The organism is Neobacillus mesonae (assembly GCF_023715155.1).
Lineage (GTDB): Bacteria > Bacillota > Bacilli > Bacillales > Cytobacillaceae > Neobacillus > Neobacillus mesonae_A.
Map to the genome: position 1 here is coordinate 1 of NZ_JAMBNQ010000032.1, position 57671 is coordinate 57671.

Annotated in this window: 51 protein-coding genes, 1 pseudogene and 3 riboswitches; of the genes and pseudogenes, 12 read left to right on the forward strand and 40 right to left on the reverse strand. The window is 39.5% G+C overall.

Annotated features, from left to right (window positions below):
• Positions 1–609: 609 nt before the first annotated feature.
• The 11 genes from M3183_RS20135 to M3183_RS20185 all read right to left on the reverse strand — a co-directional run bounded on the left by M3183_RS20135 (position 610) and on the right by M3183_RS20185 (position 11873).
• The gene (locus M3183_RS20135) at positions 610–762 is read right to left on the reverse strand and encodes a hypothetical protein (protein WP_251472459.1); all 153 of its coding nucleotides are present in this window, start codon (positions 760–762) and stop codon (positions 610–612) included.
• Positions 763–1150: 388 nt separating this feature from the next.
• The gene (locus tag M3183_RS20140; RefSeq protein WP_251472460.1) at positions 1151–1486 is read right to left on the reverse strand and encodes a bh protein; all 336 of its coding nucleotides are present in this window, start codon (positions 1484–1486) and stop codon (positions 1151–1153) included.
• 262 nt (positions 1487–1748) lie between these two features.
• Positions 1749–2018: a phosphocarrier protein HPr gene (locus M3183_RS20145; RefSeq protein ID WP_251472461.1), complete on the reverse strand. Its 270-nt coding sequence runs from the start codon at positions 2016–2018 to the stop codon at positions 1749–1751.
• A 76-nt stretch (positions 2019–2094) separates the two neighbouring features.
• Positions 2095–4113 (reverse strand): transketolase, encoded by a 2019-nt coding sequence (tkt, locus tag M3183_RS20150; RefSeq protein WP_251472463.1) that lies wholly within the window; start codon positions 4111–4113, stop codon positions 2095–2097.
• Between the two features lie 47 nt (positions 4114–4160).
• Positions 4161–4838, reverse strand: a complete 678-nt coding sequence (gene rpe, locus M3183_RS20155) for a ribulose-phosphate 3-epimerase (protein WP_251472465.1) — start codon at positions 4836–4838, stop codon at positions 4161–4163.
• 496 nt (positions 4839–5334) lie between these two features.
• A complete protein-coding gene (locus M3183_RS20160) occupies positions 5335–6375 on the reverse strand; it encodes a zinc-binding dehydrogenase (protein WP_251472467.1) in 1041 nt (346 codons plus the stop codon).
• Between the two features lie 51 nt (positions 6376–6426).
• Positions 6427–7473, reverse strand: coding sequence for a galactitol-1-phosphate 5-dehydrogenase (locus tag M3183_RS20165; RefSeq protein WP_251472524.1), 1047 nt, complete (start codon positions 7471–7473; stop codon positions 6427–6429).
• 76 nt (positions 7474–7549) lie between these two features.
• On the reverse strand, positions 7550–8821 hold the full coding sequence (locus tag M3183_RS20170; RefSeq protein WP_251472469.1) for a PTS galactitol transporter subunit IIC: 1272 nt from the start codon (positions 8819–8821) through the stop codon (positions 7550–7552).
• Between the two features lie 97 nt (positions 8822–8918).
• Positions 8919–9197: a PTS sugar transporter subunit IIB gene (locus M3183_RS20175; RefSeq protein ID WP_251472471.1), complete on the reverse strand. Its 279-nt coding sequence runs from the start codon at positions 9195–9197 to the stop codon at positions 8919–8921.
• A 128-nt stretch (positions 9198–9325) separates the two neighbouring features.
• Positions 9326–9796, reverse strand: a complete 471-nt coding sequence (locus tag M3183_RS20180) for a PTS sugar transporter subunit IIA (RefSeq protein WP_251472473.1) — start codon at positions 9794–9796, stop codon at positions 9326–9328.
• Between the two features lie 22 nt (positions 9797–9818).
• Positions 9819–11873, reverse strand: coding sequence for a BglG family transcription antiterminator (locus M3183_RS20185; RefSeq protein WP_251472474.1), 2055 nt, complete (start codon positions 11871–11873; stop codon positions 9819–9821).
• 169 nt (positions 11874–12042) lie between these two features.
• Between M3183_RS20185 and M3183_RS20190 the strand changes: the two genes are divergently transcribed.
• Positions 12043–12312 carry a hypothetical protein gene (locus tag M3183_RS20190; RefSeq protein WP_251472475.1) on the forward strand — a complete coding sequence of 90 codons (270 nt, stop codon included), beginning with the start codon at positions 12043–12045 and terminating at the stop codon, positions 12310–12312.
• A gap of 229 nt (positions 12313–12541) precedes the next feature.
• Here the strand turns inward: M3183_RS20190 and M3183_RS20195 are convergent, their stop codons facing one another.
• Positions 12542–12967 carry a pyridoxamine 5'-phosphate oxidase family protein gene (locus M3183_RS20195; RefSeq protein ID WP_396953744.1) on the reverse strand — a complete coding sequence of 142 codons (426 nt, stop codon included), beginning with the start codon at positions 12965–12967 and terminating at the stop codon, positions 12542–12544.
• A gap of 188 nt (positions 12968–13155) precedes the next feature.
• On the opposite strand from M3183_RS20195, the gene M3183_RS20200 reads away from it, so the two are divergent.
• The gene (locus tag M3183_RS20200) at positions 13156–13332 is read left to right on the forward strand and encodes an asparagine synthase (protein WP_251472477.1); all 177 of its coding nucleotides are present in this window, start codon (positions 13156–13158) and stop codon (positions 13330–13332) included.
• Positions 13333–13418: 86 nt separating this feature from the next.
• Entirely contained in the window at positions 13419–13712 is a 294-nt protein-coding gene (locus M3183_RS20205) for a DUF378 domain-containing protein (protein ID WP_251472478.1), read from the forward strand.
• Between the two features lie 95 nt (positions 13713–13807).
• Here M3183_RS20205 and M3183_RS20210 read toward each other — a convergent pair whose 3' ends face one another.
• The 5 genes and pseudogenes from M3183_RS20210 to M3183_RS20230 form a co-directional block, all read right to left on the reverse strand.
• Positions 13808–14698, reverse strand: coding sequence for a Cof-type HAD-IIB family hydrolase (locus tag M3183_RS20210; RefSeq protein WP_251472479.1), 891 nt, complete (start codon positions 14696–14698; stop codon positions 13808–13810).
• Positions 14698–15477, reverse strand: a complete 780-nt coding sequence (locus M3183_RS20215; protein WP_251472480.1) for a DeoR/GlpR family DNA-binding transcription regulator — start codon at positions 15475–15477, stop codon at positions 14698–14700. Before M3183_RS20215 ends, M3183_RS20210 begins: the two co-directional genes overlap by 1 nt.
• Positions 15478–15912: 435 nt before the next feature.
• A pseudogene (locus M3183_RS20220) lies at positions 15913–16026 on the reverse strand (glutaminase); the annotation flags it as partial.
• An 84-nt stretch (positions 16027–16110) separates the two neighbouring features.
• Positions 16111–17382, reverse strand: coding sequence for a sensor histidine kinase (locus tag M3183_RS20225; RefSeq protein WP_251472482.1), 1272 nt, complete (start codon positions 17380–17382; stop codon positions 16111–16113).
• Position 17383: 1 nt separating this feature from the next.
• Positions 17384–18061 (reverse strand): response regulator transcription factor, encoded by a 678-nt coding sequence (locus M3183_RS20230; protein WP_311315390.1) that lies wholly within the window; start codon positions 18059–18061, stop codon positions 17384–17386.
• Between the two features lie 228 nt (positions 18062–18289).
• Here M3183_RS20230 and M3183_RS20235 point away from each other — a divergent pair, with 228 nt between their 5' ends.
• The 3 genes from M3183_RS20235 to M3183_RS20245 are packed head-to-tail and all read left to right on the forward strand — an operon-like array spanning position 18290 to position 20479.
• Positions 18290–18745 (forward strand): FMN-binding protein, encoded by a 456-nt coding sequence (locus M3183_RS20235; RefSeq protein WP_251472484.1) that lies wholly within the window; start codon positions 18290–18292, stop codon positions 18743–18745.
• A gap of 8 nt (positions 18746–18753) precedes the next feature.
• Positions 18754–19668: an FAD:protein FMN transferase gene (locus tag M3183_RS20240; protein ID WP_251472486.1), complete on the forward strand. Its 915-nt coding sequence runs from the start codon at positions 18754–18756 to the stop codon at positions 19666–19668.
• Positions 19646–20479, forward strand: a complete 834-nt coding sequence (locus tag M3183_RS20245; protein ID WP_251472487.1) for an RnfABCDGE type electron transport complex subunit D — start codon at positions 19646–19648, stop codon at positions 20477–20479. Before M3183_RS20240 ends, M3183_RS20245 begins: the two co-directional genes overlap by 23 nt.
• Positions 20480–20630: 151 nt before the next feature.
• Here M3183_RS20245 and M3183_RS20250 read toward each other — a convergent pair whose 3' ends face one another.
• The 3 genes from M3183_RS20250 to M3183_RS20260 all read right to left on the reverse strand — a co-directional run bounded on the left by M3183_RS20250 (position 20631) and on the right by M3183_RS20260 (position 24509).
• On the reverse strand, positions 20631–21428 hold the full coding sequence (locus M3183_RS20250) for a fumarylacetoacetate hydrolase family protein (protein WP_251472488.1): 798 nt from the start codon (positions 21426–21428) through the stop codon (positions 20631–20633).
• Positions 21429–21751: 323 nt separating this feature from the next.
• Positions 21752–23083: an MFS transporter gene (locus M3183_RS20255; protein ID WP_251472489.1), complete on the reverse strand. Its 1332-nt coding sequence runs from the start codon at positions 23081–23083 to the stop codon at positions 21752–21754.
• Positions 23084–23315: 232 nt separating this feature from the next.
• Complete coding sequence (locus tag M3183_RS20260; protein ID WP_251472490.1) at positions 23316–24509, reverse strand: iron-containing alcohol dehydrogenase; 1194 nt, start codon at positions 24507–24509, stop codon at positions 23316–23318.
• A gap of 172 nt (positions 24510–24681) precedes the next feature.
• Here M3183_RS20260 and M3183_RS20265 point away from each other — a divergent pair, with 172 nt between their 5' ends.
• Entirely contained in the window at positions 24682–26154 is a 1473-nt protein-coding gene (locus M3183_RS20265) for a sigma-54 interaction domain-containing protein (RefSeq protein ID WP_251472491.1), read from the forward strand.
• A 138-nt stretch (positions 26155–26292) separates the two neighbouring features.
• Here M3183_RS20265 and phnX read toward each other — a convergent pair whose 3' ends face one another.
• Both phnX and M3183_RS20275 read right to left on the reverse strand, forming a co-directional pair.
• A complete protein-coding gene (gene phnX, locus M3183_RS20270) occupies positions 26293–27075 on the reverse strand; it encodes a phosphonoacetaldehyde hydrolase (protein ID WP_251472492.1) in 783 nt (260 codons plus the stop codon).
• A gap of 1115 nt (positions 27076–28190) precedes the next feature.
• Positions 28191–28970, reverse strand: coding sequence for an enhanced serine sensitivity protein SseB C-terminal domain-containing protein (locus tag M3183_RS20275; protein ID WP_251472494.1), 780 nt, complete (start codon positions 28968–28970; stop codon positions 28191–28193).
• A gap of 267 nt (positions 28971–29237) precedes the next feature.
• Between M3183_RS20275 and M3183_RS20280 the strand changes: the two genes are divergently transcribed.
• Positions 29238–30242, forward strand: coding sequence for an ABC transporter substrate-binding protein (locus tag M3183_RS20280; protein ID WP_251472495.1), 1005 nt, complete (start codon positions 29238–29240; stop codon positions 30240–30242).
• A gap of 48 nt (positions 30243–30290) precedes the next feature.
• On the opposite strand, the gene M3183_RS20285 is transcribed toward M3183_RS20280, so the two are convergent.
• From M3183_RS20285 to M3183_RS20310, 6 genes are all read right to left on the reverse strand, one after another.
• Positions 30291–31163, reverse strand: a complete 873-nt coding sequence (locus tag M3183_RS20285) for a 5'-methylthioadenosine/S-adenosylhomocysteine nucleosidase (protein WP_251472496.1) — start codon at positions 31161–31163, stop codon at positions 30291–30293.
• 146 nt (positions 31164–31309) lie between these two features.
• Positions 31310–31412: riboswitch (purine riboswitch) on the reverse strand.
• A gap of 157 nt (positions 31413–31569) precedes the next feature.
• A complete protein-coding gene (locus tag M3183_RS20290; protein WP_251472497.1) occupies positions 31570–31740 on the reverse strand; it encodes a hypothetical protein in 171 nt (56 codons plus the stop codon).
• Entirely contained in the window at positions 31737–32744 is a 1008-nt protein-coding gene (locus tag M3183_RS20295; protein ID WP_251472498.1) for a TIR domain-containing protein, read from the reverse strand. The genes M3183_RS20290 and M3183_RS20295 overlap by 4 nt, the downstream gene beginning before the upstream one ends.
• A 72-nt stretch (positions 32745–32816) precedes the next feature.
• Entirely contained in the window at positions 32817–33632 is an 816-nt protein-coding gene (locus M3183_RS20300; protein ID WP_251472499.1) for a macro domain-containing protein, read from the reverse strand.
• 557 nt (positions 33633–34189) lie between these two features.
• Entirely contained in the window at positions 34190–36130 is a 1941-nt protein-coding gene (locus M3183_RS20305; protein WP_251472500.1) for a PhoX family protein, read from the reverse strand.
• A gap of 96 nt (positions 36131–36226) precedes the next feature.
• Complete coding sequence (locus M3183_RS20310; protein WP_251472501.1) at positions 36227–37156, reverse strand: phosphate ABC transporter substrate-binding protein; 930 nt, start codon at positions 37154–37156, stop codon at positions 36227–36229.
• A 246-nt stretch (positions 37157–37402) separates the two neighbouring features.
• Here M3183_RS20310 and M3183_RS20315 point away from each other — a divergent pair, with 246 nt between their 5' ends.
• Positions 37403–37624 carry a hypothetical protein gene (locus M3183_RS20315; RefSeq protein ID WP_251472502.1) on the forward strand — a complete coding sequence of 74 codons (222 nt, stop codon included), beginning with the start codon at positions 37403–37405 and terminating at the stop codon, positions 37622–37624.
• 10 nt (positions 37625–37634) lie between these two features.
• Here the strand turns inward: M3183_RS20315 and M3183_RS20320 are convergent, their stop codons facing one another.
• The 8 genes from M3183_RS20320 to M3183_RS20355 all read right to left on the reverse strand — a co-directional run bounded on the left by M3183_RS20320 (position 37635) and on the right by M3183_RS20355 (position 45121).
• Entirely contained in the window at positions 37635–38378 is a 744-nt protein-coding gene (locus M3183_RS20320; RefSeq protein WP_251472503.1) for a hypothetical protein, read from the reverse strand.
• 178 nt (positions 38379–38556) lie between these two features.
• Complete coding sequence (locus M3183_RS20325; protein WP_251472504.1) at positions 38557–39114, reverse strand: YitT family protein; 558 nt, start codon at positions 39112–39114, stop codon at positions 38557–38559.
• Between the two features lie 181 nt (positions 39115–39295).
• Positions 39296–40174: a 3-hydroxy-5-phosphonooxypentane-2,4-dione thiolase gene (lsrF, locus tag M3183_RS20330; RefSeq protein WP_251472505.1), complete on the reverse strand. Its 879-nt coding sequence runs from the start codon at positions 40172–40174 to the stop codon at positions 39296–39298.
• Positions 40175–40296: 122 nt separating this feature from the next.
• Entirely contained in the window at positions 40297–41376 is a 1080-nt protein-coding gene (gene lsrB, locus M3183_RS20335; RefSeq protein ID WP_251472506.1) for an autoinducer 2 ABC transporter substrate-binding protein LsrB, read from the reverse strand.
• 6 nt (positions 41377–41382) lie between these two features.
• Positions 41383–42378 carry an ABC transporter permease gene (locus M3183_RS20340; RefSeq protein WP_251472507.1) on the reverse strand — a complete coding sequence of 332 codons (996 nt, stop codon included), beginning with the start codon at positions 42376–42378 and terminating at the stop codon, positions 41383–41385.
• Between the two features lies 1 nt (position 42379).
• Positions 42380–43372 (reverse strand): ABC transporter permease, encoded by a 993-nt coding sequence (locus tag M3183_RS20345; RefSeq protein WP_251472509.1) that lies wholly within the window; start codon positions 43370–43372, stop codon positions 42380–42382.
• Between the two features lies 1 nt (position 43373).
• Positions 43374–44882, reverse strand: a complete 1509-nt coding sequence (locus M3183_RS20350; RefSeq protein ID WP_251472511.1) for a sugar ABC transporter ATP-binding protein — start codon at positions 44880–44882, stop codon at positions 43374–43376.
• Positions 44883–44977: 95 nt separating this feature from the next.
• Positions 44978–45121, reverse strand: a complete 144-nt coding sequence (locus tag M3183_RS20355; RefSeq protein ID WP_251472513.1) for a hypothetical protein — start codon at positions 45119–45121, stop codon at positions 44978–44980.
• A 71-nt stretch (positions 45122–45192) separates the two neighbouring features.
• On the opposite strand from M3183_RS20355, the gene M3183_RS20360 reads away from it, so the two are divergent.
• The 3 genes from M3183_RS20360 (at position 45193) to M3183_RS20370 (ending at position 48131) form a co-directional block, all read left to right on the forward strand.
• Positions 45193–46113 (forward strand): sugar-binding transcriptional regulator, encoded by a 921-nt coding sequence (locus M3183_RS20360; protein WP_251472515.1) that lies wholly within the window; start codon positions 45193–45195, stop codon positions 46111–46113.
• A 34-nt stretch (positions 46114–46147) separates the two neighbouring features.
• Complete coding sequence (gene lsrK, locus M3183_RS20365; RefSeq protein WP_251472516.1) at positions 46148–47707, forward strand: autoinducer-2 kinase; 1560 nt, start codon at positions 46148–46150, stop codon at positions 47705–47707.
• Positions 47708–47777: 70 nt separating this feature from the next.
• Positions 47778–48131, forward strand: a complete 354-nt coding sequence (locus M3183_RS20370) for a cupin domain-containing protein (protein ID WP_251472517.1) — start codon at positions 47778–47780, stop codon at positions 48129–48131.
• A 1391-nt stretch (positions 48132–49522) separates the two neighbouring features.
• On the opposite strand, the gene M3183_RS20375 is transcribed toward M3183_RS20370, so the two are convergent.
• The 4 genes from M3183_RS20375 to M3183_RS20390 form a co-directional block, all read right to left on the reverse strand.
• Positions 49523–50371, reverse strand: a complete 849-nt coding sequence (locus M3183_RS20375; protein ID WP_251472519.1) for a GGDEF domain-containing protein — start codon at positions 50369–50371, stop codon at positions 49523–49525.
• 182 nt (positions 50372–50553) lie between these two features.
• Positions 50554–51864: a diguanylate cyclase domain-containing protein gene (locus M3183_RS20380; RefSeq protein ID WP_251472520.1), complete on the reverse strand. Its 1311-nt coding sequence runs from the start codon at positions 51862–51864 to the stop codon at positions 50554–50556.
• Positions 51865–51887: 23 nt separating this feature from the next.
• Positions 51888–54149 (reverse strand): EAL domain-containing protein, encoded by a 2262-nt coding sequence (locus M3183_RS20385; RefSeq protein ID WP_251472522.1) that lies wholly within the window; start codon positions 54147–54149, stop codon positions 51888–51890.
• Positions 54150–54248: 99 nt separating this feature from the next.
• Positions 54249–54334, reverse strand: a riboswitch (cyclic di-GMP riboswitch).
• 174 nt (positions 54335–54508) lie between these two features.
• Positions 54509–56794, reverse strand: coding sequence for an EAL domain-containing protein (locus M3183_RS20390; protein ID WP_251472523.1), 2286 nt, complete (start codon positions 56792–56794; stop codon positions 54509–54511).
• A 152-nt stretch (positions 56795–56946) separates the two neighbouring features.
• Positions 56947–57031, reverse strand: a riboswitch (cyclic di-GMP riboswitch).
• Between the last annotated feature and the right edge of the window lie 640 nt (positions 57032–57671).

The following is a 57671-nucleotide window of genomic DNA, read 5'->3' on the forward strand; positions in this document are numbered from 1 at the left end:
ATATTTAGGTTAAACTGTACTTGAGTCATTTTATTCCTCTTTTCATTGTTTATCGTGGTTGAAAACAGTGTTGCCAGGAATGAATAAAATGACTCATTTTTTTTTACACAATTATACGGACTTTATCCTATGAAAGACAAATCCCTTCAGAAAATCTGAATTTTGTCCTTCATCCGGGTGATGAAAGACAAATCCCTTCGGTAAATCTGAATTCTGTCCTTCATCCGGGTTATGAAAGACTACTTCCTTCAGAAAATCTGACTTCTGTCCTTCATCGAGGCTATGAAAGACAAATTCCTTCAGAAAGTCTGGATTCTGTCCTTCATCGGGGTGATGAAAGACAAATCCCTTCGGTAAATTTGAATTCTGTCCTTCATCGGGGTGATGAAAGACAAATTCCTTCGGTAAATCTGAATTCTGTCCTTCATCGAGACTATGAAAGACTACTTCCTTCAGAAAGTCTGGATTCTGTCCTTCATCGGGGTGATGAAAGACAAATCCCTTCAGAAAATCTGAATTTTGTCCTTCATCGGGGTGATGAAAGACTACTTCCTTCAGAAAATCTGACTTCTGTCCTTCATCGAGGCTATGAAAGACAAATCCCTTCGGTCAATCTGAATTCTGTCTTTCATCGGGGTGATGAAAGACTACTTCCTTCGGTAAATCTGAATTCTGTCCTTCATCCGGGTGATGAAAGACTACTTCCTTCAGAAAATCTGACTTCTGTCCTTCATCCGGGTTATGAAAGACAAATTCCTTCAAAAAATCCGAATTCTGTCCTTCATCCGGGTTATGAAAGACTACTTCCTCCAGAAAATCTGAATTCTGTCTTTCATTGATTCACCCGGGTTCAGTCGCCGCCAATACCAAATGTGATGTAACCTTAGAATTATAACTTGCGAGTTAACCAGCGATTTTAACGGTGATTTATTGGTTTCCCCCAATAAGTGTTCAGACTCCTCCGTTGTCTATTGTTAAATGAGCAAAAAAAATAACCTCCCCCTCAGGTAAGGTTATTTAGTCATATTTCAGCACAGGCCACGACCTTGATAGGACTTGGCGCTCCGTTTTTTATCTTAAAATCTTTGATATCGGTTTCAATTTCCATTAATCTGAATCCCTTTGATGCTGCCAATCTTCAGGACCTAACCTATTTTTCAGCCTTCATTTTCTTCAAGGCATTTTTCGTTTCACTTACGTAATTTTTCAACCGGTATGGTTTGGATAGGACCCGCTTTGGCAGCTGGCCTAGAAAGTGGGTGGAACCTTCTTTATATTCTTTGGTTAATCTTGTTGGCTTAGAGGTGACTCTTTTATAAACCTCTTTATACAACTCTCTCATTGGATTCATTTCTGAGACAATTTTATGGTGACAGTTCGTACATTCAATACTATAGATTTTGTTATTTAAATATTCTACTTGATGCAGCGTTTTGTCATGGCAACGGGAGCAATAAAGAGCTGCGTCTAACTCTGAAAATTTCATATTGCACCTCTCCTTTTTAAGTTATCCATCTTACAGATTGAAATATCACCATGTTTTTATTATACGTCAATTTGTCACAAATTTTAAGTTAATGGTGTGCTAATTAAAAGGTTCTGTAAAAATGTGTATCATCATTCATTTAGAAAATGTGCCCCCCCAAAAAACAGGTTAGATCGGCTTTTAAAGCTGTACTTGCCGGCTTATAAAAAAGGAGCAGCATATTAGAAGAAAAATACATTCTTCCAGCATACTGCTCATAAACTTATTCGCTAATTAAATGGTTTTCTTTCATGGTTTGAGTCAGTTGCGCGATGACCGCATCTTCATCAGAACCAGTGGCTTTTACTGTCACTTCAGCGCCTTTTGCAACCCCTAATGACATAACACCCATAATGGATTTTAAGTTAACAGTTTTCCCTTTGTATTCAAGACTTACATCTGAAGAAAACTTTGTTGCTGTATTTACTAGAATGGTTGCCGGGCGTGCGTGAATTCCCGCCTCATCAATGATTGTATATACTTTTTCTGCCATGTTTGAATTGCTCCTTTAAGCATTTATTAATAATAAGTTACATTGTTATTTTACAAAAAGTTAAATGAAAAACAAATTACTTTATGTTTTCTGCTGACTGTTTAAATGTACGAACTACATTTTCTACAGTATATCCATATTCTTGCAGTAATTTATTAGCAGGTGCTGATGCGCCAAAATGATCAATGGTGATCTTTTCTCCATATTCGCCAATGTACTCTCTCCAGCCAAATGAAGATCCCAGCTCAATGGCAACGCGTGCCCGGACATTTCTTGGAATGACACTTTCCTTGTATTCCGCTGATTGTTGTTCAAAAAGATCCCAGCTTGGCATGCTGACAACCGAAACATGGAGGCCTTCTTTTTCAAGTTCAGCCTGAGCTTCAATCGCTAATGAAACCTCAGAACCTGTTGCTATTAATAGTCCCTCTGCTTCACCATTTGCAGGTGAAACCACATAGGCACCCTTCTTCACGCCTTCAAATACTTGGTCTTGGTCAACATCAAGAGTTGGTAAATCCTGTCTGGTTAAAACTAATGCTGTTGGGTGGTCTTGGCTTTCAAGTGCCAAACGCCATGCTGCTGCTGTTTCTTTTGCATCTGCAGGTCTAATCACAGAAATTCCCGGCATTGCACGTAAAGCTGCCAGCTGCTCAATTGGCTGATGGGTCGGACCATCTTCTCCTACAGCAATACTGTCATGTGTAAAGACATAAGTAACAGGTAATTTCATTAATGCTGCAAGACGAATCGCAGGGCGGACATAATCAGAGAATACAAAGAATGTTGCTCCAAATACTTTTACACCGCCATGAAGAGCCATACCATTCAATGCTGCTCCCATCGCAAATTCACGTACACCAAACCAAATATTCCGTGCTGCATAACCATCAAGGGCAAAATTCTTTTCTGAAGAAATCAATGTTTTATTAGAACCAGCAAGGTCTGCAGATCCGCCGACTAATTGTGGAAGAACTTTTGCTGCTGCATTGATCACTTTTCCGGATGAAGCCCTTGTAGCCATTTTTCCGCCAGATTCAAATGCTGGAAGATTCTCTTGCCAATTCTCAGGAAGTTTGCCGCTTATCGCACATTCCAGCTGGGCAGCTAGTTCTGGATAGGCTGCTTTGTAAGCATTGAACAGTTCATTCCAGGCCTGTTCTTTCTCTTGTCCGGCAGCTGCAAAATGGTTAAAATGAGCTTTTACCTCTTCAGGTACGAAGAATGGTTCTTCTGTTTCCCATTCATAAGAAGCTTTTACTAATTTCACTTCCTCCGCTCCAAGCGGTGCGCCGTGACAAGCTGAAGAACCGGATTTGTTCGGTGAACCGAAACCGATGGTTGTCTTCACCTCAATAAGTGTTGGTCTTTCCGTTTCTGCTTTTGCCTCTGCAATTGCTTTTTGAACGGCTTCAATATCATTTCCATCTTCTACGCGGATGACTTGCCAGCCATATGCTTTAAATCTATTTTCTACACTTTCAGAGAAAGATAGATGTAAATCACCATCTAATGAGATGTCATTAGAATCATATAATACAACAAGGCGGCCAAGCTTTAGATGGCCTGCAAGGGAAGCTGCTTCAGCAGATACACCTTCCATTAAGTCTCCATCACCGCAAAGACTGAATGTATAGTGATCAATGACATTAAAATCATCTTTATTGTATGTTTCTGCAAGATGGCGTTCAGCCATTGCCATACCTACGGCCATGGCGATTCCCTGGCCTAATGGACCTGTTGTTGCATCTACTCCAGCCGTATGGCCAAATTCAGGATGACCTGGTGTTTTACTTCCCCACTGGCGGAAATTCTTTAAATCCTCAATCGATACATCATATCCGAATAAATGTAAAAGGCTGTATAAAAGTGCTGAACCATGACCAGCAGATAATACAAAACGATCACGATTAACCCATTTTGGATTTACAGGATTATGATTCATTTCTTTTGCCCATAAGGCATAGGCCATAGGAGCTGCCCCCATCGTGATACCTGGGTGTCCTGAGTTTGCCTTTTCAATCGAATCAATGGATAAAGTTCTAATGGTGTTAATAGCTAACTGTTCAATATCTTGTTTTGTTTGTACTAACATGTTAAACACTTCCTTACTTTCATTTTAAAAAAACAGCAAATCTATATTCAGCAAAACTCTTCGCTTTTAAATAGCTCTCTTAACTGCTGAACCTTCTCAGTATAAGTTCCTTCATTTTTATTAAAGAGGGCGGATGTCCCTAATACATAAACATTTGCTCCTCTTTCAAGCAATAAAGGAATGGTATGTTGATTAATATTGCCATCTACCTCTATTAAAGGGCGATGTTCCATTGTTTCCATCAATGCATTTAGTTCATCTAATTTATCCAATACCTTGTAATTAAACTTTTGTCCCGCAAAACCAGGATTCACGGTCATCATTAAGATCATTGGCACCATAGATATGTATGGCTTAATCATTTCAATCGGACTTTGGGGACTTAAAGCTAAGACAGGTTCAATCCCATATTCCTTAATCTTATTGATATCTCTTACCACATCGTTGCTTGCTTCGACATGAAAGGAGATATACTTTGGGTGAATGGGTGCAAAGAGATCAATATAGTTAGATGGATTTTCTGTTGCTAAATGAATATCTAATGGAATATTGGCAGACTCTTTAATTTGCTCCAGCACATAGGGCCCCATTGCTAAATTATTCACAAATACTCCATCCATCACATCACAATGAAGCAATTCAACATTTGCTTTTTCTAAATCCCTAAGTTCCTTTTCTAATTTCAACTGATCAGCACACATAATAGAAGCTGCAATGGTTTGCACTGTATCACACCTTCTTGAGTTAGTTACGCTATTGACTTTTTAGCAAAAAATTTTAACTTTATTTAATTTCGCAGGAGAATCAACTTTTTTAATTAGGTCGTTGATTTGCGCTCCAGGCACAGGCGGTTCGCGTGCGGTACGGGGAGCCTCCTCGGCGCTTTGGCGCCTGTGGGGTCTCCCCTGTTCCGTACTCCTGCAGGACACTGAAAAACATCCCTGAATCTACCCACGCACGAAGAAAATGCGTTAGCATTTACGAGAAGTCTTCGTGCCTGCCGCTCCAATCAACTTGGTTAAAAAATAAACTATTTACCTTTAACACAGACTTAACTTCCAACCTTCACAAATATAATACTACCACCACTATTACATCATTTGGCTACGTTTCCATCCCATATCATGTATGCCTGATTGTCCTGTACTGTGATGTGGTCTAAACAACAGCAAAAACCCGCTGTGATATGTACAGCGGGCCTCTGCTTATTCATGATAAGTATTAGATTTCGTTAGATTGAACCATCACTTTGATTTCATTTCCAGCCATAACAGCTTCGAATCCAGATCTCCATTCATCTAATGGTACAATTTTAGTTACCATTTTTTCGACATCAATTTTTTGGTTCTTTAACAGATCTAAAGCGATTACCCAAGAACTTGGTTTTTGAGAACGGCTTCCAACATAGCTAATTTCACGTTGAATAATAGCTTCTTGGTTTTGTGGGTTTAATTTTTCTGCGAAAAGACCTACTTGAACGAAAGTTCCTTTTTTCCTTACAAGCGGCAGACCTTGGTTTAGTGCAGGTACAGCCCCGGAACAATCAAATACTTTATTTGCTCCATAACCATTTGTATGTTTTAAGACAATTTCTTCAAGGTTTTCTTGAAGGCTGTCCACAATGACATCAACACCTAGTGATTTTGCTAATTGCAGGCGCGGCATATCTTTCGTAATCCCTGAAAGAATAACAAATGCTCCTTGAGCTTTCACTACTTGTGCTAACAATAAGCCAATTGGTCCAGGTCCAAAGATTAAGACTTTATCATCTTTACTAATGGTCGTTTTTTCTAATGCTGCATGGACACAACATGCAAGCGGTTCTGTCAGTGCAGCGCCTTTTAGGGTGATTTCCTCAGGTAATACATGGACACTTTCTTCTCTAGAAATCACATATTCTGCGAAACTGCCATTTGCTTGTGTACCTAAGCCTTTACGGTTTGAACATAGATTATAATCTTTTTCTTTACAATAATCACATTCGCCGCATGTTGTAAAAGTGGTTTGACTTGTTACACGGTCTCCGACTTTTACATTCTTGACATCTTTACCAACCTCTACAACAACACCTGAAAATTCATGTCCTAGAACAACCGGCAATGTAGGATTACCGTATTCTCCTTTAAAAGTATGGATATCAGAACCACAAATTCCAGTATAAGCAACCTTGATTTTCACTTTGTCATCATATGCCTCTGGTTCAGGAATATCAACAAGTGACATATTATCATAACCAACTTCATGTTTCATAACTGCTTTCATTTTCAGTTTCCTCCTCTATTATTCTTCTATTACTCTGTTATTACGCTTCTATTATTCTTTGTTTGGCAGGATCATCACTTTACCGTAAGGCTCTTCACGATTAATCATCAGGTTAAATGCCTTTTGTGTATCACAAAGATCAAAACGATGTGAAATTAAATCTTTCACGTTGATTTTCCCTTGATTTAGGAAGTCAATGCTATTTGTCCATTCTTTACCAGGGAATGGGGCAGAATAAGAATTCCAGAAACCTTTTAATGTAAGTTCTCTTCTAAAAATATTTTCAAATGCTTTTTCAGATAAATGGACATCTTTATAGGCAATACCTAAATAGCCCACTTTTCCTTTTTTAGCGGTAACAAGCAGGCATTGTTCTTGCGTAATATTTGAGCCTGCACATTCGATGGCAATATCGACTCCTCGTCCATTGGTATACTCATTAATCTTTTCAAATAAATCTTCTTTAAGTGAATTAATGGTCTTGTCACAGCCTCTTTCCATCGCTTCTTGTAACTTTTCATCAGAGATATCAATGGCAATAATTTCTTTGACACCGGCAACTTTCAACCATTCAACGACTAACATACCGATGGTGCCCATTCCAAAAACAGCTACGACATCGCCAATATTTGGCTCAATACCCATCACACCATGAGCAGCAACTGCAAGCGGTTCAACCATGGCAGCCTGTTCAAAATCCATATCACCGATTGGCAGAACATTTCTTTCTTTTACATTGACAAATTCAGCAAATGCACCAAAAGATTTGGATCCAATCATTCCATGATTTTCACATAAGGAAAACTCGCCTTTTAGGCAATATTCACATTCATAACATGGCTCGAACGGAATACCAAGAACTCTGTCACCAATTTCAAATTTTGTTACATCTTTCCCTTTCTCAACCACTACTCCTGAGAACTCATGACCCATGATGGCTGGCAGATCATATTTCCACTTTGAAACCATCTTATGAGTATCAGAACCGCAAATCCCGGCTGCCATGACTTTAATTCTTACTTCATCTTCTTTTAACGGCTTTATTTCAATATCTTCATATATAATATTGTTAATTGAATGTAATACAGCAGCTTTCATTTTCAATTTATTCTCCTCCTTCAAAAACATAAGACAAAAGGCAATGTGCCAATTGTCTTATGGGGTAAAACTCGTATTAAAATATGGCATGCATTGCTTGAGAGAACTTCAAGATTAACCAGTTCAATAAGTTACCGCCAAGGTCTAAGCTTGATAATTGTGTTGCACCATCAGGAGCTGTGAATTGAGCACCTTGCATCATGAGTGTATGAACAGGAGCAAAGTTTGTTGCCATATAAAGTGATAAGGCTACCATTACTGTTCCTGCAAGGACAGAGTGAATAATATTTCCTCTTAAGAATGCAACCACGAATGCAATATAGAATGGAATGGTTGCCAAGTCACCAAATGGTAATACTTTGTTTCCTGGTAAAATAACGGCTAAGAATAATGTAATTGGTACTAAAATAAGTGCTGTTGCCATTACAGATGGATGACCAACAGATAATGCTGCATCCAAACCAATATAGATGTCACGGTCACCATAACGTTTTTGTAAGAAAGTACGTGCTGCTTCAGAAATTGGAATTAAACCTTCCATTAAAATTTTAACCATACGAGGCATTAGAAGCATAACGGCTGCCATTGAAATACCGATTTTCGCTACTCCGCCAGCATCATATCCTGCCAGCAATCCAATGACTACACCTAGAATTAAGCCCATCATCATTGGTTCACCGAAGATACCAAAACGTTTTTGAATAGATTCTGGGTCAGCGTGTAATTTATTGATACCAGGGATTTTTGTAATGAGCCAGCCAACTAAAATCCCGATTGGACCGAATGCTGCAGTTGAACCAGTTGGAAGTGAAATCCCTTCAAGTCCAAAGTATTTTTGAATCAATGGAGCGGTCCAGTCTGCAATTTTTAATACAATGATTTCATAAATAACGGCACATAGAATAGCAATCCACCAGCTGCCAGTTACAACATATCCAGTAGCACCTGCAGCAATGAAGTGCCAGTAGTTCCAAATATCAATATCTAATGTTTTTGTTCCTTTAAGCAATAACAGAATAACGTTCACAACTAAACAGATAGGAATTAAGATTGCGGCAACCGGCGATGCCCAAGATGCTGCAGCTGCTGCAGGCCATCCTGCATCCATAACGGTTAGATGTAATCCAAACCGTTCAACCATTTGCTGTGCTGCCGGTCCTAAGTTATCAACTAAAACTCCAATGACTAAGTTAACACCAACGAAACCAATACCGATTGTAATACCTGATTTAAATGAATTTTTAAACCCTGTACCAAAAAGTAAACCGATAACCAAAATAGCAATTGGCAAAATAACTGTTGGGCCTAAATTTAATACGTATTGAATGCCAGATAATAAACTGTCCATATTGGGACCTCCGTACATAATGAATTATCTTGAAAAAAGATGTAGTCATGATCTGCACCCATTGATACAGACCATGATTTTTTTGATTTTTTAATGATTACTTAAGAGCATCAAGAATTTTCTTATCTAATGACTCCATTGCAATACCAGTAATATAAGAAGTTGCAATAATTGCTGGAATCTCATAAGTTGTTGGCAGAATAGTGGTAGAAATGATTAAATCTGCACCTTTTTGTTTTGCTTTTACTTCTGCAATTTTACATTGGATGACTTCAGCATCTACATTATTGTCTTTTACTAATTTTTCCACACGGTTACATACTACTGTTGAAGTTGCGATACCTGCTCCACATGCTACTAAAATTCTTTTTTTCATTTTTTTCTCCTCCAAATATCATCATAGTTTTTTTGTTTACTATTTTATTAAGCATAAATTTTCCCAAAAAGCGGAATAAGATTATTGATTATTAATTACCAGTGTTTCCTTCTATCACCCCCTTAAAATTAAACCGAAGCCTCAATTTGTTTAAAGATGGAATGAACCTCTTCACTATTGGTTGCGGCTAGTAGTTTTTCAATATTACTAGTGTCTTGCATGATCGCCATTAACTGCTGTAATGTTTCAATTTGTTGATGCGGCTGATTTAAGCCCAGCATGAAGATTACGCTTACATCTGTTTCCTGACTAGCATCATCCATTAAATGGAACTTTACAGGATTCTCTAATGTCACTACAGCAATGAACTGTTCCTTAACATATTGCGGATCTGTATGGGGAATCGCAACACTAAATTTATTGAGATTTAATCCAGTTGGAAATACAGACTCTCTTTCTTTAATCTTGGTTAAAAATAATTCGTCAACCATTCCTTTGCTAAAAGCTTCTTTATACATCACTTCAAAAAGATCATTTTGATCTTTACATGATAAATTCAGTTTAATTAAATCATCATTTAGAAATTGTTCTATCGACATTAAAAACACCCCTATTCAATTGTTACCGTGAAAATTTATTGATTGTCTCAAAAATATCTTCTTGACTATCTGTTGAAATCATTTTTTTAATGGTCTCGTCAGTACTTGCTAATTTCATAAGTTGTAATAATGCATTTAAATGTTGATTTTTATCAACCGCAGCAATGACAACAATCAGATGAAGTTTTCTACCATCCTCAAGAGTGAGTCCTTCATTCATCTTTAACAGACTCATTCCAACTGCATTCACTCCATCTTCTGGACCAGCATGCGGGATTGCGATATTTCGTCCAAGAACAATATGTGGAGAAACGGAAGGATATAAGTCTTTCACCACTTCAATATACTGTTCTGTAATAATTCCTTTTGTTAAAAGAGGCTGAGCTGCCAGCTCAATAGCATGGTGCCAGCTGTCTACATGATTTTCTATCGTAATCGTTTGCAAATTTATCAAGTCTGAAAGGTTATATCCAGTTGTTCTTTTTTCCTCATTACTGGATATTTGGAATGTAAAATATTCTTGTAAATCTTTTTCTAATGCCTGCATTTCTTGAATTTTGGCATGTTTTTCAATAATCATAATTAGTTGATCGATATTTATGACATTTGAATTCAAGCCAAATATTTCCTTCATTACACGCTGACGCAGCTGCAGCTTTTCAAAATCGGTCATTAATCCCTTTACGATAAATAACTTTTTATCCGTATGAATCGGAACGGGTGAAAAGATGATATCAGCGTCAATGTCTAATGCTTGGAATTCACGGATTGAAAAGGCATCATAAAAGTAAAATTCAGGAAATAAGTCTCTTAATGTATTTTCCATTAAGTTTGAAATGGATACACCATTAAGACAAACCACTGCAGCCCTCTTTTTCATATGAATCGTTTTACCGCTATTAATGAGATACCCGCTGATAAGAATCGTGATAAACGAAATCTCTTCTTCCGGTATAGGGCAATTAATATAATCTTCAAGTGGTTTGATAGAGTCTTTGACAATATAGTGAATCGCATCAAATTCGTCGCTGACTTTTTCTATCATTTTATAGTTCGTTGTTAAATGATATTTGATTCGATAGTAGGCAGGCTTCATGTGCAGCATCAGTTTATCAAGGAATTCCTCTTTATCCTTTAACTCCACAATTGCCTTTCTTTCGAACACATTTAGACATTCGCTAAGGGCCTGTCTTAGCTGCGGCAGTTCTTGATCTGTTAATAATTGTGAAGTTAAAACGTTTGCAGTTAAGAGCTGTAAAGTAATAAACAAACGTTCTGCTTTTGGCACACTTCCTAAATCATTAATCAGTATTTCTGCAGCTTCGAACTCTTTAGTGTCTGATAACTCTTCATAATTAATATGATAGAAGTCATCAATCACTTCGCCTTTTCTGATTCTTCTGTAAAGAATAGCAATTGTATATTGCAGCAACCGCATTCTTTCATCACTAAACTTTAATTGTAGTTTTGCTTCAACCTTCTCCATTAATTGTTGAAGGTGTTCAATTTCAGTGGTGGATATATCAAGTGATTTTTGCAAATACCATTCACTGTCATAGATTTTAAAAGATTCCAGCAGCAATTCAATTAAAAGCTTTCTTTTATTCCACTCGCTTCCGGATAATTCGTATCCGTGAATTCTAGAGTAGACAATCTCGAGCTTGTAATCCTCGATGATCATCTGAGCATATTTAATATCTCGAAGTACTGTATTTTTGCTTACGTCCAACGCAAAGGCAAAATGATTAAGTGATAGTTCTTCTGAGCTGCTTAGCAGCATTAAGATAATATATTTTGCTCTTTCCTTTTCTGATGGAATGTAGCTGCTTTTTTTGGTTTGCTGTGTTGCACTATCAGTAAATAAATCAATAATGATTGGACTGACAATAAATTTTCCAGTGCTTGTTCGTTTGATCTTTGGATAATTATTTGATTCCAGCCAATCATTTATTTTTTTAATGCTGTAACTTACCTGTCTTCGTGAAAGTTGGAACTTTTCTTCTAATGTAAAATTAGAAATTTCGGGGTTACCAAGAATCTCTTTTAATAATTTATTGCTTCTTTCATCTAGGTACATAAGTTGATTCCCCCTTACAAGAATTATTTTATCAGATAATGTCGAAAGTTGAATTCGTTTTCATTGCCAAGTATTGTTTGTGAATTGTCTCACATGATGATTATATCCTTTAAACCCTTATTACTATTGACTTTTTCATGTAAAGTTCATAACACCACGCACCTAAAAAATGCAGGAATATGAAATAATCCCGCAAAATTCATCTAGTATGAAGGAAGCTGTATTGGATAAAGTGATGGACGTTGACGTAAAACAGTGCATTTTTTATTATATGGCCGTAAACGGAGGCCGTACAATCTTAAGCACTGCGGGGTTTATTCTAAACCAATACACCCATACATTACTGCAAAACACGCCGTTACTTTTACTGGTTCAATCAAAACAACTGCATGTACCACGTACAAGATTGCATCGTTACATGCAGCGGCATCAGGTTTAACAAAACATAAATATCGAAGATGGCGCAGGAAATTCCTTTTCTAACATTCCAATTAAGCGTACTGTTAATCCTGGAAAATCACTGAACTGTTCGTATTCCTTTCTTCTCATGCTTCACAGCTTATGGTTGGCTGACAAGTTTCTCATTAAATTAGAGTTACAAAAGAGCGCATCCCTTTTTGCGGAAATGCGCTCGAATAAAGTATAAGTGTGTAAAAACTATCTACCCATTAGTGTTTTAGCGAGAATTCTTGCGGCGGTTCACCATTTAGATTTAAGATACGGACGGTTTCAGGCTGTATTTCAAGAAATACGTAGTTTGGATCGTTAGGCCCATCAAACCAATTACTAAACGATTCTTCCCAGAATTTATCTTTCAACGATTGTGTATCATTCATAGAGGAAGTGCCTAAAATTTCAACGAAAGCATCATTTTGTCCCTTTTCCTCATATCCAAGCAATACCGATACATATGGATTGTTTTCAATTTCATCCACCTTTTCTGTGTCCCTTTTAGTCGGTGTATATAATGTCATACCCTCATTGAAAAATGTCATATAACGTGAATGGGGCTTATTGTTTTCAACCGATGCCAGGGTGCCTGTCTTGTGATTAGAGATAATAGTAACAACCTTTTCTTCTAACTCTTGATTCATCATTGATTTTCCCCCTCGTATAGATTAGTTCTTTTTATTTTTCACTAACATAAGACAAATAAACCGTAAAAATTCACCTTTCATATTTCAATCATTTCATTGAGGATGAACACATATCTTTCGAATGAAACCGGCTTCTAATACAAAAGATAAGAGTGAATCTTAGCAGGTTACGGAGGGGTGTTTTTATGGTTAATGTACGCGAAGGATTAATCCCTGCAGTACTTGGATCAGCTGTCACGACCACTGGAGTGGCATTACGGAACAATAGAAACATGAAACCGTTGATCACGGGTTCGATTATTGGTTTCGGATTGGCTCATATTGTATTAGGGGCCATCGATTTAGTCGAGCACCGGCGCTAATGGTTCACGGGGAAGGGTTTTGTCCTTCCCTTTTAGCACTTTATTATTTAGAATCCACATAAAAAGATAAAGGAGGTGTTTTATTGATGGGGATCCTACAACGAATCGCCTTAGTTTTAACGATAATTGGGGCTATTAACTGGGGACTGATTGGTTTCTTTCAATTCGATTTAGTTGCAGCCATTTTTGGCGGACAAAATGCCTTTTTATCAAGGGTCGTTTATGGACTCGTTGGTATTAGCGGACTAGCTTGTATACCGCTTTTGTTTGCACAAATAAATGATACTGTCCAGGACGGGAATCGGCAAAATCCAAGAAACCTTCGTTACTCCACAGAATTTGGTGAGGAAACGGATTTATCAAAATTAAAGGATGATTAGCATTTAATCATTCAAACTAAATCCCTTAAAAAAGGGTACGAGCCATGCACATGCATGGCTTTAATGTTTCTTTGACAAATCTAGTATAAAAATGACTAATAAGTGTGAGAAAAACCCCCGCTGATTGATTTCCTGTTGTTTAAAATCGTATGAATAAAATGAGCTACACCATCTTCTTCATTCGATAGCGTGACCATATCACTTTTTTCCTTTATGGTATCATCCGCATTTCCCATCGCTGCACCGAATCCTGCCGCCTCGATCATGGAAAGATCATTATAATTATCTCCCACAGCAGCCGTATCAGCTAAATCAATTTGAAGATGATCAGCTAATATTTTTAATGCATTTCCTTTTGATGCTTTACTGTGCTGTAAATGGAAGTTATGTGTTCCGGATTTTACAATTGTGATATCAGGGACTTCTGTAAATTGCCCCCAGCCCTTCAGCAGTTTATCTTCTAAAAAGGACATGGCTAAAATATTATAAATTTCAATCTCATCATCTAGTAAATCCTTATAGGAAGGGATGGTTTTGTATCCCATTTGTTCTTGTTGTATTTTCATTCCCAGCCGCATTCGTTCTGTATCTTTCTGCTGTCTTGCAGCTTCCTCGATTTCCAGCAGCATCGTCTTCCTGCCAAACGCTGGAGTTAAAATATGATTTTGTACAAATGCTTCATAATAAATAGATTCTTCCTCAAGGGTACGTAACATATCGATTGCCAATTCCTTTTTTAAAGGAACGGAGTGGAAAAACCCGCCATTTGGTTTATGAATCGTGGCCCCATTTGTCCCGATAATCCATGGATGAATATCTAATTCCTCGAAAAACGATTGTGCATCAAAATTAGCACGTCCTGTCGCAACCACTATTTCAATCCCTGAATCCTTTGCAGCATTGATTGCATCTATATTTTTTTGGCTGATATATTCTCCATTTCTTAATAAAGTGCCATCTAAATCCAATGCAATTAATTTTACCATTATTCATCCTCCTCCTCGTCCTGCTCAATCGTGAGTAATTCTACATGATATGAGTTCAATATATCTCGAAATGATTTCGGCGGAATTTGATCCGTAATAAAGATATCCACATTAGACAGGTCCGCAAACTGATAAAAACCTGTTTTTCCAAGCTTGGTATGGTCAGCAAGTACAATGACCTGTTTCGCTTGTTCAATCATTTTCTTTTTCACAATTCCTTCTTCTTCATAACCGTCTGTAATGCCCTGTTCAGAGATACCGGTTATTCCAATAAAGGCTTTGTTTACATAGTAATTAGAAAGCTTATCAAGGACATCTATTCCATATAAGAATTGGTGCTCTTTATGCAGTTTTCCCCCGAGTAACTGAATATCGATCTTTGGTTTAGAAGATAAAATGTTTGCAATATTAATGGAGTTGGTAATGACCGTACAATCGATTGGATCCATCTGCTCGGCACATGCTTGAACCGTTGTAGTAGCGTCAAATATTACTTTGTCCCCGGGATAAATAAGTGAAGCTGCTTTTTTACCAATCGCTTTCTTCTCTTCGGAAACTTGCTTCAATCTATTGGTATAGTTTAATATTTCTTGATTGACGGCCGGTAAAATGGCACCGCCGCGTGTTCGAACAATTAATCTTTGTTCTTCCAGCTTTACAAGGTCCCTTCTGGCAGTATCCCTTGAGACATTGAAAAGAGAACAAATCTGTTCGATGGAAATACGCTCATGTCTTTTTAAATATCCAACAATTTCAACTAGTCGTTCCTCTTGGTACAAATGTCCCCCGCCTCTCCTCAAGATTACTTAAGTACTTATAAGTCATTATATATCATTTTTAAGTAAATGCAATTATATTACATACATTTACTTATTTAATTCATTTTCTTTACAGAAGAAATGCACATTCGCCTTCGGAACAAGCACAGCCTGTTCCTGCGGTGTAGATTCGCTTAGAAGCTTTCTTTAGTGTCTGTCCCGACAAGCTTATGACTTCACCCTCAAGATTGCCTGCCCTCCGGAAAGGAACGTCTTAAGACCTCGAGGGACTAAGTGCTGGAGCTGAATTCAGATATCTAGTTCGTGATTTCTACCGAAAAATTCCCTTTAATTTTTCCTGGATAATATGAAAAACCGGGCAAAAACAGCCCGGTCCCTTTTGGTTTGGAGAATATCCGCTCATTTGTCCTTTATTTCCCTATACTCCTTTTGAATTTACCATCCAAAAATATGTGGATCACATTCTCTTGCTATATGTTTTAACAGCATCTTTCCTTCAGCACTATTGCCGCATTCATCGATTACCGGACTATAAATCCCAATCCCGAACCCATTTGGAAATGGGGATTTGTCACTGCTGGCATGCGCTGGAACAGCTGCTTATTTTTTATCCCTCTCCCGAAAACTATGAGTTTAGCTATGCCGTTTGTTAAGAGGAACATGCATTATTATCTGAGTCCCCATTCCCATTTCACTCGTTGCGCGGATTTTTCCTCCATGTAATTCAATAATCCACTTGGCAATGGAAAGACCAAGACCTGTACCTTCATATTTTCTAGTCCTGGCTTTATCTCCTCGATAAAAACGATCAAAAATCAAAGGTAAGTCTTCTTTAGAAATACCTTCCCCTGAATCAGAAATGACAATGTGAGCATTCGACCCTTTTACATTGCACTGAACCGTAATTTGTCCATTTTTGGTGGTATATTTCAATGCGTTATCTAAAATAATCATAAATAATTGATAAAGTCTTTCCTTATCTCCTTGAATTTCCACTGGACTCTGGATATTCGCAATTAGGTTTATACCTTTTACCTTGGCCAATTCCGAAAGGTCTTGAACCGCCTTATTTAATAAGGTATCTAATTGAACTTTACTAAAGATCATCTCCAGCTGATTGGAATCAGAGCGTGCCAACGTAAGGAGCTCGGAAATCATTTTCGTCATATACTTAATTTCACTAATAGATTGTGAGATATTTTCGCTTTCTTCTTCAATACTGCTTTTAGGGTGCCGAAACAAACGTTCCAAATTCAGCTTCATTACGGCAAGAGGCGTACGTAATTCATGTGAGGCGTCTGCAACAAACTGAGATTGTTTGTTCCATGCCAATTTTATTGGCACTAATGCTCTATTGGCTAAAAAGAATCCTGCTAGAATGGCTACAATAACGCTTATTACACTTCCAAATTCAATAAACACTAAAAGATGCTCCAGCATTTCCCTTTCACGTTTCAAATTATAAATTAATTGTATTCTTTCTACATATTTTATATTGCCATTTGTACTGACCGAATGATGAATGGGAATGTTGATCGTTCGATAATGGAAACTTCCCATATGAACTGTACTCGGCGACTTTGAATTTTTCTCTTCTAATAGTTTATCTTCAACCTTTTTAGAAATAATATGTTTAGGGATTTCAGCCTGAAGGATATTGTTTTTTCCCCAAAAAAGGAAAATCGTCCGATGATCATCTTCATTTTCTTCTGGCTTTATAAATTCAGACATATCCCCTTTGTACTCTCGGATAATATGCGATTTCGCATGTTGCAATGTTTCATCTACCTGACTATTTAAACGATATTCCATATAAAAATAAAGGAATGTTCCAAAACTGCCTAATATGATTAAGAGGACAATGGAATTTAATAATACTAATCGCTGCCTTGTCTTTTCAAACATTTTATTCCTCCGTAAGCATATAGCCTACACCTCGAATGGTACGAATACTATCACCATATCCAAAGGGTGCTAATTTTTTTCGTAAATAGTGGATATACACATCAACAATCGACTCTCCCGCATCAGATTCAATCCCCCAAATGCGATCATAAATTTGGTCACGCATAAGGATTTTTTCCTGATTTTGTATTAAATAATAAAGTAATTCATATTCCTTTTTGGTTAACTTTAACGAATTCTTCCCAATCGAACATTGCATTGAATTGGTATCCAAAACAATTTCACCATAGAATATTTTTCCCTCAAGGCCTATTTTCCCCGCACGTCTAAGGACGGATCTTACTCTTGCTAAAAATTCCTCAGTAGCAAAAGGCTTTACTAAATAATCATCTGCTCCTACATCTAAACCCTTTACTTTATCGGCCACACTATCTTTTGCCGTTAAAATGAGGGTTGGAACATTCATCCCCTTCACATGCAGCTCTTTAATAAGTGAAATTCCATCCAATCCTGGCAGCATGAGGTCAATAATAAGTAAATCGTACATCCCAGATTGGGACATGAATAAGCCTTCCTTTCCATCTATAGATTGATCCACTTCGTACCCTTCTTCTTCTAATATCGTTGATACGATTTTTCGAAGAGCAGAATCATCTTCTATGACTAAAACACGCATCATTTCACCTTGTTCCTTATTCTAAAATTTGTAAAAACTAATTTTAACTATATATTTTATCAAAGAAATATTTAATTTTTCTTAAAAACTTGCTTGTTTTTATACCTTTCCACAAAGAAATCAGCAATTTTATTGAAAAATATCTCTATCTTTCTAAGAGAATTTTAAGATTGCCTCATTATACTAATGTTAATCATTAAAAACCATAAAGAAAATATGGGAGGGCTTTTTATGGCTAAATTGGATAGAAAGTGGGTTGTTTTGTGTTCAGCGGCGGTTACAGCCGTTTATGCCGCCGGTTATTTTTCTACGGAAGATGAAGCAGCGAAAACAACTTTGAGACAACAACCCCCTATCAATATTCAAACACAAGCAGACCAAACAAGTTTGTCTGAATCAAAAAATCAGTCCAAAAAATCATTATATAAAAATGGTACCTTTACGGGCATGGGAGAAAACAGACGCGGCTCGATTGAAGTCGCAGTAACCATACAAAATGATAAAATTACGGATGTTGAAATTAGTGATTTTGCTATGCATTATTCTGAAAGTGATGTCGTTGGGCTGCCTGATGAGGTTTTACAAAATCAAAATGCCCAAGTCACGAATGTTTCAGGGGCAACATACAGTACCGAAGCATTTCAAGATGCAGTTCAAGCTGCACTCGACCAAGCACTAAATATTTAGGAGAAAATATGAAAAAAGCGAAATTATTTATGGATACAGTTGTTGAAATACAGGTAGTGATAAATGGAACAGCATCCAAAGAGGCGGCTGAAACAAAAGTGGACCGTGCTTTTGAAGCATTCCGGAAAGTAGAACATGCCTGCAGCCGATTTAGTCCTGACAGTGAATTAATGACTGCCTGCCGAAACATGGAAAAGCCGGTACCAATCAGCCCTTTTTTATTTGAACCTCTGAAGTTCGCATTGGAAATGGCCAAATGGACAGAGGGTGAATTTGATCCAGCCATTGGAAAGGTCATGGAGGAGCAGGGGTATAATCGACATTATTTAACCGGTACGTCCATAGAAACGCCTTCTGCCGATTCCACCGCTGCATATAGGGATATTATTTTAGATGAACAAGACCATACATTATATTTAAACAAGCCTCTTGTGATTGATTTAGGTGCGGTTGCTAAAGGGTTTGCCATTGATTTAGCTGCTAAGGAACTAAGAGAATTTGAAAGTTTTATCATTAATGCAGGAGGCGATCTGTTTGCCGCCGGAATGGATAGGAATGGACGCCCCTGGAAAGTAGGCATTCAACACCCCATAAAAAAAGATCAAATTATTGATTGTATAGAAATTTCAAATGAAGCAGTTTGTACCTCTGGGAGTTATGAACGTAGAAATGCCAAAATGCCCGGGATGCATCATATCATCAGTCCAAAAACGGGATATTCACCTAATGATTGTGTCAGTTCCACCATTATTGCGCCTTTTGCCATGCTGGCGGATGCCTTTTCGACAACTGCCTTTTTGTTTGGCCATGAAAAAGGAAAGAAATTAATCGAAAGCGTTGGCCTAAGTGGACTTTTCATTACATCTGATTTACAAATCGTTAAAGTTGGAGGAATACAAAATGACAGCAAAGAAATGGCTTAAAACACCAAAAGGGTATGTGACCATTGCGATGATTTTTTACCTGTTAATTGCCTCATTCGTGTCTAAAGATATAGCAGGTATTCAAAATGCTTTTGTGGCTGTTTTCGTTTCAGTCATTGTGGACATTCTTTGTCGTATAGTAAAAAAAAGAAAATGGAGCATGCCAGACAGTGCCATTATTACAGGGTTCATTATCTCCTTAATCTTAAGTACAACATCATCTGTAGGAGTCGTTGCAGGAACAGCAGTTATGGCCATTTTATCCAAGTATCTTCTGGTTTATAAGAAAAAGCCAATCTTTAATCCAGCAGCCATTGGTTTGCTTTTATCTATCCTTTTCTTCCATTCCGCCCAAAGCTGGTGGGGGGCATTTGGAGATCTTCCCGCCTGGACCATAGCGTTTCTTTTAATTGGAGGATACACCATCACCAACCGGGTAAATAAGTTCCCTCAGCTTTTTGCATTTTTAGGTGTCTCTTTTTTACTATTGCTCCTTATCGGTTATTTCAATATTGGGGATGAAGTGGATGCCCTCCGTCCACCTTTTATCAATGCTACTCTTTTCTTTGGCTTTTTTATGCTTACAGATCCGCCTACATCGCCGGGAAAAGATAAAGATCAAGTTATATTCGGTATCCTAACGGCGGTGGCGGGAACGATCATTTATGGACTTTTTGGAGGATTGACTTATTTGTATCTCGGGTTAGTTTTCGGGAATGTTTATTCTTTTCTCAAAAAACGCTCAGCTTCAAAGGCATCCATGAACCGTTCAGATGTAAAAAAGAATAGAAGCTTGCTAACTGATAGATAAAATGCAACGGAATCAGCGGAAATTCTAGAAAACATATAAACAAAAACGGTGAATCTGCCAACAAGTCCCCAGACCCGGCCTTCCGGTTATCAATAAAAAAAGGCATACTATACCATTAGTGTATACTATGCCTTTTAAACTCAAGCTGCATTTATTTTACATAATTGCTTAGTCTGCCAATCTTCTCTACTTCTACTTCCACCCTATCTCCTGATTTCATCGGGCAGCTTCCTGACGGGGAACCAGTGGCCAGGACATCTCCCGGCTCCAGTGTCATGACCTGTGAAATCCAGCTGATCAGGTATGGAATGGAAAGGGACATCTGATTCGTGTTGCCCTCTTGCACTACTTCTCCATTTAATCTGGTCACAATCTGCAAATTGGTTGGGTCAATACCGGTCACGATACACGGCCCCAGCGGACCAAAGGTGTCAAACCCTTTTCCTCTGGTGAACTGGGGATCCTTTTTTGTCAGGTCCCTGGCTGTTACATCATTAAATATCGTACAGCCAAAAACATAATCCAATGCCTCTTCTTCCCTTACATTTTTGGCCTGTTTTCCAATAATGAGTGCGACTTCCCCCTCCATCTCGACCTGATCGGTTAAATCACTTGGGGGAAGGATAATATTCCCCTGATCTGGAATGATGGATGATGTGGGTTTTAAAAATAGAAATGGTTCTTTGAGATGGGCCTTTCCCCCGGTCTCAATTGCGTGTCCGGCATAGGTCCAGCCAAAGTTAATAAGTTTGGAAGGTACGACCGGCTCCAAAATCTTCACATCGCTGTATTTTATTCTGACACCATCAAAGTTCAATTCATGATTGACAATTTCAGAAAAATCGCTGGACAATTGTAAAATGTCATCATCCTCGACCATTCCATAAGAGACCTTACCATTTTGTGTTTGATAGCGAACTATAGTTTGTGTTTTTTGAAGCACCTGCATAACCACCTAAACTCCTTCATTTACTTAATGAATCTTACCTGGTTGCTGATTTGTTCGTATTGTTCTTCTTTTTTTCCAAACGATCTGTCAATTTCTTTCATTATATAGAATAGCATGAGAAATTTTTCCGAAATGTAATGGCTTATAAAATCTAGGATTGCTAGACTGCCTATATAGGAAATCTTTTTGTACATAAAAACTTGTGCCCATAATAGCAGGACGAAGACTAGTGTACAGGATGTATGAATAATTTACAATAATATGGGCATGGAAATAATAAAAATGCTGACTTCCACGTGGGAAATCAGCATTTTTATTATTTCCTATGATTGAATAGTTGCAATATCCGATTCTGCATTATTTATATTTTTTAAGCTCTTTTTACGTTTGTAAATCCAAAGTGCGGACAATGCACTGACAATACCGGAGAATACAACATATAAAGTAAGTAAAGTCGGGGATCCATTATTATATTTTAGCAGTGCTGTAGCAATAATTGGGGTCATCCCGCTTGCAAATATTCCAGAGAATTGATAAACAAATGACATTCCTGTATATCTTACCCTTGTTTCAAATAATTCAGCGAATAAGGCGGCCTCCGGACCATAGACCGCAGCATAGAATATGCCAAAAGGAATAATGATTGATAACCAAATAACTGCATCATTACCGCCGCTGATGGACATCAGCCAAAAAGCCGGTACCGCTGAGATGCCGGTAATAATACTGCCGATTCCGTAGGTTTTTGTTCTGCCGACACGATCGGAAATATGTCCAAATAAAGGAATGAAGAAACACATCACAAAAGCGGCTGCGGATACCCCTAATAATGCAGTAGTACGAGAAATTTCAAGACTGGTAGTCAAGTAAGTAATGGAGAAGACTCCCATGATGTTAAAGAAAACGCCGTCGATATACCTTGCGCCCATTCCAGCGATAATGTTGCCGGTATGCCCGCGCCACATTTCTTTGAAAGGTACTTTTGATTCCGTATTTTGAGTTTTTACCTTTTGGAATTCTGGTGATTCAGATACTTTTAACCGGATCCATAAACCAACAAATATCATAATAGCACTGAGACCAAAGGCAACCCGCCATCCCCAGTTCATAAATTGGCTGTCAGTCAATGTAGAAGATAGAAGACCGACAACACCTGAAGATAATAAAAGACCGATAGATAATCCAATTTGCGGGAAGCTCGCATACAATCCGCGTTTTGTTTTTGGGGCATGTTCAAATGTCATAAGCACCGCACCGCCCCACTCGCCGCCTAAACCAATTCCTTGAATAATCCGCATCAGAAGTAAAGTGAGCGGCGCCCATATTCCAATTTGCTCATAGGTTGGAATAACGGCAATTAAAGTGGTGCTGGCCCCCATAATGGTCAGCGTGATAATCAGCATGCTCTTTCGGCCGATTTTATCTCCAAAGTGGCCGAAAATAATTCCTCCTAAAGGACGCGAGACAAATCCAACTGCAAAGGTAACATAGGCAAGTAATGTGGAGACAAGAGGGTCATGTGCAGGAAAATATAATTTGTTAAGGACAATCCCTGCAACCACCCCATATAGAAAGAAATCATACCATTCAATCGTTGAACCAATTAAACTTGAACCCACTACCCGCCTCAACATACCTTTATCTGTGTTAGCCATAAATTACCTCCTAATTTTTTTTACTAAAAATGTTTTGGTACCTGGGTTTTTTACTAGATGGAGATTTATGATGTTATTACTCTTGATAGATAGAAAAATGAAAGTGCCAATTTAGATTGGGAGAGTGCAAAATTCTGCAGCAGTATTGAAAAAAATAGTAACATCATTTCGGGGAATCAGGCAATACCAGGGTAATCGCCTAATTCCTTCAAAATGAACTCTTTTAATAGTCTTATTGCAAACTATGGTTTAATGACGAAACAGACAGTCTTTCAGCTAACAGGTTAAAAATTACGGCAATATCATGATCTTTTGGAACTTTTCTGTTTGTTAGTATTCCGTTACCAGATAATGCATCCGTAACAAGTGTCGGAATCGCCTCCATCAGCTGTTCTGGATTTATAAACTTCTTCCCATCTTCCCAAATTCTGAACTGATTATTAAATTCTTCAATAATTTCAATACTCCTTTTTGCCAATTCATCCTTGTTCAATGACGGATCTTCTCCTAACGCAATACTTACATCGGCATAGCGTTCTTTTGCGGATTCAAGCCCAAACTTCATAACAAAAGGCAGTAAAAGGGCAATACTTAGACCATGCGGTATATGAAAACGAGCTCCCAATGGACGGCCGGCAGCATGAACAAGATTAGTAGACGCATTTGTAAAGGCAATTCCCGCATAACAGCTTCCTAGGATCATATCCTTCCGTGATTCAACATCTGATCCGTTTTGATATACTTTTGGCAATGCTCTTCCCACAATCCGAATGGCCTCAAGAGCAAAGAAATCTGTCATAGGTGTCGCACGGTTGGAAACATATGCTTCCATCGCATGAGTTAAGGCATCCATTCCAGTGTATGCTGTAAAATGGCTTGGAAGACTGACCGTTAATTCAGGGTCCAGAATGGCTGCATCCGGAATTAAATCGGGATGGCTTGGATTCATTTTAAAACTAGTCTCAGTCTCTGTAATCACCATAATGCTTGTGGCTTCCGATCCTGTACCCGCCGTGGTTGGAACAGCCAAAAGAGGAAATCTATTCAAACACGGTCTGCTGCGTATTTCATCCCACTTAATCTCGGGATCTTTCCCAAATAAGGAAACAGCCTTAGCGATATCAATGGCACTTCCGCCGCCGATGGCTATCACACAATCACCATTGAAGCTGTTTAATCTTTCTACGGCAGCTTTCACATGATCTGTTGTCGGCTCTCCAGCATAATCACTGAAAAAGGAAATATTTAAGTTTTCTTTCGCTAAAATACCTTCTACCCTTTTATCGAGATCAATCGGAGAGCTTGCCAAAAAGGAGTCCATGATAATAAAAACCCTATTTCCTTTATGTGCCTTTACAAATTCCCCTAACTTATTAATGATACCGCTTTCAATATAAATATGACGTGGCAGATTCAATACAGACATGTAATCACTCCTATTAAAATTTATGTAGTCCTCACTAGTAAACTATTGCAACTTTCGTGCCAAATGATATAGTTGATTAAATCCAAATATTCTGATAAAAATAAATGAAGACGGTGTATAATTATCACCACTTATGGTGTTTAAATGACAACTTAATGGGGGTGTCAAATCAATGAATCTTATAGAAAAGGATTTATTACAGGAAATTCTTCATCTACAGGAATCCAACGAACAACTTCGAACCATCATTAACTTTTCCTCCGACGGTCTTTATGTTGTCGATTCAAAAGGAATCACATTAGAAGTGAACAGAGCATATGAAAATATGACGGGGATTGCCCGTGAAGAAGTGATAGGAAAAGACATCCGTGATCTTGTATTTTCAGGGTATTTTGATAGATCTGCCTCCTATATGGCATTACAATCAAAACAAACGGTAACGATCATGCAAGAAATTAAAAAGAAAAAGTTCTTTGTGGTTACAGCTACACCAGTATTTCATACTGAAAAAAATCACGAAAAGAAAATTAAAATGGTTGTTACCAGTGTAAGAGATGTAACCTATTTAAATCATTTGCAAAAACAGCTCCAAAAAGCAGAACATGCCAACCTTCCTCTGGATCAGGAGCAAAAGCTTATATTTCCTAAGGATCCCACCATTGTTTTTCAAAGCACCAAAATGCGAAATTTATATGATAAGATCAAACAAATTTCTCCCTACCCTGCACCCGTTCTCATTACTGGACCATCGGGAACCGGAAAAGAAGTATTAGCCAATCTGATTCACCAAATGAGCGAAAGAAAAGGGAAATTTGTCAAAGTAAATTGCGCTGCCATCCCAGCCGAACTATTTGAATCTGAATTATTTGGCTATGCAAGCGGTTCTTTTACCGGCGCCAGAAGGGAAGGAAAGCCAGGATTATTCGAACAAGCCGACAATGGGACCATATTGTTAGATGAAATTGGAGAAATTCCTTTACCATTACAGACGAAACTGCTACGAGTTATACAGGATCAAATCGTTACCCGCGTGGGCGATGTTACATCCAAGAAACTATCCTTCCGATTAATTTGCTCTACGAATCAAGATTTAAAGCAGCTTGTTCATATGAAGAAATTCCGTGAAGACCTCTGGTATAGAATCAATGTTGTTCATTTACAAATTCCACCGCTATGTGAAAGAAAAGATGATATCGGGAGGCTTATTGAAACCTATACTCAAGCCTTTTGCCATCAATATCAAATAGAAAAAAGGATCTTACCGGAAACATTATCGATACTGGAAAACTATTCATGGCCTGGTAATGTTCGTGAACTTAAAAACGTCATAGAATTCCTTGTCATTTCTACACCACTACCGGAAATATCCCCCTATGACTTACCGGAACATATTAATAATTCTTGGGCTCTTGAATTACCAGAAGAAGATCATCCAGACGAAAACACTAAACTGATTCATGAAACGCCATCAACCGGGAATCTTAGCTTAAAGGAATCTATGAAACAATTTGAGACCAAGCTAATCGTAACCGCATTACAAAACTCCAAAAGCATACGCTTAGCCGCAGCACAGCTTGGCCTGGATCATGCTAATCTTATAAGAAAAATGAAACGGCTTGGCATTACCTATCATTCTAGAAGATAGAAGCTGGATTTTGAAAGATGAAACAGCTTAGCATTACCTATCATTCGAGTAGATAGAAGCTGGATTTGATAAGATAGGGGAATCTAAAGCACATGGAAAAACACGGCTCAATATAAACCGTGTTTTTCAAAAATGCGTTTAAAGGCTTTCTATTTGGTCTATCACTTGGTCAAGATCAGAAATACGGTCAATCACAAAGTCGGCGCCTGCCCCTATTAGGCGCTGGCGTACTGCTTCCATTTTTAGTTTTAAAGAGGGGCCATCCATCTGTTTTACTTCTTCTTCGGACAGGGCCAGTTCACTGCTGCCTAAAATGACACCTACTGCCCACATGCCTGCATTTTTTCCTTCTATCATGTCCATTGGTGTATCCCCCGCTTTTATCATCCGGTTCATTGGATACACGTCAAGCTCCATCGCATTACGGTAACACATCCACGGATATGGCCGGCCTGCTTTCACATCATCAGCAGTAACATAACAATCCGGAGAATACCCTTTGTCTCTCGCATTCGGAACGACAATGTCCATCATCTCTTTCGTATAGCCGGTAGTAGAACCAATCTTGATTCCTCTTTCTCTTAACCGCTCTACAAGCTGAAGGACACCTGGAATCGGTGTTGAAAAATCAGGCAATAGATTGAACAGAATGTTCTCAAAGTCATTGAACATTTTCACTACATCCTCTTCCCCAGGTTCTTTTCCATATGTGTTCACCCATTCCTGCCGAATACGAGGCATTTGACAAAGTGTCCGAATATGTTCGATTTTTGACATTCCCATCGGTTCTCTTGCTTCCGCCACCGTTACGTCCACACCGCGTTTGCGGAAGATTTCCAAGAACACCTCAAGTGGGGCAAAACAGCCGTAATCAATCATCGTGCCTGCCCAATCAAACACAACCGCTTCAATTTTTCCCATTATCCCACATCCCTCTCTTTATTTAATTTTAGGTAGATGATTTAGCTTTTATCATATTATGAATCAACAAATCTCTTTAGTAATCCAATTTCACTTTTAAAAAAATGATTGACCCGCTAGAATGCTGCCCCACTTAAATAAAGGCTCTTTTCTAAAAGATTGTTGCTTTTTGCACCCTTTTTAAGATTTCGTTCAAAAAATAGAGGTAGAAATTCCCGTTATTTAGGAAATCGGATGTTAATTAGCCGAAATAGACGGAGGAATTTCCCTTATTTGATTTTAAACTGCTAAAATCGGGTGCTTTTCATTGAATAACGGAAAAAACTCCGCTTATTTTTTACTATTTAAGCTTCATTTTGCAAATAACGGGAAAACTTCCGCTTATTTTTTACTTCCAAGGGGGCTATCCTGTAATCCAGCTTTCTCGCAGAGTCCGCTAATAGAACAAACCACCGCTTTTCTTGGCATAACAACATAGTTTACGAAAACAGCCTAAATAAAAGATATCACGCTCTAGATGATAATGGGAAAACCTGCATTTAAAGCCGTGCAGCCAGCTGATAGCTGATATTTGCCGCTGAGCGGTTATAAAGACAAAAGCGGCAACGGAATTCGTGATTCTGCCCTTAAGATCGGGCCTTAGAACATGTTTGAAATTTAGTGCAGCTGGCTTTTACATGGGGCCTTAAAGACGGAATTTGCTTCGAATCTAGGGAAAATGGCTTTTATATGGATTGTTAAGGACAGAAATGGTCTCGAATCTGGTAAAACTTTCTTTAAGAACGACTTTTAAAGACCAAAACCTTTCCAATTCTGGTAAGACTGTCCTCAAGACAGCTTCTTAAAGACTGAAACCTCCCCCGAATCTAGTGAAACTGTCCTCAAGACAGCCTCTTAAAGACAGCAGTCGCCTCAAATCTGGTAAAACTGTCTTTTATAACACCCCAGATTTCTTCTGCCGGCTATTTTATATCAAGTCCCTATCTTACCTGCAAAATTTGATTCCTGCGGGTACCTCCATTAGAAAATTCATTGCGGCTCAAGTGATTCACCGATTTGACACTGCTCACCTTAACATCCATTTTTAGATAAACACGTGTCTCCTTTCTGTTAGCTTATCGAAACATGGTTCGTAATTGATCTTCAGAATCCCTTACATAGAAGGGCTTGACTTCCTGAACAGTAGAACATGTCAAAGGAAGTTCCTTATGCAGGATGGCAAATTCAAATTTCAGTTTCTCTGGAACGTTTTTTTCGACTGCTTCAACTATGGATAAAAGCTGTGTATTCCCCTCGTCATCTGCTTCTAACCCAATTAACGGCCGCGGTACACCGCCTTTCACCGGATCAAAAAAGCTGGTAAGATAAGCCTTTTTAATCGAAGGAAAGCCTCGCAGACATTCTGATATGCTTGCAAGCGTCGTTTCAGCCACTTCCACCATGCGTTCTGTCAAAAATTCCCGTTTTGCTTCCGGACTCATCTCATCAAAAAAGTATTGCAGAATGCTTCCGTCCTTTAAAGTCTCGATTTCTTCAGGGATGATTTGTTTTGCCAGGTCAAAGCCAGGATTCAGCACAAGGGAAGCTTTCGGTTCAATTAATGGCAGCAGCTCCCGGGCATCAATTTTTACATAAGAATACTTGCCTTGAAAAATTGTTTGAAATTTAGCCTGACTGGAAAAAACGGGAAGAATTAATTCCTGTTCCACTTCGATGTATTTTAAAGAAAGTTCTATTTCATCAGGATCCTCGCCGCTGGCTGCCGCTGTCCCAGGCACTACCAGTTCCCAGTCCAATAATGCTAGGTAAAATGGATACCGTTTATCCGGATTTTCCGATGCCGCCAATAGCAGCGAATCCATTGGATCCAACTCTTGATAACCTGCCTTGTTCATATCTTAACTCCTTCGCCTTTAGAACTAGAAATATAGATTTATTATACAATAATCCTATATAGGTAAATAAAGGAAAATGGTAATAAAAATATTCCGGCTGTCGTTTGAAGCAAATTTCCACATATTTTGCTAAATTTTCTAAAAGCTATATTGTTTTTCACCTCTATTAATGCTAGAATCTGAATATTATTAATCTTTAAATAGAACATCTAAGACTATTTTTCAAAAAAGAAGGAATGTAGTCGAAGAGCTTAGGGGAGGAAGAAAATGAAAAAAAGATTAGCCATTATGTTGTGTGGATTGTTATTATTGCTGTCCGCATGCGGATCAGGAAGCAAGGAAACATCTGGAACATCTGGAGAAAAGAAAGAGAAGGTAGTAAAAATCGGCATTACCCAGCTGATTGAGCACCCCTCTCTTAATGCTGCACGAGAGGGTTTTATACAGGCACTAAAAGATGCCGGCTATGAAGAGGGTAAAAACTTAAAGATAGATTACCAAAATGCCCAAGGGGACATGAATACCAATATGCCTATTGCACAAAAATTGGTGTCAGACAAGAATGATCTTATTCTAGCGATTGCTACTCCGAGTGCCCAGGCAGTAGTCCAGTCGACGAAGACCATTCCAGTCTTGTTTACGGCCATTACCGATCCAGTCGGGGCCCAGCTCGTTAAAAGCATCGAAAAGCCAGGCGGAAATGTAACCGGTACGTCTGATACCCATCCGGAAGCGATAAAGAATACAATTGCTGCCATTAAAAAGTTTATTCCGAACGCCAAGAAAGTAGGCATCATCTATAATAGCGGCGAACCAAACGCTGTCGTCAATGTTAAAAATGCGGAGGAAGCGCTAAAGGCAGCCGGTCTAGAAGCTGTTAAGACAACGATTAGCACCAGTTCCGAAGTGAAGCAGGCAGCTGATTCTTTGGTTGGACGTGCAGACGTATTCTATATTCCTAAGGATAACACGGTCGTATCTGCTCTTGAATCTGTTATTACAGTAGCAGATGCGCATAAAATTCCAACTTTTGTCGGTGAAGGGGACTCTGTCAAACGCGGAACCTTTGCGTCATATGGTTTTGATTACCACGACCTAGGATACACTACCGGTAAAATGGCTGTTGAAATTTTAAAAGGAAAGAAACCAAGTGAAATTCCAGTCGGCTATCCGGAAAACCTTCAGCTGATGATCAATAAAAAAGCGGCTGAAAAAGAAGGAATTACTTTAACTGATGATATGTTAAAGGGTGCTAAGATCGTAGGAGAATAGATTTAAGATGAAAAAGCAGGGGAATTGAACTCCCCTGCTTTTCATCTATTATTTCAAAGTAGAAATATATTTTTTAACGACTTTATAGACATATTCTTGGTTGGCTGCTGCTGTGTTTGGATTGTATGTGCCGCCGTTTGTTTTGTTGTTGGATAGAATACGGATGCCAAGAAATGCGGTGTCATAGGCATCAGCAATTTGAGCTGCCGCCGCCCCTTCCATTTCTTCGACAGAGGTGCCGTACTTTTCATGGAACCATTTAATGCGGTCCACTTCATTGTTCCAGACATCCGCTGAACCAATGGTGCCTTCTACCACTTTTCCCTTCGTATATTGATCTTTTACGGCATTAGCCGCTTCAAGTAATTTTTTATCTCCCTCATAGTAGCGGATTTTCTCAGCATCAGGGTCTTCTCCAGCACTTCCTTCAGAAGCCATTAAATCCATTGGAACCCATTTAGATGGGTCCATTCCTTCGTTTTCCCCGGCAGTCTCGGTTTTTAACGAGCCAATGTTGACCACTCTTTTTCCTAAAACAATATCAAATACACTTAAATTTGGATCATGTCCGCCAGATGTTCCCTGATTGATGATGGCGATAGGATGGTATTTTTCAATTGCCAATGCGGTTGCAGCAGCTGTATTCTCCATTCCTTTACTTGTTTTCGCTACGATGACAGGATACTTGTCCACTTTCCCTTTATAAAAAATAAAATTCCCCGATTTTTCAACTTTTACTTTATCTAATTTTTTGGCGAAGTTTTCGGCTTCAATAGGCATTGGACCTTGAATCAAAATGGGTCTTTGGGTTGCTTCTGCTTTCGTTTCAGTTTTGGAAGCAGCATTGTATCCTGCAAACATGAATAAAAGCAGTACTGCAGCGGCCGCAAATGCCATGGATTTCTTTCTTATGTTGTTCATGAAAAAAAACTCTCCTTTTCCCCTTGTTATTTGTTCGTTTGTCATACAGCCCAATAAAAAAAGTCTAAATGATAGAATGAATCTACCCTTTAGACCTGAAAGAGTCAAAGTTAGTCAATACCCCAAAACACAAAGATTGCGGTATAATACCAAATACTTCAACTCGTAGTCCAGCTCTTTATTGGGAGCCAGGTAGAGACACTCAGACCATATTACTGAGCATATACGAGTATTACTTTATACAATTATTACTATTTAAGTATAACAAATACGTTTCTTTTTCATCAATAAAAATACGGATATTTAGGGCTAATTTACTATTAATTGTTCGTATTTTATGGGGGTCAGTCCCCTTATAAAGACAAAAAAAGAGGGGTGATCCTCCCTCTCATTTCCGTTCTTTTGTTTAAGCCCGTTTTTTAAATGGGTCTTCATGATAATCTGCTTTTCGTTTATAGATGACTTTTCCGGATTCTTCTTTTCCATGTTTGGCGGGAATGACGGCTCTTATACCGGCAACCGCTTCACCCAGTTTGTAGGCATTTTTGTTTAATTTAACAACCACCGACTTGCTCATAAAGACGCACCTCCAAAAATCGTATTGATTGTGCTTAAAAGGTTATAATTATCGAGGAAGATCTCGTCAATCTCTTCTTGACTTAAGGTCCTTTTTCCCGTTATTGCAACCGTTAGAACTAATTGGTTCCCTATAGGGTAACACAATACATAGGTATTATCAAAGGCTGTACTATTTTTTTGAAAAACTAACTCCGTACTTTGCAAAAAGCAATCAATGACGACGATTCTTTCCGTATCTTCCCGGGTTTCATTTATATGGAATGGATAAAATTCCCCTTGGCCATCATTTCCAGCGATTTGTCTTAAGCCCTCCTGCCCCTCTGCCAGCCAAACGCCAATAGCTTCCACATAATAATAATCTGGTGCTTGGTAAGCATTTCGAACCGCTTCCTGCAGGTATTCGAATTTTTTGGAAGGATCACTTAAGAGCCGTTTAGACAGCGTTCGAAGTATGCGGATTAACGCATAATCTTTATCCATATTTGCCTGCGCTTCTGCTAAAAGCTTTGCTGGGTCCTTGAAGAAACTTAACTCAGCTATTTTCCGTTTGATGGCTCTGCATGCGACATTAACAGCTGCTGTGTAATTATTGTCACTGCGGATTTCATATCGTAAGACCGTAAGACCATCTAAATCAGAAGGCAGCCGGAATCCTTTAGCTTCTTCATTCTCAGGTATGGTACCGGGAATCATGTAAAACACTCTTCCTCTTCTTAACCTTCCCCAAAATAACCCCATTTCAAACAGTGTATTGTCTCTTGTCGTAAATGTGATGGTGCCGCGAATATTTACGACATCATCCGGTGAAAATACAAATACAGCAAAATCATTTTCATCTAATTGGCGTTCCAAGGTTTCCATATTATATTCTAAGGGGAGAAATGCTCCTGCTGACCAAGGAGTAACCTCTGCTGCATGAGAAAGTGATTCATGAATAGCATCAACATATTCAATCGATTCTTTAGCGGATCCGATAAATAATTTTGGTTTGATTTTGGTCATGATTCCTCCGAAAAGTATTTTCTACCCTAATTATATCAAAAATTCCCTCTTTTTGGAATGGCATAGTATGCGCTATGCCTTTAATGTATATAAATTTATTTTATCCTTTTTTGATTCATGTATGACAATCGACATCTTTGAAGGATAAGAAAATTTAATTCTGCTGATTTTAAATGACCATAGTAATAACTCCAGCAGCTCTTGATCTGTGATCATATTGTATTCCTTAAATCGGGTGATTCCTGAACCAAGTAATGGAATAGACACCGACCTGCCGCTGTACACAACATCAATTTCATTCCAAAAATGAAGTAAAAAGTTTACATAGTCCTCCATGTATAAAAAAGCCCGATTGTCAGTATCAAACCTGGAAAAGGCAGTTAATAAATAATCATGATGCTGGAAAATGCTGCCTAGCTTGTATCTTTTCTTTTTCCCACGGCTCCTCCCGCTGTTTATTTCCAGCAGGTTTTCGTTCAAACGCTCATCACCGTCCATTAAGAGATCCAGCTCACTAACGTTAGGAATCATTCTATTTATATACATCCCATTAAGAGACCGCTCCGAAATCACTTTATTATCAACCTCTGTATCAAAATACTCGTTAAACGCAATCACCTTTAATTCGCTTTCTGTAAAAATGTCCCCAAATTTAATATCCACCGTAGAATGGTTGATCGTCAGTCTCACCTTGGTAAGCAGGTTCGCCCTTATCCATAAAAAGAAATAAAAAATGATGAATAAGAGGCCCAAGATTAAACCGGTTATCCATTTATACTCTTCAGGAATTTCCACCACAATCAATACAAATGAAAGCAGTAAACTTACAACCGATAACGCTGAAAGGAACTCTTTTATTAAGGCTCCATCAAAAAAATGAACTTTCATTCTAATTTTCCATTCCCCCCAAAAAGTTTTATACCTTATTTTTTCAACACCCTTTCCCTGTCTCCTTCCAGCTTAGAGAAAAAGTTTTTTCATGGAGCATGGGAGGTAAATTTGGTCTTACACTGCTTTTTAAAAAACGTGCCAATGAGATTATCATTATAAAAGGCATCAAGCATGGACAAAACAATTGAGGATGTTGGAATAAGAGAATATTTGTAGAATGGTTTGGTTTTTTATAAAAAAGATCATTTTCTGGGGAATAATGTTTATTTCTCTGGAAATAATTATCACAATTATATGACAAAATTTTTAAAGGTGTTTGAGTAAAATGTTGATTTAGCAGTGCTTTAGGCTGTTTTAAACAAACGTTCATATAGTATTTCACATTTGGGGAATAGTCGATAATTGCCGCTTTATAGGAAATAAAATCCTCTTTTATTGGTGCATTTCTTCACGTGTCACAAGTATTTAAGGATGCGGCCTTTTCCCAAACTAAAGAAAGTGTCAGCAATTTAGAGTTAAATGCTGACACTTTCAGGTGTAAAGGAAACAAAGAATTACTTATTCGTAAATGATGGCAGGCCGGAAATATACCCGATACCGCCTGTCTTGTTAATGCCGATTTCTTTATCCATTTCCTTTAATAATTCTTCTTTATTAACAGCAGTAATATCTTTTCCATCCACTTCGTCTCCAGGGTGCTGGAAGTTACTCATAATATAGGAGAATCCGTTGCGATCATCGGCAGCAAATAAGCCGGTTGATTCTGCCCCTGCAGGATTTGATAAAATCCGGGATAGCTCTTTAGTATCAACGTTATAGGCCCAGACATAGTTATTCGTATGCTTTCCGCTGTCTTCGCCGATAAATAATGTTCTCATTTCTTCAGAGTAACTTAAGTTATCAGGATTAGCTACCTTGTCCACATTGGCAGTGTTGCCATATGCATCCGCAGTTGGAAGATCCTCACCAACGATTAATCCAGACATCGAGGATGCAACATATTTACTTTGAATGCCTTTGCCGTTTTCATCCTTTTGACCGGCATTTAAATCTAATTGATAGGTAACACCAGACTTAATTTTTGGCAATTGAATATCATCTTGCAGCCCTGAGCCTGATGTATCTTTTTCCATGCCCTTGCTTTGGTCAGAAATCGCCATATATACCTTTTGATCTTTGGCGTTATACGTAACACCTTCCATTTTGTTGAATTCAGTTGTTGCCCCAAGATATGCTGCATAACGGCGTGATTCCATAAATGCTGCTGCTTTTTCCATACCAGGTTTTAGTTTCAGATATTCTGTATCACCATAGGAGTATTGCTTAATCGCTTTAAAGCCTTCCTTTGGTACGTCAGAGGTTTCAAAAATATCGCTGAATTGAATCCCTTTATCAATCAGCTTTTTAATTTCTTGATCTTTGGCATGCCCCAGCTTGATCCATTCTAAATCACCAGAACCGCCATTTTCCGTCCCTGTTTGATTGAATTTAGCAGCATATAGTGTACCGGCTGATAATTTTTTAGCTTTATCGGCCACATACATGAACAAGCCTGTATTGCTTCCATCATCACCAAAGTAAGCAGTACGGTTGTCCGGCATCATTTTCATTAACTCATGTGAGAAACGGCCAAGACTGTAATGTTTCTCGACTTTAACTTTGCCATTGTTCTTGACTTGGATTTCTGGAACGTATCCATAGAAATATGGATTTGCTTTTGATTTATCGCCAAAGTAAAGCTGGGCGAAGCTTTCAACCTGTGTTCTTGCAGATGAATTGGCATCAAGTTCAAAATTACGGGCATCCGGCTCATATTCTTCCGACCCTAAATGAGTATTCCAAGGCGAAAGGGAACCATTACAAGGAATCCAAAGTCCATTCACGCTTGAAAAATCAATTTTCTTAACCTCTTTAGCTGTAAGGTCGCCAGTCTTCTTATCTTGGTCCAACGTGGTTAGTGACATGGATGCAGGTACAACACCGTATGCAGATTCTCCTGCTGCATCTACTGTCTGGTATTCATAATGGGTGACCATGTACAGTTTTCCTTTAATCGGATTGAGCAGGCTATTGGAATCCGGTGCATCAGATACAAATGGTACAGGATTTCCTGGTACACTATGATCCATGATTGGGTTCCCATTATAATCAATCGGAGTACCTGCAGCAATCAGTTCACCTTTATTCATAGCTACTTTATCTTCTGATTTAAAAAGCTTTTTATAGGTTAACGGGAAGTTTTTCACTTTTCCATCGCTGTATTTTACATCAACAGAGGCAGTTGAATAAGTGTCTACCATTTGGTCAATGTCAGCAGGTGCTGGCATGCCATTAAATTTAACCGAATCAATCGTTACTTTACTATGTCCTGCATTATGCCCATATTTATGTCCTTCATTATGACCTGCTGCAGCTGCCGGCGTGAGGGCAGGAATGGTTAATGCAACTGTTAAAGCAAAGCCCGCGCTTTTTTTAATAAGTTTCTTCTTATTCATTTTCGTTCCTCCTCGTTATAAGCTTTTCTCTCATCTACTTAACTGTGAATGTACGTCTTTTTGATTATGATAATTTATTAGAAAAATAAAGATGTATTATAGATTTTTTTGATTTCCTTGTGCGTCACGTTCTACTTGCATTTTCGTTACAGGAAGATATCCTTGTTCTTTTAAAAGATTGTTTTGAACATCATCTGACATGAGGAAGTCAAAGAATGCTTGAGATAATTCGTCTGGTTCCCCTTTTGTATAAGAATGCTCGTAAGCCCAGACTGGGAAATCTCCAGTTTGTACGTTTTCAGCTGTAGCTTCTACACCGTCAAGTGCAAGAGGTGTTACCGCATCATCAGTGAAATAAGAGAATGCTAGATATCCGATTGCGCCATCTGTTTCGCTAATAATCTTTTTAACTGTGTTTGAAGAATCTTCCGTGATTCCTTCGGCTGGAGTTGCACCATCAAGAGCAAATTTATTAAATACTGCACGAGTACCAGATGAATCAGGACGGTTGACTAGAACGATTTTTTGATCTGCTCCGCCAAGTTCTTTCCAGTTTGTGATTTTGCCAGTGAATACTTTAATTAAATCTTCTTTCTTAATATCTTTGATTCCGACTTTAGGGTTAACGGCTGCTGTCATACCAACTACTGCTACTTTATGGTCTTTCAGCTGATCTGCTGGAATCCCTTCTTTTTCTTCCGCAAATACGTCTGAGTTACCGATTTGTACAGAGCCTTCTGCTACCTGTGAAAGGCCTGTCCCAGATCCTCCGGCATTGACTTGAATATCTACTTTAGGATTTTTAGCCATGAATTCTTCGGCTGCTGCTGCTACTAACGGCTGCATAGCTGAGGAGCCTGATATAACTAATGAACCGGAAAGTTCCTTCTTTTCTTCTGTTTTTGGTGTGGTATTGTCACCTGTCTTTTCTGATTTTGCTGTGGAATTTGAACTTCCGCATGCTGCCATGATGACCATGAACGCTGATAGAATGGCGAACAGGCTAAAACTCTTCAAACTTTTCATTTTTGTCCTCCTAGATATTTTGAAGTTTTTAACATGTTTAAGATTAATCCTAAATTATTAATGGGGTATTAATGGTATGTAAAGTTTTGTGAAGATTATGTAAAGTGTTGTTGTTATTTGTAGAAAATTCTATGGGCCGCATTTATGGCTGACAAAAAAAGACTACTTAAAGGGCATCAAATAGGATAGTTATTCCAACAAACAGCCATAATAAAAAAGGAAAATATGATGAAAGCAGGGGTATGAATGGCTGAAGAAAACAAACCTTATTTCCGTAAAGAATCCATAAAACCTTCGCACGAAAATGAACCTGCGTATAATGTGTTTCTTAATGAAACATTAGTGGCTGAAGTGCGCGGGAGTGACCCTCAACATCAAACGGTTATTCCGATGAGGGCATTAAGTGATTATGAAGAGGATAAGCTTCACGAATATATTGCTGCTATGTGTACGGAGGATAACTATTGATATTTCCCTTTTATGGGGATATATGAAAGACGATTTGCTTGGGAAAATCTTGATTTTGTCTTTCATCGGGGCTATGAGAGACTAATTCCTTGGGAAAACCATGATTTTGTCTTTCATCGGGGTTATGAAAGACTAATTCCTTGGAAAAATCATGATTCTGTCTTTCATCGGGGCTTTGAAAGACAAATTCCTTGGTATAACCATGATTCTGTCTTTCAGCGGGGCCATGAAAGACAATTTCCTTGGGAAAATCTTGATTTTGTCTTTCATCGGGGCTTTGAGAGACAATTTCCTTGGGAAAATCTTGATTCTGTCTTTCATCGGGGCTATGAGAGACAATTTCCTTGGGAAAATCTTGATTCTGTCTTTCATCGGGGCTTTGAAAGACAAATTCCTTGGGAAAATCTTGATTTTGTCTTTCAGCGGGGCTATGAGAGACAATTTCCTTGGGAAAATCATGATTTTGTCTTTCATCGGGGCCATGAGAGACAAATTCCTTGAAAAAATCATGATTCTGTCTTTCATCGGGGCTTTGAAAGACAAATTCCTTGGGAAAAACTTGATTTTGTCTTTCATCGGGGCTTTGAGAGACTAATTCCTTGGGAAAACCATAATTCTGTCTTTCATCGGGGTTATGAGAGACTAATTCCTTGGAAAAACCTAAGAAATGTCTTTCATCGGGGCTTTGAGAGACATTTCTTAGGTTTTTATGCTGGTTTCTGTCCTTAAGAGCCCCTGTTAAAGACAGATTCACGACATTTAACTCGGGTTTTGTCCTCTAGAGGCCGGATTAAAGACAGATTCACTTCTTTAGAAGCGTATTCTGTCTTTAAGAGGCCCCATAAAAGACAGTTTCACCGCATTTGAGCGTATTCTGTCTTTAAGCTGCCGTTTAAAAGATAGTCTCACTACCATTTCATGCCGATTCAGTTTTATATCCGCTCATAACAAATATTCGCAAGGGCGCCGGCAATTAAAATAGTGAGAGCTGAAAAGAAGACGCTTCGAATTCCCAATGTTTGAAAGCCTAGTAAGACAACAAAGCAATCCATGAAGGCGATGATAAGCCCTATATTTAACGGGGCGGCTTTGGATATGAAATAAGCGATTAGATCCGTTCCCCCAGTGCTTGTCTTATATCGAAGCATCAAGCCAACCCCAATTCCGCAAATGGCCCCTCCTAAAACGGCGCTCACCCCAATCGGCAGGTAAAAATGATAGGGGGCCAGTAAATCAAGGAAAATAGCTGTCACAATCATCCCGTAAATACTGCCATGAAACTGAGATCTGTCCTTCACAAATGCATAGAGGATTAATGGTGCACTTAACAGAACGGAACATAGTCCTGTTTGGTAGTCAAAATAATAATGTAAAATCAGAGCAATGCCAATAATTCCTCCATCAATTAAATGATGGGGAACTAAAAAACCGTTAATGCCAATTGCTAGAAGAATACTTCCAATTACCAAGGCTGCTCCCCGGACAAACATGTTGTTCCACCACCCAACTGCTAAAAAAAGACTCAGTTTAACATATGAGGTTGTACAAAAAAACATGCTTATCCTTAAACATCTTGGTAAAAACCTAAACCCGCTAAAGGAAAAAATAAAGCCCCTGCTCTAAAAGCAGAAGCCTTACTTCGACAAAATTCTAGCGGCGCCAGGCACCATGCTAGTTCGTAAGCTCCCGGAAAAATTCAAATGCCTCCCGGTCCGTATATCCCTCATGTACCACCTTATTCACAGCTTGAACCATTTCCTCCGGATGTTCTGATTGGAAGATATTTCTTCCCATATCCACACCAGCTGCCCCGCCTTGGATGGAATTGTATGCGAGGGTAAGGGCATCTTTCTCCGGTATCTTCTTACCGCCGGCGACCACTAATGGAACCGGACAGGCAGAGGCCACTTTTTCAAAATCCTCACAGTAATAGGTTTTCACCAGCTGTGCGCCAAATTCCGCCAGCATTCTTGTGGCCAGCAAAAAGAAGGTAGTAGTCCGCTCCATCTCTTTCCCTACTGCGACGACGCCCAATGTTGGAATCGAATATCTGGAACCCACATTAATCGCCCGGTTTAACTCTTCAATCGTTTCCTTTTGTCCCTCTGCCCCAATAAAGGTTTGAATGGCGATAGCACTTGCATTCATTTTAATGGCATCTTCAATGTCCACCACCATGGATTCACGGCTCAAGTCATCCTGAAGAACACTAGAACCTGATGAAGCTCTTAAGGCAATCGCTTTATTATAGGTCGGCGGGACACTGCTCCTGATCGCCCCCCTCGTCCCCATTAAACAATCCGCGTAAGGAGCGAGCCTCGGAATTAGTAAATCCAGCCGCTCCAGCCCTGAAGTCGGCCCCATGAAATAGCCATGGTCAAATGCGAGCATCACCGTTTTCCCTGTCTTCGGGTTAAAGATTCTCGATAACCGGTCCTTCATCCCCCAATCATAGTTGTTAGCACCCTTTACATGGAAATTCCCATTATTTGCGAAAGGAACATTCTCGGAAAAATCCTTCGCATTTTTGTTTCCGATAGTATCTGCCATTACTTTCTCTCCTTTATTTCTAAGGCTATGTTAAATGACTGTTGAGCTGCTATACAGGGTTATGAAATCTATAGGTATCTTTAACACAGCCCTTTCTTATAAACCGCTGCTAGATCAAACGATTAGAAATTGTAGTCGTTTGTATTTTCTTTCGTGAAGACAATCCGCTCCGGCAGCACGATAATGCCGGAATCATCGGCCGTATAATCGTAGCCTTGGATCGAGTTCGGCTCGACTTTTACAGAACCCATATCCGGAACATCAATTGACTCTCCCACCTTCAGTTCATTGCCCTGTGCTAACCAATAGGCAATATAGACGGCTAGGGCGCCTTGATCTTTTACATCCCATAAGCCATGGTTATGAATCGTTCCATTTTCGATAAACTGTCTCATTGAATTTGGAGATGCGAATCCAGTAATAATCACATCTTCCGCTTTTAATCCTTTATTTTCCGCTGCCTGTGCCATTGCAGGAAGAGCAGTGGAGTCTGGGCAGATAATGGCATCAATGTCAGGATAAGATTCCAGGATGCTCCCTCCCACCTGTAATGATTTTTGTTCATTGGCATCGCCAAATTGAGTGGTCACGACTTCCCATTTTGGATATTTTTCTTTTATATATTTATTGGCGTAATCGACCCAGGCGTTTTGGTCTGGAACGGTTGGGCTTGAATAGAACCAGGCAATTTTCTTCGCATCATTCGGATTCTTCATTTGTTCAGCCGCCATATCAACGAGCATTTTCCCCAGGATTTCAGGTGTTCCTTGGTTGACGTAAACAGAACGATATTTAGGATCCACATCAGAATCCCAGGTGACGACTTTAACCCCGGCATCCAATGCTTTTTTCAACGCCTGATTCAAACCGTCAGATGAGACAGATGAGATGGCAATCGCATCAGCACCGCTGTTCACAGCACTATTAATGATTTGTACCTGGTTGGCAACGGTTCCTTCAGGCGCCCCGTCGTACTTCACCTTAAAACCTACCTTCTTCGCCATTTCCTGTGCACCATCATTACCAGATTCAAAGAAGGCATTCCCTGTCATTTTTGGAATAAAAACAACTTGAATATCTTTCTTATCCTTCTTTGCGCCTCCATCATCGGATTTCCCTTCATCTTTTGAACCGCATGCTGCCACAAACATCATGACAATCGTCACAAGAATCAGTAGTTTCATAGATTTTAATTTTCCCATTGCTGCCTAACCCCCATTTTGTTTATGAGTGATGATTCTTTTTACGTTCAATCTGAAATCCGGATTGATCCCCAAGAATGCAACAGACACAATGAGGAGGACCCCCGTCGCCAAACCTATATACTGGGTCGCAACTCCAGCCATTTGCAAACCAATTTGCATGAAGCCCAATAGTATACTTGCTAAAGCTGTCCCGACAACACCTCCTTTCCCTCCTGTAATTAATGTTCCTCCCAATACGACGACCGTCAGAATCGGCATCAGATATTCGGCCCCGTAATCGGACCTGGCACTTCCTAGATAGGAAGTTAAGACAACTCCTGCAACCCCGGCACTTAAACCTGACAAAACATAGGCAGTCATCATAACCCTTTTCGTATTGATGCCGGCGTACTCTGCTGTGTTTTGGTTAATTCCAGTCAGGTAGAGATATCGGCCAAACCTCGTGCGGTGCAGAAGGATATACGCGATAAGAAACAGGATAAAAAAGATAATAACAGCATTCGGCAGTCCCAGAATTTCTCCATTGGCCATCTGCCCGAAACTTTCTGGAAAACCTGTAAACCCTTCATAGGTGCTGACACCAGACAATCCCACGAGCACAATGGCGATCCCGCTATATAAAAGCATGCCGCCAAGAGTAATTACCATCGCTTGAACCCTTGCATAGGCAATCAGCACTCCATTCAGAAGGCCGCATAATCCGCCCGTTAAAACGGCACAAACAACAGCAGCCCAAATATTGAGCCCGGCTGTCTGTGACAGGAGCCCCGTGACAACAGAGCTTAACCCGATAATGGACACACCGGAAATATCGATGCCGCCCGTAATGACCACCAGCGTAAGAAAGAAACCAATAATAGCGATTGGAACAAAATCGTTAAAACTATTCAACAGGATCGAGGTATTCCAAAATCTGGGGTTCATCATTCCAAAAACAAGAATTTCGAGCACAATGATGACGAACAAAACAAGGTTCCATTTCGGGATTTTTTTTAGCATGTCAATCTTGAGCCTCCTTTTGCAGAACTCTTGCATTTAACCGCAGCTTTTTTGCTTTTTTATTGGCATTAAATGCAAGGAGGGCATCCATCACAACGATGATGATTAACAGAGAACCCGAAATTGTATCATTCCAAAAGGCCGGCACCTTCATATAAACAAGGGCAGAGTTAATCGATGTCAAAATAATCGCTCCCAGTGCTGCACCGACCACCGTGCCAATTCCGCCTGACAAAGAAACTCCGCCAAGAACGCAGGCTGCGATGACCGTCAACTCCATTCCCACCCCGGCATTGGTCGAGACAAAGCCAATCTGGCTGACAAAAATGAATCCAGCGAGTGCCGCACAAATACCGGAAATGACAAACGAATACGCGATATATCTTTTTACAGGAATCCCTAAGGAAACAGCACCGTCCACATTGTCACCAATCGCATTGTAATACCTTCCCTTGCTGCTCTTTGACAGGAACACCTGAACAAGGATTACCGCCAAAATCACAATCACGGTCAATACGTTTATCCCAAGAATCTCAAAATTGGAAAGCCTTTTTACATGGGCAGGGATATTTTCCACCCATTTTCCATTCGTATACATCACCTGGATCACCCGTGTGATAGACAGGAGCGCAAGCGTCATAATAAAAGAAGAAATCTTTAATTTAATTACCCCAAATCCGTTAATCAAACCAATGCCGGCCCCTATTAAAATAGCAGCAATGACAGCGGTAAAAATACTTCCCCCATCCCGCAGGATTGTGCCGCAAACGGCAGCCGTAAGCCCCAGCGTACCGCCGACGGAAATATCCAAATTCCCGGTTAAGAGGACAAAGGTCATTCCAACTGCAAGGACCATATACATGAGGCTGCTTTTTAACGACTTATCAATATTTTGCAAAGATAGATAGTCAGGGTTCATGAAACCTACAATGATAAAGAGGAGGATTAAAAAGAGAAATGTTCGAAATTCCCGCAGTTTGATGATATTGGCCATACTAGCCATAGGCTCCATCACTTCCTTTATAGGTCCCAAACGCTGCTTTCATCACATTGGCCGCATTGATTTCATCCAAGCTCAAGCAAACGCTGCAGGTTCCTTGATAGACAGCATAGATACGGTCGCTGATGCGCTCAATTTCTTCCAAATCAGACGAAATGAGCAGAATGGAGAATCCATGGCTTTTTAGTTCACTAATGATGGAATAGATGTCACCCCTTGCTGCAGCATCAATTCCCCTTGTCGGCTCATCCATGATAATCAATTTCGGATTCATCGACAGCGCCCGGGCAATGACCGTCTTCTGCTGGTTCCCGCCCGAAAGCGACTTTATCTCATCATCCTGGGAGTTCACCTTGATCTTTAATCTATCAATATACTGAATTGCAGCCTGTTCCTCTGCCTTCTTTTTAGTAAAAAAGCCATGCCGTTTAATCAGTTGTGCGGTAATATTATGTCTCACAGATCCGATTGAAAAAATTCCATGCAAAAACCGGTCCTCCGGGATATATGCTAAACCGCTGTTTACCGTTTCATTGATAGAAAAATGGGTAATGTCTTGGCCATCAAGATATACCTTCCCGCTCTGGATCCGATTAATCCCGTAGATTGCTTCCGCAATTTCTGTTCTTCCGGCCCCCACCAGCCCGGCAAGGCCGACTACTTCTCCCTTATAAACTTCAAAACTAATATTCATAAATCCGTCACCAACGATATTTTCAACTTTAAGGATCGGCTCCTCTCCCGTTCTCTCAGCCGCCCGCCGTTCAAACTGATTCTTGTATTCCGTCTCACTGCCGGCTGGAAGAAGCCCTTGAATCAACATATCTTTGGTAAACTCCTCGATTTTCCCTTTCAGTGTCACCTGACCGTCCCGCAGAATCACCGCATGGGTGGATATTTGAAAAACTTCATCCAGGCGGTGAGTAATATAGAAGATTCCCACTCCCGAATTCTTTAACTGCTCGATGACGCGAAATAAAGCCTCTGTCTCTGAAAACGTTAAGGTAGAGGTAGGTTCATCCAGAATCAAAACCTTCGACTTTCTTAAAAGTCCTTTGATAATTTCAAGCTGCTGCTGTTCCGCAATGCTTAAAGTAGCTGCCATCCGGTTCAAATCAAGGTTCCAGCCTAACTCTTTAATGAGCTTAAGCGATTCCTCTTTTACCCCGTGTTTATTTTTTCGAAAGCCGATCGTCAGGTTCTGCTCCACCGTCATATTGGGAAATAGCAGCGGCTCCTGGGGGACTAAATAAATGCCCCGTTCATGGGCAGCATTAGGGTCTAAATGATTGGCCCGTTCACCATTAATCTCAATGGTTCCAGCATCCGGCTGATAAATGCCTGTCAGGATTTTCATCAAAGTGCTTTTTCCCGCTCCATTACCGCCGATAATGGAAATCACTTCCGACTCATTCAGTTCTAATGTAATTCCCTGTAGAACGGTATTCCGGTTAAATGACTTTCGGATGTCCTCCAATCTCACCAAGTTCTTTGGCCCTGTCATAAATACCTCCCGCCTTTAGCACTAGATGATGTAACCGCTTTCTAAAGTGTGAAAGTCCCCTTTCGTTCCATACATTCTATTCATGGATAATCATTTTATTCATGACCAAACTTTTTATTCTGTTCCGGATTTTTGTGAATATGATTATGTACTGGGAGCAGATTCACCGATTTCTCTATTTCAGCTTGTAATGGCGGAAGGGCACCGCCTAAACTGTCCAAGGATATTTGTTTCATCATTCAACAATCGTTCAATAATTGTTTCCACATCAAATTTTTGTCTTAAAAATAAACGGTAGAGAGTGAAGAAAATGACATACGAAAATAGTCTGATCATAAATATTGCATGGAAATACTACAATGAGGGAATGACGCAAAATGAAATAGCAGAGTCATTAAATTTATCGAGAATGAAAGTGATTAAATACCTTGAAATCGCGAAGGCAAGCAACATTATCCAATTTAAAATTAACCTTGATCAGTTTGCCGACATGGATCTGCAGACGAAAATTAAGCAGCAATACCATTTAGAAGATCTATACATTGTCCCGTCTTCCAGCAAAAATCTATTAGACAGCCTCTCCAAGGCCGCCGCCCAATATATAGAAGATAGAATAACAAGCGACACGATGATTAACGTGGGATATGGGCAGGCTGTTTCCAGAACGCTGGGGCATCTGAATATATCCACGAAGTATAAGGTAACGTTTGTCTCCTTATCAGGCGGCGTCAGATTTTACATTCCAACGGCCATCGATTCTTCATCTGATTATTATTCCAATCCCAATTACAGCCATTACATTATGCCCGCTCCATTAGTCGTATCGACAGAATCTCTTGCCAAACAGCTGATCAATGAAAAACCAATCAAGAAAATCATGGAAATGATCCCCTACTCTACCATCACTATTGTCGGCATTGGAGCGGTAAATGAACGGGCTACCATTGTAAAAGAAGAATATTTAAGCACGAGTGATATGGAGATTATTAAATCGATGGGGGCTGCCGGTGATATATTAAGCCAATTTTACGATATAAATGGCCAAATCATAGATTATCAATTGCATAAACAATTAGTCAGCACAGATATCCATCTTTTAAAATCACTGAATCATGTTGTCGCTGTTGCCGGGGGTTTGGAAAAAAAAGAGGCCATCATCGGAGCTTTAAGAGGGGGGTATATTGATGTATTGATTACCGATGAGGCTGTGGCCAGAAGTTTGATTGAATGAATCCTGACAAATAAATGGAAGGGAAGAAGGCGGCATGGAAAAGTACTTAATGGCAATTGACGCCGGAACTGGCAGCGTCCGGGTCATTTTATTTGATACATTAGGCAATGAACGCTTTGTGGCACAGTCAGAATGGACTCATCATGAAGATCAGCGATATCCGGGATCGATGGACTTTGACATCGATCAAAATATCGGAATCATTATGGAACTGATTAAAGAGATTTTTGCAAAAAGCGGCGTGCAGCCAGAAACCATTGCAGCCATTTCCACCACCAGCATGCGGGAGGCAATTGTCCTATACGATGAGGACGGGAAGGAACTTTGGGCCTGCGCCAACGTCGATTCAAGAGCCAATGATGAAGTGGCAAAACTTTATAAAATCAGCGATACGATTGAAACAGAAATTCATCACCTATCCGGACAGACATTTTCACTAGGCGCGATCCCGCGAATCCTTTGGGTGAAAAAAAATATTCCTGAAACCTATGACAAAATCAAATATGTGACCATGCTGAACGATTGGATTACCTACCGCCTGACCGGTGTCATTTCGGTTGAACCTTCCAATGGCTGCACAACCGGCCTCTTTGATTTGAAGAAACGGGCATGGGATCCGGGCATCTCAGAAAAAGTCGGCTTACGCAGTGATATTTTTCCAGTTGTAAATGAAAGCGGCTCGATTATCGGCCATGTAACCGAGGAGTTTGCAGCACTGACTGGATTAAGCACCAAAACACTTGTAGTTGCCGGGGGCGGCGATGCCCAACTAGGTTGTATCGGCATGGGTGTCATTGGCGAAGGAGAGGCAGCTGTGTTGGGCGGCAGCTTTTGGCAGTACGAATATACAACAAGCCAGGTCGAAATCAATGATGCCTGCAAAGTCAGGGTCAATTGCCATTCCATTCCTAATACCTGGCAGTATGAAGCCATCGCCTTCTTCCCCGGCTTGATCATGAGATGGTTCCGGGATACGTTCTGCGAACTGGAAGCCCATCTTCAACAGGAAACCGGGGAAAGCATTTATGCCCAAATGGAGAAAAGAGCGAAACAAGTGCCGGCGGGCTGCCATGGGATGATCTGCACCTTTTCAGATAAGATGAATTATTTTTCCTGGAAACACGCGGCCCCAAGTTTTATAGATTTTAAGTTTAATCATTCGTTTACGAAAGCCACTTTTTATCGGGCCATCATGGAGAATGCAGCATTTGTGACGAAAGGCAATATGGATGAAGTTTTTAAAACGACCAATAAGCTTCCTGATTCTATTGTGTTTGGCGGCGGGGCATCCAAAAGCGACCTATGGTGCCAAATTGTAGCCGACGTTCTAAATATGAAGGTAAAAGTTCCGGTCGTCAAAGAATCCACTGCACTTGGAGCGGCGATTTGTGCAGGTGTGGGAGCTGGCGTTTATGAAAGTTTTCATGATGCCATTGAAAGGGTCGTAAAGTTTGAAAAAACCTTTGAACCGAACGAGTCCAATCACTCGATTTATGAAGAATTATATAAAAAGTGGGAAGCCGTGTACAAAGTACATTTAGCGCTTGCGGACGAGGGAATGACCGACCATATGTGGATTGCCCCTGGGTTATAAAGAGATGCTTCACTAAGTGAGGCCTTATTGACCAGTATAGCGGGATTATTTTGCAAAGGAGAGGAACAGCATGACGATTATAAACGAAAATGAAAGAGAATATCGTTTTGGTGACAGCGGCCCGAAATATCTTCAAAAAGGACCCAGGATGAACTTTGGCGTGGTGGTGCTGCAGCCGGGACAGGACTTTCCCGCCCACTATCACAGCATCATGGAGGAAAACTTCTTTGTTTTAGAAGGCGAACTGGAGATTCATATTGACCGTGAAATTTTCCATTGCCAGCCAGGGGATTTTGTACATGTGGAACCCAAACAAGTTCACTATTTAATCAATAAGGGGAATAACATTTTTAAGGCCGCCTTTATGCTTGCGCCATATCAGGAAAAGGATAAGGTGGATGTGGATTATAGACCGTATGGTTGATGGTGCCTGGTTGATGGTGCCTGGTTGACGGTACCACTGGCACGCCCCGAATTTTGTCGAAGCATGGAATAACATACCGGCCTTAATTGATGCGTGGATGGTTGGATGGTTGGTTTGAACAGTTCATAGTTCGCTGGGACGAGAAATTTTGGCTTGGCACGCTCTTTGGGTCGTTCATAGTACGCGCGGTCCGTGATATTTCGCCGTCGCGCGCTCTTTGAACCTTTCTTAGGACGCGCGGTCCGTGATTTTTGGCCGTCGCGCGCTCTTTCAACCTTTCTTAGTACGCGCGAACCGTGATTTTTGGCCGTCGCGCGCTCTTTGAACCTTTCTTAGTACGCGCGAATCAGAATATTTCAGCCTGGCGCTCTCTTTGAACCTTTCTTAGTACGCGCGAATCAGAATATTTCAGCCTGGCGCGCTCTTTGAACCTTTCTTAGTACGCGCGGACCATGATATTTGGCCGTGGCGCGCTCTTTGAACCTTTCTTAGTACGCGCGGTCCGTGATTTTTCGCTGGGGCGCGCTCTTTGAGCCTTTCTTAGTACGCGCGGTCCGTGATATTTCGCCGTGGCGCGCTCTTTGAACCTTTCTTAGTACGCGCGAACCGTGATATTTGGCCGTCGCGCGCTCTTTGAACCTTTCTTAGTACGCGCGGTCCGTGATTTTTGGCCGTCGCGCGCTCTTTGAACCTTTCTTAGTACGCGCGGGACCGAATTTTGGACCGTGGCGCGCTCTTTGAACCTTTCTTAGTACGCGCGAACCGTGATTTTTGGCCGGGGCGCGCTCTTTGAACCTTTCTTAGTACGCGCGGTCCGTGATTTTTTGCCGTGGCGCGCTCTTTGAGCCTTTCTTAGTACGCGCGGGCCGTGATTTTTGGCCGTGGCGCGCTCTTTGAACCTTTCTTAGTACGCGCGAACCGTGATTTTTCGCCGTGACGCTCTCTTTGAACCTTTCTTAGTACGCGCGGTCCGTGATATTTCGCCGGGGCGCGCTCTTTGAACTATTCATAGTACGCGCGGGCCGTGATTTTTGGCCGTCGCGCGCTCTTTGAACCTTTCTTAGTACGCGCGGGCCGTGATTTTTGGCCGGGGCGCGCTCTTTGAACCTTTCTTAGTACGCGCGCACCGTGATATTTCGCCGGGGCGCGCTCTTTGAACTATTCATAGTACGCACGCGACGTGGAATTTCGCCGTCGCGCGCTCTTTGAACCTTTCTTAGTACGCGCGGGACCGAATTTTGGACCGTGGCGCGCTCTTTAAGGTAATCGCGAAGAACTATTGCTATGATGGACACTTATATCAACACAAACGATTCCCCGCCAGTTTACCAAAGAACCTTTCCGCCCAAAAAGGCCGCCCTATTTTAAACAAAAGGCGGCCTTTATCAATATTAGGAAGCAAACGAAATTACTCGGTTTCTACCATTTTCCTTTGCTCGATATAATGCTTGATCTGCTTTTTCAATAAATTCCTCTAATTTCTCTCCACGATAAAGAGTCATTCCCATACTGATCGTGATGTGAATGGGTCTTCTGTTATAAACAAAGTCGGATTGTTCTACGGATTCTCGTAATCTTTCAGCGATTTGCACGGCTTCGTTTAAATCAGTATTTGGCAATATAAGAGCAAATTCCTCACCGCCAAAACGAACATAGGCATCAGAATTTCGGACATTGTTTTTGATGACTTCAGCCACATGTTTTAGAGCCTCATCCCCGCACTGGTGGCCATAATTGTCGTTAACTAATTTAAAATGATCGATATCCACCATTATTAAAGTTAACGGACTCTGCTGTCTTTGGCTAAGAGGGATAATTTTTTCCATATAAAAATCAAAATATCTGCGATTATAGAGACCAGTCAATGAATCCATAGTGGTCATTTTCCGCAATTCCCCCAAAACTTTATTGTATCTTATCCGAAAATAACCTACAGTAAAGAGAATCGCTCCATTCACAACTGATTCAGAAATAAGCATCATACTTTCTATACTAGTGGCTGGTGTTCCTTGGCTGAACTCGACAACATACTTGAAAAAGCTGAAAATCGCGGCTGATCCGATAATATACTTCCATTTTGGATAGAGAACAAGGAATAAAATATTGGGCACCAAAAAGAAGGACCAAATAAATGTCGAAAATCGATCATAGTTTTCCGGCAAACTCAAATCAATTAAAATGGGGAACAAGGTAGATACTATTATAAAAAACCAAAGAAAATATTTTCGTTTTACTGTCATGGGCCCTCCTCTTTAATCCCCAATAAAAAAACACCTGTATAAAAGGTAAAAAAATACATTTATAACAACTAACCCTTAATACATACATTTTATCTCATTCGACAATAAACGACAATCACAAAAATGAAAATGTCATATTTTTTTACCCAAAAGAAAAAGCCCCCGGAATCCGTGAGCCTGCATTAGATTTGTATAGGGAGAAAACGTTGTATCTCTTGATCACAGCAATACATCTTAAAATTATTCCTGCCGCTCTCCTTCGCATCGTACAATGCCTTATCTGCATGTTTCATCAATTGGTGTCTGGTAGTACCATCTTCTGGATAAAAGGCAATTCCGATACTGGAAGTAGTTCGGAACGTTTCACCGCTAATATGCCATGGATCTTGAAGACAAGTATGAATGTGCTCGGCAATTTTTATGACATCTTTGTCTTCTTGAATTTCAGTAACCAGGATGGCAAACTCATCTCCGCCTTGGCGTGAAATCATATCACATTCACGAAGGCAGCCTTTCACCTTTTTTGAAAACTGCCGTAGCAGTTCATCACCGGCATCATGGCCAAGCGTATCATTAATTTGTTTAAAATGGTCGATATCCATATACAAGACAGCAAACCTCTTTCCGTACTGATTCGCGTCTTTGATGCATTGTTCTAATTTTTCTTTAAAAAGCCGCCGGTTCGGAATTTCCGTTAAAGCATCATAATAACTTAGATATTCAAGATACCTTTCATATTCCTTTCGTTCGGTAATATCCCGCCCCACCATCATCATTTGTTCAAACTCACCCTGTTCATTACACATGGGGGTTCCTATTAGTTCTACACATACAGTATGCCCGTCTTTGTGTGTCCTCATGATTTCGCAAGCAAGCGGCTTTTGATGAACGACACTATCTTTGAAGTTTTTTGTAAAAACTTCATCCACCTCCCCATCAGGCTGGTGAAAAACGAATTTACCTATATATTCTTCCGGCCCATACCCTAGAACTGTTTTATGGGACGGGGAAGCATATTTCACAATTCCATCAAGATTCACAAGCTGAATAAGATCAAGGGAGTGATCTGCCAATAAGCGATATCGCTCCTCGCTTTCTTTTAAGGATGACTTCGTTCTCCATAGATCCGTTTTATCCTTGATGACACAATAAACAGCTGCAACTTCGCCCTTTATCATTAAAGGGATGCTCTTGATCCGCAGATGGAGAATATCCCCATTGCTGTCAAAGGCATTTATATCAATCTCTGAAGAATTCCCCCGCAATACTTTTGCAATATGCCCATTTACCATTTCCCTGTGCTTTGGGTCAATGAACTCTTTAAAGTACATGTTTTTAATCGTCTCTTCCGGATACCCAAACAATTCCGTTGTCACAGGGTTAACCTCTAATATTTCCCCATTTATCGCAAAAACAAATATGGCGTCAGGGTTATGGTTTATAATCGATTGGTAAATCTCATGGTAGGAATCTTTTAAAATTTCGTTCCCCATATATCCTCCTGGGTTGAATATTCTTAAACCATCTCTTGGTTTATTGGCAAAAAGATATCGACCGTTGTTCCATTATTTACAACACTATGAATATCAATCCAACCGCCGTGCTCTTTAATCACTTTGTGACTTATCATTAAACCTAAGCCCGTTCCTTTTTCCTTTGTACTGTAAAATGGCTCTCCAATCTTTCTGATTCGTTCTTCAGTAATGCCCATTCCTTGGTCGATAAAACTAATCTTAAGATGATTAATTCCTTTGCGAGCTATTTTCACCTGTATCCTCCCGCCATTTGGCATCGCCTCTATAGCATTTTGAAGGATTTGAAGAAACACTCGTTTAATTTGACCTTCATCACAATACAGCTGCGGTAAATTAAATTCAAATTCCTGCTCCATTTTAATATTATACATGGTAAGCCGCGGCTGGATAATCATCAAAACTTGTTGAAAAAGATCGCTTAGGTCACTTTTTTTCATTTGGTTTATTGGCTGATGATTAAAGCTTAAAAATTCACTGATAAATTCTTCAATCCTATCAATCTCGTTTAACATCGTATTTATATAAAACGGCTTTTCCACTTCATTTTGCAGTAATTGCACAAAACCTTTAATGGTCGTAAGCGGATTTCGTATTTCGTGTGCGATACTAGTCGCAAGCGGTCCGATAACAGACAGTTTATCCGCTTTACGGATAAATTCCTCCGCTTTTTTTCGTTCAGATATATCACGTGCGACAATGACTAGATGTTTGAGCCTGTTATCCGCATCCAAGACAGGATTTGCTCTGTCTTCAAACTCAACCCATCCTCCATCCGTATGTTTTAAACGGAACTCTGTTTGGACCGGTGTTTTAGTTAATGCAGCTACAGTATATAGTTTTTTTATCCGATCACAATCATCAGGATGCATCATGTCAAAAATCAACTGTCCCTCATAGGCCTCTGGGGGAGCTCCTAATACAAATTCATGTGAGGGAGAGGCATATTCCAGCTTAAAATTTTGGTCAATGACCCGAATTAGATCCTGCGTATTTTCAGTAATGATACGATATTGCGATTCTTTTAACCTTAAAGCCTCTTCTATTCTCTTTTGTTCTGAAATATCGATACAGGAACCAATCACCTCTGTCACTTCCCCTCCCCTCCTAATGGGGCTTAAAGAAGCAAGATAGTGTATGCCAAATAGCTCACCCTCGAAAGTGACGTTTTCTTCCCCATTCCATGCTCTATGGTAATAGCTGATTTTATTTTCCACATCTTCTGGCGATAAAAAATCAGATAACTCTTTTCCTACCACATGTTCAGGAGTCAATTTCACCTGTGATAGTAATTTACCATCACATAAAGTGTGTATAAATTTACCCGCGATTTTCTTAAACTTAAAAATCATACCTTGCTGTAATCTTATGGTGTCAATTAAATCCTGATGGGCATTTCCTAACATTTCAATATTTAATTTTTGTCGTGTAACTTCGTGGGGAATCCCTTTATGATTGACCACTTTTTCAATACTGCGAAAATCATGCATAAGTTCGTCTGGGTGCAGGGGTTTACTAAATAAATATCCTTGTCCAATATTACAAAGATTTTGCTGTAAAAAGATTAATTGTCCTTCCGTTTCAATCCCTTCGGCCACAACATCCATTTTTAACTGGTGGGCCATTTCAATAATAGACTTTACAATTGTTCCATTATTTAAGTCTGTATCGCAATTTCGTACAAAGGATTGGTCAATTTTTATATTATCAAACGGGAGCTCCTGTAAATACTGCATCGAATTAAAGCCTGTCCCAAAGTCATCCAAACTTATTCGGACTCCAAGATTTTTTAACTCCCTGATCACTTTAGGAGCATGAAAAGTATCCAGCATAATTCCCTCTGTAATTTCAAGCACAAGATATTCAGGAGCTAGATTGGTTTCTATTAAAATATGTTTTACTTGGTTAACGAAATCAGGCTGATAGATCTGCCTGGCTGAGAGATTCACCGACATATATTGAGGTTTATTCTCTATATTCAGCCAATCCTTCATTTGAAAACAGGCTGTACGTAAAATCCATTCCCCTAATGGGATAATAAATCCTGATTCCTCTGCTGCAGGGATAAACTTAATTGGCGGAATAATCCCCTTCTCGGGACGAATCCAGCGGACCAGTGCTTCAACCCCCATCATTTTTCCTGACACTAAATCTACTTTCGGCTGATAAAAAAGACAGAATTCCTTTCGCTCCATGGCCTTTATCATCTCTTTTTCAAGCTGCATGGCCTCATCTATACCTTCCATTCCAAAAATCACACCACCATAACCTTTTATTACAGATCACCTTAACGGATTTGGTTGCAATAAAAGAGACCAATCTATTTTTCCCGATTGGTCTCTCAAATCGGTAACTGGCTGGCATAATCAATTTGACCTTAGCCCCTGTAGCTTTGCGTCTTCACTTTTCAATGAATTTGCCTTTTTCGTTCTATTCAATTCTTTTCTATTATACTTGTATTAGAAACTCCTATCTATTACTCAGTGTAAAATTCACCTTTTTGACATATTTCCCACAAATCGGTTAAGGACCCAATATACTATTATAGCAAAAATAATGACAAATTCTAACACATTTAGACAATTTTCGCTATCTTCACATAAATTTATTCATTCTTAACAAAACGGCAGTCTTCTAAAATAGAGTTTCTCCTTAACCTGATTTGAAGTTGGTTTAGAACTCTTATTAATTCCTCCTGCTCTTTCTGATCTAGAATAAATTTCACACCATATCGGTATACATTATTTTGCAATTCCTTTTTCCAAACGATATTCCCCTTTAAGTTCGACTCTTTTGTAAAAATTTCAGTAGAAAAACAGAAAACAACTCCATTGCTGACAGGAAGTTTTAAGGACGAGGAGAAACGCAGTCCACCTGGCCCAATATCTTCTACTTTAATTTCTGTACTGCCAAGATTAACTTTCTTGCTTTCTACCTGTTCAATGGTCATATCGGCCAGCAGTGGATATTTTAACAGGACCCTGAAATAACGTCGTTTATTTTCACCAGGCTGGTAAGAAACAGACTCTTCTTGCTTAAAGCCAAATCCTTGTGTTAAATACCGTTTGTATTCATTTTCTTCCACCGGTTTACTATAAAAGTAGCCTTGAATTTCATCACAATGTAATCTTTTCAGCAAGGTCAGCTGCTCTTCCGTTTCCACCCCTTCTGCCACTACGGTTTTGTGCAGCTTGTGGCAGAGTGCAATGGTAGATGCAATAATTTCATAGTTATCTTTATCTCGATGAACATCATCTATTAAACTTTTATCAATCTTGACGATGTCGCATGGGAACTTCTTCAAATAGTTTAACGAGGAATACCCTGTTCCGAAATCATCCAACGCAATGGTAATCCCCATCTTCTTTAATGCTGTCAAAGCCTTTGACACTTCTTCTTCATTCTCGATAAACATCGTTTCGGTAATTTCAAATTCCAACCAATTCGGATTAATATTTAATTCATTTATAATAGAAGAAACTATATCCACAAAGTCCAGTTGAAGCAGCTGGATTGGTGATAGATTGATGGATACTTTTTTTATCGGGAGGCCTTCTTTTTCCCATTGTTTCATTTTCAAACAGATTTGCCGGACGACCCATTCTCCAATCGGGATAATCAAGCCTGAGCCCTCCGCCATGGAAATAAATTCGTCAGGCAGGATTAACCCCCATTCCGGATGAATCCATCGAATGAGCGCTTCGGCAGATACCATTTCATTCGTCTTTGGATTAATCCGCGGCTGATAGTAGATATTAAATTCATTTTTTAATAAAGCTTTTTTGGAATCATTTCGTAACACAAACTGTTTATAGCTGTTAACACTCATCGTAGAAGAAAAGATTTGGTATTGATTTTTCCCGCTTTGTTTTGCATGATACATGGCAATCTCGGCGTTTTTTATCAGTATATCTGCCCTTTCACCGGAATAAGGGAAAACACTTGCCCCCATACTAACGGTTACATGGACTTCCTTTCTATCGACGATAAAGGAATCCTGATGAATAACTTCCAACAAATGATCCAGTGTTTTGTGTATTTCCTCATATTCAACAATATCTTTGATAATAATCGTAAAGTGGTCTCCGCTCATTTTGTGAATATAGACATTTTCATTTAACACCTTTTTCATTCTTCTTGAAAATTCCTTTAAAAGCATATTTCCAGTGGAATGCCCTAAGGTATTATTTATGTAGCGAAAATCATCGATTCCAATCCGTACAATCGCTAAATTGGTGTTACGCTCTTCCGCAAATTCGATTTCTTTCTTTAGATGTTCCTCCAAATATCGTTGGTTCGGCAGCCCTGTTAAGGAATCAAAGTTCGCTAAATTCTCCATCTCTTCGATTAACACTTTTTGTTCATCTTCAAGATTCTTCAAATCTGTAATATCCCTGCGGATGGTTAAAAATTGATGTGGACGTCCATTCTCATCCAGCAAAGGATAAATAGAATTATCATACCATTTAATGGATCCGTCTTTGGTTTTAGCTGATAGCTCCCCTTTCCAGACATCCCCATGTGAGAGGATTTTCCATATATCACGATAAAATGTTGCAGCATGCTTGTCAGATTCCAAGGTTTTCCATGATATGCCGACCAATTCTTCTGAACGGTATCCCAGGGAAGAGCTGCATTTTTCATTTATGTAAATAATAATCCCCTTGTTATTGGTAACAAAAATTAACTCTTCCTGGTCGAGGAGAATGGAATGAATCTTACTGAAGTTTAATATGGAGTCCTCCGTAATATGATTGAACTCATTCGAAGGCATGTCCTCGTTGTAGACAGTATAAAAGGATTCATCTATTGAATCCTTTTCTTGCTCTTGTTCAGTTTTTTCTGCTTGATGTAAAAAGTAGCTTTTTAAAGGATTTGAAAGAAGCCTCATCAAAGTCCCCCCAATTTGATAAAGTTTTTCAAAAAAACACAATTGTAAAAGCATTCAGTGGAAGGGAGAAGGCGTAAAAGGGGGTTCATGGATTACACAAGATTTTAAGTATACTAAAAAAAGACTAAAATAGACCGATTAGTCTATTTAACATCGGTAACTGGCTGGCATAATCTTCAGATTGTAGCCCCTATAGCTTTGCGTCTTCATCTTTCAATGAATTTGCCTTTGTCATGTTATTTAATTTTAAATAGGTCTTTATACTTATTAACAAACAATAATAGAGTCTTTTGCTCCTATATTTCTATTTATTAATATGTATTTTAGCCCAATTATACACCATACCCACTCAAAACTGGACATATTTCGACGTATTTCAAGTAATTACCAGTTCCGTTACAAAATAATGCATTCTTCCTTTTTTAAGGAGAAGGAGGGGGTAATTAAAATCATCATCTGGTTTGGTTAGAGTCAATTAGCAGCTGTAATCGCTGGACCAGAAATAACTGGAAGAAAAGTAACTGCACTATAGAGTTAAGCACATTTTGTCCGCCAATCCATTAATATTTTATGCTGCTTTCTAATTGACCTTTGATTTGTTTTTTGTGGTGGAGGTTGATAGTGAATATTTATGTGCAGCCGCTTTTATTGGTTTTTCACCTGTTAGACGGCTGATTGAGGTTGTTTATGTTCCCTCTGTACTGACTTTCCGGGTAGAGTGTTGATAGGGGTTGTTTATGTGTCCTCTGTTTTCCCTTTTCACCCGTTAAAGGGTTGATAGGGGTTGTTTATGTGTCCTCTGTTTTCCCTTTTCATCAGTTAGAGGGCTGATAGGCTGATAGACTGTACTCAATGAGTCTTCAAATATACCTTTTGT

Excerpts from the sequence above, each read along its gene's own strand:
- tkt (WP_251472463.1), bottom strand. The coding sequence starts at position 4,113 with ATGTTAGTACAAACAAAACAAGATATTGAACAGTTAGCTATTAACACC.
- M3183_RS20210 (WP_251472479.1), bottom strand. The coding sequence starts at position 14,698 with ATGGTAAAATTAATTGCATTGGATTTAGATGGCACTTTATTAAGAAAT.
- M3183_RS20240 (WP_251472486.1), top strand. The coding sequence starts at position 18,754 with ATGAAAAAAGCGAAATTATTTATGGATACAGTTGTTGAAATACAGGTA.
- M3183_RS20265 (WP_251472491.1), top strand. The coding sequence starts at position 24,682 with ATGAATCTTATAGAAAAGGATTTATTACAGGAAATTCTTCATCTACAG.
- lsrF (WP_251472505.1), bottom strand. The coding sequence starts at position 40,174 with ATGGCAGATACTATCGGAAACAAAAATGCGAAGGATTTTTCCGAGAAT.
- M3183_RS20180 (WP_251472473.1), bottom strand. The coding sequence starts at position 9,796 with ATGTCGATAGAACAATTTCTAAATGATGATTTAATTAAACTGAATTTA.
- M3183_RS20260 (WP_251472490.1), bottom strand. The coding sequence starts at position 24,509 with ATGTCTGTATTGAATCTGCCACGTCATATTTATATTGAAAGCGGTATC.
- lsrB (WP_251472506.1), bottom strand. The coding sequence starts at position 41,376 with ATGGGAAAATTAAAATCTATGAAACTACTGATTCTTGTGACGATTGTC.
- M3183_RS20225 (WP_251472482.1), bottom strand. The coding sequence starts at position 17,382 with ATGTTTGAAAAGACAAGGCAGCGATTAGTATTATTAAATTCCATTGTC.
- M3183_RS20185 (WP_251472474.1), bottom strand. The coding sequence starts at position 11,873 with ATGTACCTAGATGAAAGAAGCAATAAATTATTAAAAGAGATTCTTGGT.
- M3183_RS20165 (WP_251472524.1), bottom strand. The coding sequence starts at position 7,473 with ATGAAAGCTGCTGTATTACATTCAATTAACAATATTATATATGAAGAT.
- M3183_RS20350 (WP_251472511.1), bottom strand. The coding sequence starts at position 44,882 with ATGACAGGGCCAAAGAACTTGGTGAGATTGGAGGACATCCGAAAGTCA.
- M3183_RS20385 (WP_251472522.1), bottom strand. The coding sequence starts at position 54,149 with ATGGAAGGTATAGATGAGGCCATGCAGCTTGAAAAAGAGATGATAAAG.
- M3183_RS20290 (WP_251472497.1), bottom strand. The coding sequence starts at position 31,740 with ATGAGCAAGTCGGTGGTTGTTAAATTAAACAAAAATGCCTACAAACTG.
- M3183_RS20390 (WP_251472523.1), bottom strand. The coding sequence starts at position 56,794 with ATGAGGCTTCTTTCAAATCCTTTAAAAAGCTACTTTTTACATCAAGCA.
- M3183_RS20250 (WP_251472488.1), bottom strand. The coding sequence starts at position 21,428 with ATGCAGGTGCTTCAAAAAACACAAACTATAGTTCGCTATCAAACACAA.
- M3183_RS20310 (WP_251472501.1), bottom strand. The coding sequence starts at position 37,156 with ATGAAAAGTTTGAAGAGTTTTAGCCTGTTCGCCATTCTATCAGCGTTC.
- M3183_RS20340 (WP_251472507.1), bottom strand. The coding sequence starts at position 42,378 with ATGCTAAAAAAAATCCCGAAATGGAACCTTGTTTTGTTCGTCATCATT.
- M3183_RS20235 (WP_251472484.1), top strand. The coding sequence starts at position 18,290 with ATGGCTAAATTGGATAGAAAGTGGGTTGTTTTGTGTTCAGCGGCGGTT.
- M3183_RS20160 (WP_251472467.1), bottom strand. The coding sequence starts at position 6,375 with ATGAAAGCAGTTATGAAACATGAAGTTGGTTATGATAATATGTCACTT.
- M3183_RS20140 (WP_251472460.1), bottom strand. The coding sequence starts at position 1,486 with ATGAAATTTTCAGAGTTAGACGCAGCTCTTTATTGCTCCCGTTGCCAT.
- M3183_RS20230 (WP_311315390.1), bottom strand. The coding sequence starts at position 18,061 with ATGATGCGTGTTTTAGTCATAGAAGATGATTCTGCTCTTCGAAAAATC.
- M3183_RS20325 (WP_251472504.1), bottom strand. The coding sequence starts at position 39,114 with ATGTTTGTCCGGGGAGCAGCCTTGGTAATTGGAAGTATTCTTCTAGCA.
- M3183_RS20205 (WP_251472478.1), top strand. The coding sequence starts at position 13,419 with ATGGGGATCCTACAACGAATCGCCTTAGTTTTAACGATAATTGGGGCT.
- M3183_RS20345 (WP_251472509.1), bottom strand. The coding sequence starts at position 43,372 with ATGGCCAATATCATCAAACTGCGGGAATTTCGAACATTTCTCTTTTTA.
- phnX (WP_251472492.1), bottom strand. The coding sequence starts at position 27,075 with ATGGGAAAAATTGAAGCGGTTGTGTTTGATTGGGCAGGCACGATGATT.
- M3183_RS20355 (WP_251472513.1), bottom strand. The coding sequence starts at position 45,121 with ATGATGAAACAAATATCCTTGGACAGTTTAGGCGGTGCCCTTCCGCCA.
- M3183_RS20295 (WP_251472498.1), bottom strand. The coding sequence starts at position 32,744 with ATGACCAAAATCAAACCAAAATTATTTATCGGATCCGCTAAAGAATCG.
- M3183_RS20255 (WP_251472489.1), bottom strand. The coding sequence starts at position 23,083 with ATGGCTAACACAGATAAAGGTATGTTGAGGCGGGTAGTGGGTTCAAGT.
- M3183_RS20190 (WP_251472475.1), top strand. The coding sequence starts at position 12,043 with ATGCAGGAATATGAAATAATCCCGCAAAATTCATCTAGTATGAAGGAA.
- M3183_RS20375 (WP_251472519.1), bottom strand. The coding sequence starts at position 50,371 with ATGACAGTAAAACGAAAATATTTTCTTTGGTTTTTTATAATAGTATCT.
- M3183_RS20285 (WP_251472496.1), bottom strand. The coding sequence starts at position 31,163 with ATGAACAACATAAGAAAGAAATCCATGGCATTTGCGGCCGCTGCAGTA.
- M3183_RS20195 (WP_396953744.1), bottom strand. The coding sequence starts at position 12,967 with ATGAATCAAGAGTTAGAAGAAAAGGTTGTTACTATTATCTCTAATCAC.
- M3183_RS20380 (WP_251472520.1), bottom strand. The coding sequence starts at position 51,864 with ATGGGGAACGAAATTTTAAAAGATTCCTACCATGAGATTTACCAATCG.
- M3183_RS20315 (WP_251472502.1), top strand. The coding sequence starts at position 37,403 with ATGGCTGAAGAAAACAAACCTTATTTCCGTAAAGAATCCATAAAACCT.
- M3183_RS20300 (WP_251472499.1), bottom strand. The coding sequence starts at position 33,632 with ATGAAAGTTCATTTTTTTGATGGAGCCTTAATAAAAGAGTTCCTTTCA.
- M3183_RS20280 (WP_251472495.1), top strand. The coding sequence starts at position 29,238 with ATGAAAAAAAGATTAGCCATTATGTTGTGTGGATTGTTATTATTGCTG.
- M3183_RS20175 (WP_251472471.1), bottom strand. The coding sequence starts at position 9,197 with ATGAAAAAAAGAATTTTAGTAGCATGTGGAGCAGGTATCGCAACTTCA.
- lsrK (WP_251472516.1), top strand. The coding sequence starts at position 46,148 with ATGGAAAAGTACTTAATGGCAATTGACGCCGGAACTGGCAGCGTCCGG.
- M3183_RS20245 (WP_251472487.1), top strand. The coding sequence starts at position 19,646 with ATGACAGCAAAGAAATGGCTTAAAACACCAAAAGGGTATGTGACCATT.
- M3183_RS20275 (WP_251472494.1), bottom strand. The coding sequence starts at position 28,970 with ATGAACAAGGCAGGTTATCAAGAGTTGGATCCAATGGATTCGCTGCTA.
- M3183_RS20360 (WP_251472515.1), top strand. The coding sequence starts at position 45,193 with ATGACATACGAAAATAGTCTGATCATAAATATTGCATGGAAATACTAC.
- M3183_RS20305 (WP_251472500.1), bottom strand. The coding sequence starts at position 36,130 with ATGAATAAGAAGAAACTTATTAAAAAAAGCGCGGGCTTTGCTTTAACA.
- M3183_RS20200 (WP_251472477.1), top strand. The coding sequence starts at position 13,156 with ATGGTTAATGTACGCGAAGGATTAATCCCTGCAGTACTTGGATCAGCT.
- M3183_RS20370 (WP_251472517.1), top strand. The coding sequence starts at position 47,778 with ATGACGATTATAAACGAAAATGAAAGAGAATATCGTTTTGGTGACAGC.
- M3183_RS20145 (WP_251472461.1), bottom strand. The coding sequence starts at position 2,018 with ATGGCAGAAAAAGTATATACAATCATTGATGAGGCGGGAATTCACGCA.
- M3183_RS20170 (WP_251472469.1), bottom strand. The coding sequence starts at position 8,821 with ATGGACAGTTTATTATCTGGCATTCAATACGTATTAAATTTAGGCCCA.